Here is a 57671-nt window from a genome sequence, read left to right on the forward strand (position 1 = left end):
CCCCACCAGCGACAACATGGAGCCACAACCCGCCCCCAGCCCCGCCACGCCACCCCCAACCGAGCCCCAGGACGTCGAAAACCCGGACCGGCAACACCCCCGACAACACCAAGCACCAAGCGCCAGGCACCAAGCGCCAGACCCAGACAGCCGGCCAGCTACCCACACCGACCCGGCCCGGCAAGGGTGCCGGGGCTCCAGCGGACCCCTGCGCCATGGGTGCGCACGCGGCGGGAACGGATACAGCGCAGCTGCTCACAGACAGAGCGCTACATGCACACGAGACGGACGCGGCACCGGCCCCGGGACGGGTTACCTGCGATGGGCGGCATGCGCGTGGACGCGTACGCGGCACCTGCGGCGGGAGGCGGACTCGTCACAGCTCGCCGCGTTCGACGGCCAGGGTCAGCTCCACGCGCGACCGCAGGCCGGTCTTCGCGTAGACGCGAGTGAGATAGACCTCCACGGTCTTTCGGCTGTAGTGCAGCTCCTCGGCGATCTGCGGGTTGCTCAGCCCGTCGGCGACCAGTTCGATGACGCGGCGCTCCCCGGGGGTGAGGCGGCCCGCCGACTCGGGAACCAGCCCGGCCTCGCGCAGGCGGCGTTCCGACAGCGCCGCCCAGGGCGCGGCGCCGAGCCGCGTGAAGATCGCGTGCGCGCGGGGGAGTTGTGTCGTGTCACCGAGCGCGCCGAGCACCAGCCGGGCCCGAGCCTCCTCGAACGGCAGACCGTCCGCTCGGGCCCGCTCCAGGCCGGCGCCGGCTCGCGCCCGGTCCCGGAACGCCCAGCCCACCGCCAGGTCGGCGGAGAGCCGGGCCCGGGGGGTCCCGTTCGTGGACCGCTCGTCCAGCCGGGAGGCCGCCGCGCGGCAGCCCGCGTCGTCGCCCGCCGCCCCCGTCACCAGCACCTCGACCGCCAGGGCCCGGTGCACCACCTCGGGCACCTCGTACGCGAGAGCGTCGGCGAGTTCGCGCCGTGCGGCGGCGAGGCCGCCCCGGCCGAGCGCCAGGCGCGCGCGGAACACGCATCGCATGCCCTGCTGCAGCGCGCAGCCGGGCGGCGGTTCGGCGAGGACCCGCGCAGCCTCGTCCAGCCTGCCCTGGTCGAGCAATATGTCCAGTTCCATGTTGCGCAGCAGGGCGAGGTTCTCCAGCAGGCCCGCCTCGGCCAGCGCCCGGCCTGCGACCGCGATCTCCTCCAGCGCCCGCGCCCATTCGCCGCTCATCCGCCGGATCACGGCCATGGTCCGTACGTGCTGCCCGGCGATGTCGTGCCAGCCGAGGCCCCGGTGGATCTGCTCGGCCTGGTCGAGCACTTCGACGGCGCGGGAGCGCAGGCCGGCTGTCGCCAGCACGTGCGCCGCCGACTCCAGCGACGCGAGCCGGGCGCCCGGCGGCAGCGCCGCGGCGAAGGTGAGCAGGTCGTCGACCGCCCGCCGCGTTTCGGCCCAGTCGCCCTGCACGAGCGCGTGGAGGGCCAGATAGCCGACCGTGATCGCGCGGTCCTGCGGCGGGCAGTCGGCCACGCCCTCCCAGGCCCGCCGTGCCGCCTCCCCGCTGGGGTGACCCATCTCCGCGCTGACCAGCGCCTGCTGGGCGAGCAGCGCCGAGGCGTCGTCGGCCTTCGGGATCTGGCGGCGGGCCACGTCGAGGGCCACCTCGTACCACCCCATCGCGTGGGCCGCGCCGACCGCGGTGTACGCGGCGCGGGTGCCGCGGCGGCCGGCGGGCAACGCGGCGAGCGCGCGCTGGGCCGAATTCAGGGCAAGAGCGGGCCGTGAGCCCTTCCAGTACGCGAGAGCCTGCCTGGCCAGCAGTTCGCCCGGCTCGGCGGACAGTTCGGCGGCCTTGCCGTACCAGTGCGCGGCCGACAGCGGCGCGGTCCAGCGGGTGAGCTCGGCCGCGCGCAGCACCGCGGGCAGGGCCTCGGCGGGCGGCCCCGCCTCGGCCATGTGGGTGGCCCACTCCAGGACGCGCCTGGTCCCGGTCAGTCCCTCGCGTTCGAGCATGTCGGCGATGCGGCGATGCACCCCGCGCCGGCCGGCGGCGCCGAGGTCGTCGTAGAGCGCCTCGGCCACGAGCGGGTGCGCCAGCGCGTAGCCGTCACCGTTCCTGGTGACCACGCCATCCCTGACCAGCGCCTCGATGGCGCGTTCGGCCCGGGGTGGGTGGAGTCCGGCAAGTTCGGCGAGCGCGGGGAGGCCGGCGGTCTCCCTCGTCCGCGACAGCGCGGCCAGCACGCGGGCGAGGTCGCGTCCGCCCCGGTCGCGCTGGAAGAGGCGGCTCAGGATCGCCCCCCGCCGTGCCCCCGGATCCGCCGAGCGTACGGCGCCGCCGTGCACCAGGGCCAGCACGGCCTCCTGCACGAACCACGGGTTGCCCCGGCTCGCGACGTGGATCCGCCGCAGGACGGTGTCGCTCGGCGTACGGCCGAGCAGCCCGGTGACCAGGTCCGCGACCTCGGTCATGGTCAGCGGCTGGAGCCGTACGGACATGTCGACGTCGATGGCGGGAGGGTGGCGGGCGGTGCCGAGGATCGCGACGGCGTCGTGGCGGCGGGGGAGGGCCCGCAGCACGCCCAGCGTGTCGGCGTCGGCCAGGTGCAGGTCGTCGATGGCGAGAAGGGTGGGACCGGGCAGCGACTCCAGCAGCCGGGCGGCCATCGCGCCGGGTGCCGCGGCCGGGTGCCCGAGCGCGGCCTGGTCTATCGCGTCGAGCAGGTCAGACAGGGCGTCGGCCGCCCCGCCGCGCAGGGCCCCGAGCGCCTCGACGAGTGGGGCGTAGGCGCGCCCGCCGTCCAGTTCGCGGGCCTGGCCGCGCAGCACCCGGAAGCCGTTCAGCCGCGCGGCGGCCTCACCGAGCAGGTGGGTCTTCCCGATGCCGGGCTCGCCGAGGATGAGGACGGTCCGCGGCGTCTTCGACAGGGCCGACACCACCTGGTCGAGGGTGCCCGCGCGGCCCTCGCCGACGGCCGGTACGTCCACGGCTCGCCGTCACTCCCTTCACATCGTCCCGCTGGTGTCTCCTAGGACGCGGCGGAAAGGTTGAACGTTCACACGAAATGTGACGCGCTCACAGAGTGATCGCAAGGGGGTCCGTCTATCGAGATTCGAACACGGCGACGGCGGCAGCGCACAGCGTCTCCTCGATCACCTCGGCGGGCATGTCCATGGTCTTCACCACACCGGTTCGCACCGCGCCGAGGGCGGCCCAGGCGCGTACGCGCGTGCCCGGTGAGGGGTCGGGCCCGGCCAGGCGGGTGAACAGCTCACGGCCGACCTCCCTGATCGCCTCGCCCGGAGATCCTGGAGGGACGCTGTCGGCGCCGCCGACGTCCTCGGTGAGCAGCCGGATCACCGTCCGGTGCCGTACGGCGAACGCGGTGAGCGCGCGCAGGAACTCCCGATGGCCGGAGAACCGGGCGCCGAGCAGCGCGAGCAGGTCGTCGGCCGCCGGGGCGACGAGCTCGGCCGCCAGCCGGTCCTTGGGGTGAAAGTGATAGGCGACCGCGGTCTTGGTCAGACCGATCGCCGCCGCGATGTCGGCGAGCGACACGGCGGCGTACCCCCGCTCCGCGAACAGGTCGCGGGCCGCGGCCAGGATCCGGGACCGGGTCGCGTTGCCCTGGTCGGATGTGGTCATCGTCTCATTTTCCGGCGCGCCGTCCGCCCGCCGATAAGTCCCGTTTACCCTCGTTCTGTATGGCCGTACAGGACGGCCGTCAGGACATGATACCCGGGGCGGACGGCGATGAGCGGGATTCTGGGGCGGCTCGGCGGATGGTGCGCACGCCACGGCTGGATCGTGCTGACGCTGTGGGTGCTGGCGGCGGGCCTGCTCACCGCGGGCACCCTGGTGTGGGGCCGGCCGGTGAGCAACGACGTGTCGATCCCCGGTACGGACGCGCAGCGGGCGCACGAGCTGATGAGCGAGGGCTTCGGCCCGGGATTCGACCCGGGCGGGACCGTACAGCTCGTCCTCCACACCGCGAACGGCACGCTGACCGACACGTCCCGCGAACAGGCCGTCGAACAGTCGATGGACGCCCTGCGGCGCGTTCCCCACGTCGTCGAGGTGGATACGCCGTACCGGGCGGGCGGCATGTCGTCCAACCGGCGGATCGGCATGATCACCGTACGGCTGGAGGGGCAGGACACCACCAAGATCGTGCAGACCTCCGAGCGGCTCGTCGCCGCCGCCGCGCCGGCGGTGCGGGCGGGCATCGAGGTCGTCCCGTCCGACGGCTCCACGCCGGCGGACAAGCAGATCGAGACCGGGGCCAGCGAGATCGCCGGCGTCGTCGTCGCGCTTCTGGTGCTGCTGTTCGCCTTCGGGACGCTGGTCGCCGCGCTCGTGCCGATCTTCACCGCGCTGATCAGCATCGGCGTGGGGCTCGGCCTCATCGCGCTGCTCGGGCACGTCGTGGACGTGCCCTCGACCGCGTCGATCCTGGCCACGATGATCGGCCTCGGCGTCGGCATCGACTACGCGTTGTTCCTGCTGTCGCGGCACCGGACGCTGCTGGCCGGCGGTGTGCCGGTGCGGGAGGCGGTCCGGCGCACGGCGGCCTCCTCGGGTGGGGCCGTGCTGTTCGCCGGCGGCACGGTCGTGATCGCGCTGAGCGCGCTGATGTTCGCCGGCGTCCCGCTGCTGCGCACGCTCGGCTGGATCACCGGCGTCTCGGTCGTGTGCGCCGTGCTCACCTCGATCACGCTGGTTCCCGCCCTGCTCGGCATCCTCGGCCACCGGGTGAACGCGCTGCGGCTGCCGCTGGCCGGGCGCACGGTCTTCTCCGGGCGCACGGTCTCCTCCGAAAGCACGGGCCGCCGCGACGGCCCGGCCACGGGCTGGGCCAGGCTGGGCGCCTGGGTGGCGCGCCGCCCCTGGCGGGTGCTCGCCGTCACCGCGGTCGTGCTGGCGGCGCTGGCCGCTCCCGCGGTCACGATCAAGCTCGGCCCCCTCGACAACGGGTACGGCGACAAGGGCACCCCCGCCCGCCGGGCGTACGAGCTGATCGAGACGGGCTTCGGCCCGGGGGCCAACGGCGGGCTGGTCGTCGTGGCCGAACTGGACCGGAAGATCGCCGGTTCGACGCCGCCCGACCCGGTCGTGCGGACGCTGGCGCAGCGGGTGGAGCACACCGAGGGCGTCGCGGCCGTCTCCCCGCCGAAGGTCAACGAGGACGGGCGCTCCGTGCTCATCCAGGCCGTCCCCGACTACGCGCCGAGCGACTCGCGGGCCTTCGACGTGGTGAAGCGCATCCGCGCCATCGAGGTGCCCGGGGCGCGCGTCCACGTCGGCGGAGAGGTGGCCGGAGTGGCGGACATGGGCGACCGCATCATGGCCAGGACCCCGCTGGTCGTCGGCGTCGTCGTGCTGCTCAGCGCCCTGCTCCTGCTGCTGGCCTTCCGCGCGCCCCTGGTCGCGATCAAGGCGGCGCTGATGAACCTCGTCTCGCTCGGCGCCGCCTTCGGCGCCCTGGCCGTGGTGTTCTCTCACGGCCTGGGCAGCCGTCTGGTCGGCATGGATCCCCCGCCCTCGTCCGGGGGGTCCTCCCTCGACCCGCTGTTCTTCTCGGTGCCGATCGACACGTACGTGCCGCTCATGCTGTTCGCCGTCCTGTTCGGTCTGTCGATGGACTACGAGGTCTTCCTGCTGACCTCCGTACGGCAGGCCTACGCGCGCAGCCGGGACAACCGGAGCGCGGTGGCCGAGGGGCTGGGGTCGACCGGCCGTGTCATCACCTCCGCCGCTCTGATCATGGTGGCGGTGTTCACCGCCTTCATCGCCTATCCCGACCCCCTGGTGAAGGTGTTCGGGGTCGGGCTGGCCGTGGCCGTCACCGTCGACGCGACCCTGATCCGGGGCTTCCTCGTGCCCGCCACGATGGTGCTGCTCGACCGGCTCAACTGGTGGATTCCCCGCTGGCTCGACCGGATCCTGCCGAACCTGTCGATCGAGGGCCACGAGGAGGACGGTGAGCCCGCGAAGACGGAGCCCGAACCGGCCGGTGCCGGCCGGCACGCCCGCCCCTGACGCGGTCACACGTCCGGGGCGGGCCTCCACCGGGTCAGAAGTTCTTGGTGCGGACCGTCCAGGGAGCCTTGGCCGCCAGGCCCGAGGAGCCGAGGATGTACGCGCGAGCCGTGGCGTTGCCGTTGAGCGTCATGTCCAGGAACTGGACCACGGTGGTCATGCCGTCGGTCATCTGGCTGCCGGTGATGAACCCGACGTGACCGGCCTGGGGATGCTCGGCCAGCACCGCCGCCACCTGCGTGAGGTCGTAGTTGGCCCGGGTGTTGTCGTAGGCGATGTCGGAGGGCCCGCCGTCCAGGAACATCACCGGGGTGTGCAGCTTGGCCAGTTCCGCGCGCGAGTATCCGAACGAACCGTCGGCGAACAGCCCGCTGTCCAGCGAGACGACGCTCTTGACCCGCCGGTCCTGGCCGGCGATCAGCGCTTCCAGCCCCCCGCAGGAGTGCCCGGCCGTGGCGACCTTGGACAGGTCGAGGCGCTGGTAGAGCGGCGAGCCGGCGCGGCTGTTCTCCCGCTCGGCCCAGCTGATCCCGTCGGTCAGCAGCGACGGAATCGGGGAACCGCTCTGCACGCCGTTCGACGCGCCGTCGACCGAGGCGGTGTCCACCACGACGAACCCGCGGGCCGCGATGAACGTCAGCGCCTGGATCACCTCGCTGCCGTTGGTGTGCGCGCAGGCCCCGTTGCCGAAGACCAGCACGGGCATGGGACGCCCGACGGACGAGGGGTTCGACGGCCGGAACACGGTGTAGCGGTTGGTGCCGTACGCCCCCTCCCGGGTGACCGGGAAGTTGTTCTCGATGGCCGGCCTGGTCGGCGGTGTGGGACTGGCACTCGGCGAGGCACTGGGGCTGGGGGTGGGGCTGGGGGTGGGACTGGGACTGGGACTGGGACTGGGGGAGGTGACGCCTCCGGTGCAGGCCACGCCGTTCAGGGCGAAGCCGGACGGCACCGGGTTGGAGCCGTTCCAGCTGCCGTTGAACCCGAAGCCGGCGCTGCCGCCGCTGGGCAGGTCGCCGTTGTAGGAGGCGTTGGTCACCGTGACCTGGGAGCCGGACTGGGTGTGGGTGCCGTTCCACAGTTGCGTGATGGTCTGCCCGGCCGGGAACGACCAGGTCAGCTTCCATCCGTTGATCGGGTCGCCGAGGTTGCGGACGCTGACGCTCGCGCCGAACCCGCCGGGCCACTCGCTGGTCACGGTGTAGACGACCTGGCATCCGGCCGTGGCCGCCGACGCGACGTGAGCCCCGGCCACCCCGGCACCGGCCGTCAGCAGCGCGGCGACGGCGGCGGACAGTCTCAACCGCCGGCGAAAAGTGCTGTCATGTCGCACAGGCTTTTCCCATTCTTCGAGGTGTGACGTTCGCGCCGACGAATGCACGCTGGTGGAAACACGGCTTTCGGCCCCCGCGCCGGCGCGACATGGGTGTGAGCGCTAACAACGCCAGGACGCCGATGTTGTCCGTGAAGGCGCTCCGCCGCTGCCGGGAGTCAATCCCGGCACGGAGGGACGAGTCAACGAAGCGGCGTTTCCGCTGTTCTCACGACGCGGCGCCGGATCCCTGTCGAATCCCTGTCGAACAGGCGCGACGGGAAGCGGGTGAAAGCCCGGCCGTGCGGACACCGGTGAATATTTCATTCCTCCTGTCCGCCGTCGCCCGTGTCAAGTGATCACCGGAGGGGGCGGGCTGTCCTGCGGATCGGGACTCTGCCGGCCCGGGTTGCGCGGCCCGGGATCGTCCGGCCGGGGATCGTCCGGCCGGGGACCGCCCGACCCGGGGTTGTCCGGCGCCGGGCTTCTGGGCGGGCCGGAGGACGGACTCTCGCGCGGGTCGGGCGTGGTGGGCGGACTCGGGCTCTCCTTTCCGGGGCCTGAGCCTGAGGCGCCCGAAGGGGACCCTTGCGGCTCCGGGCACCGGGGGCCCGTGACGGTCCTGGTGGCCGACCTGGTGGTGCCGCCCGGCGACGCCGTGACCGACACGCTCCGGACCTCCACGTAGCCGCATCGGGGCGCGCCGCGCGGAGCGCCGAACGTCGCGGTGAACCGCTCGGCGTACCGGCGCGACCCGGACAGCGTGCGGTCCTCCGCGTCCCGTGCGGTGCTGGTCCGGCCGGCGTATGTGACCCTGCGGACGAAGGCGACGTGCAGGTCCACCGGGTCCTTCGTGGCCGACCTGACCCCGACGACGGCCGTCGTGCCGTCCCAGGCGTCGATCTCCACGCCCTCGACGGCGGGCGCGGGGCAGGGCGCCCCGGTGAGCTTCTCCGTGCGCGTACGGGTCCCTCCGCGTGCGGCGGGCACCGTGGACACCCGGACCTGCCGGTAGACGGTGGTCCCGCAGGCAGGAGAGGGGAAGGGCTGCTGCAGGCCGATGTGGTAGGAGGTGGCGCCCCGCAGCGCGACCGTCTGCGGCGCAGTGGCGGCGAGCGCGTCCGGCGACGGCCCGGAGGCGAAGCGCGCGGTGAGCAGGACCCGGGCCGTCGTGCCGGCCCCTACGTCGACCGTGACCGCCTGGCCGTCGAACGCCGCGATGCCGAGGCCCGTGACCCGCACCGGTCCCGGTGACGCGGTCGCGCCCATGTGGGACGGGGTGACGGCCGGCTCGGAAGAACCCGGTGGCTCGGAAGGATCCGAAGGATCCGGCGGCGTGGCCTCCCCGGTGGACACCGGTGTGCCGGACGGCTCGGGCGGCGTCGTCCCCACGTTCTCGTCCGGCGGGACGTCCGCGGCCGGGACGTCCCCTGCAGGGACATCCGCCGGGACGTCCGCCTCCGGGACAACGGCGGCCGGAGGGCCGGCGGCCGGGGGAGGCACCGCCAGGGCGCTGTGCGGCGGCGGGGTGAGCAGGGTGTCCCGCGCGACCGGGGTCTGCCGGTTGGCCGCGACCACCGCCGCGATCACGATGGCGGACAACACGGCGGCGCCGATGACGAGCCGGGGAGCGAAACGCGCGAGCCGTTCGGCCAGCACGGTCTGGGCGAGGGACGTGGACGCCTCGACCGGCTCGGCCGGAGCGGCGAGGGGGAACGTCAGTGCCAGCAGGGTCGCCAGTTCGGCCAGGTGGCGGCGGCCTCGCTGCTCCCAGTCGGGCCCGTACGCGGCGGTCGCGGCGGTCTCCAGATCGGAGATGAACGCCCGCGCCGTCGGCGGCCGGTCCGCCGGGTTCTTGGCCATGCCGCGCGTGATCAGGTTCCGCACCGAGCCCGGCACGTCCGCCGCCGGAATGGGAGCGCCGCGGTGCAGCATGCGCAGCGCCGTCAGGTCGTCGGCCCGGTACGGCCGGCGCCCGGTGAGGCACTCGTAGAACACGCAGGTGGCCGCGTATACATCGGCGGCCGGGCCGGCGAGCCCGCCGTACCACTGCTCGGGAGCCATGTAGGGCGGCGTGCCCGCGGGGGCCTCCGCCGAGCCGCTCGGCGTCGCGATGCCGAAGTCGGACAGCTTGCTCGTCCCGTCGGCCTGGATCAGCACGTTCTCCGGTTTGTAGTCCCGGTGGACGATTCCCGCGGAGTGCGCGGCCGACAGGCCCGACAGCGAGCCCTTCAGCACCACCAGCGCCGCTTCCGGGCTGGTCGAACCGTGTTCGGCGAGGATCCTGCGCAGCGAGACCCCGTCGACGAGTTCCATGACGATCGCCGCGCCGTCGCGCGCCTCGACGTACTCGTACAGGCGCACAATGCCGGGATCGCTCAGCTCGACCATGACCCGGGCCTCGTGCCGGAACCCGGCGAGGAAGCGCCGATCCCGCCGCAGTTCCTCGCGCAGGTACTTGATCGCCACGTAGGCGCCGGTGGTGACATAGGTCGCCAGCACGACCCGCCCGGCACCGCCCGCGCCGAGTTCGCGCACCTCCCGGTAGCCCGGCACCGACCAGGCGTTCATGACGCCGCCCCCTCGGATAGCTTCGACTCAAGGTCTCACCCGAAAGGGCGGTTGTCACCGGAGCAAAAACGTCACCTCGCGGATGTAGTCCGAGCCTGCGCGGTCACGTGCCGGGCAGCCCGTACGGCGAGGTCGCGTGCCCGGTCCACGTTCAGGTTTGTCAGCCGGCCCCCGCGCTTGACGGCCCGCCCGCCGACCAGCACCGTGTCCACGGCGGCGGTGTCGGCCGCGGTGACGACCGCGGCGACCGGGTCGTGCACGGGCGCGAGACCGGGGGCCCCGGCGTCCAGGACGACGATGTCGGCCTGCTTGCCGGGGCGCAGCGAGCCGATCCTGCCGTCCATGCCCAGCGCGGCCGCGCCCTCGATCGTGGCCATGCGCAGCACGTCCGCCGCGGTGAGAGCGGGCCCGTCCCGGCGGGCGCGTCCGGCCGCGAACGCCGCGCGCATCACGGAGAACATGTCGCAGGGAACGTCGGTGACCGTGTCCACGCCGAGTCCCGTGGTGATCCCGGACGACCGCAGCCTGCCGGTCTCGGGATGGCCGTGTCCCATCTGCGACTCCACCGCCGGGGCCACCGAGGCCGTGCCGCCGCTGCCGGCGATCAGCTTCAGCGACTCGTCCGGCATGCCGTTGCAGTGCACGAACAGCACGTCCGGGCCGAGCAGGCCGGCGGCGTCCAGCCGCTCGACCGGGCCCTCGCCGGTGGCGTGCAGGCTGACCCGCAGGCCGAGATCGCGGGCGAGCGCCCAGTCGGCCCGCGCCGCCTCGACCGAGCCGTAGACCGGGCCCCACGCGGCGAAGGCCGCGGTGACCAGGCCGTCGTCGGACGGCAGGAGCGCCGAGCGGACCCGCCGCACCTCGTCCTCGGCGCGGTCGGCGTCGCCCGTGCCCCGATGGGCGTACCCGAAGACCGCCCTCACCCCGGACTCGCGTAACGCCTCGACGGCCGCGTCCGTGTGGTCCGGGGTGAGCTGGATGTGCGACCAGTCGTAGACGGTGGTGACGCCGGCGTTGAGCGCCTCGATCGCGCCCCAGAGGTTGCCGGCGTACACGTCCTCCGCGCGGAACGCCGGGGTCAGAGTGCCGAGGACCAGGTCGAGGTACTCGCCGAGCGTCGCGTCGGCCGCGATGCCGCGCAGCACGCTCTGCCACACGTGGCGGTGGGTGTCCACGAAGCCGGGAAGCACGATGCCGCCGGCGGCGTCGATGATCTCGGCGTCTTCCGCCCACACGTCCGGCTTCGGGCCGGTCGAGACGATGACGCCGTCCTCGATGACGACGGCCGCGTCCGGTACGACGTGCGGATGCGGCTCGGTGTCGACGACGGTGCCGTTGACGATGACCGTTCTCATGGCAGGCCTCTTTCTCGAATGCTTTCATAAAAGCTTTCTGTAAAGCTATCAGCATGAGGGACTAGGCTCAACCCATGCGACAGCGGGACCGGGTCGACGAGATGATCGAGGGATGGCGGGCCGAGCTGCCGGAGGCGGCGACCGTCCAGCTGGAGATCGTCAAGCGCGTCAGCCGGCTCAAGGCCCGCATCGAGGAGGTCACGCAGGCGGTGCTCGGCCGCCACGGCCTGACCTACGCCGAGTTCGACGTGCTCGCCACCCTCCGCCGGGCCGGCCGGCCGTACCGGCTCAAGCCGAGCAGGCTCGCCTCCCACCTGATGCTCACCACCGGGGGAACGAGCAACATCCTGCAGCGGCTGGCAGGCGCCGGGCTGGTGGAGCGGGAGCCGGATCCGGCGGACGGGCGCAGCTCGTGGGTCAGGCTCACCCCGCTCGGCGTCGAAAGAGCCGAGGAACTGTCACTGGCGACCACGCAGGCGCACCGGGAACTGCTGGCGGACGTGCCGGAACACGCCGCGCGCGCCCTGGCCGACCTGCTCAGGGACGTCCTGCTCGCGCTGGGCGACCGCAGCGGGCCCTGAACCGCCGCCCCGGCACGCGTACGGTCCCGGGCGTTCGCGGACAGGGCCTATCGTGCTTGCATGCCGCGCAACCTCATCCTGTCCGGGGGAGTGGCCCACGACTTCCCGGCCACTTCGGCCGCCCTCGCGGGCGTGCTCGCCGAAATCGGCATCGACTCGGAGATCACCGAGGACATCGCCGGAGCCCTGGCCGGGCCTCCGCCGACCGGCCTGATCACGGTCAACGCGTTCCGCTGGAGGATCGACGGCGACGACTTCGCGGAGGAGCGGGACCGCTGGCGTTTCGAGACGCCCGGCTCCGTCAGGCGGACGCTACTCGATCACCTCGCGAGGGGCGGCGGGCTGCTCGCCGTGCACACCGCCTCGCTGTGCTTCGACGACTGGCCGGAGTGGGCCGAGATCCTGGGCGGCGCGTGGAGATGGGGCAAGTCGTACCACCCGCCGATCGGGCCGGCCCGGGTCCGGCTCGGCGGCGGTCATCCGATCGTCGACGGCCTGACCGGCTTCGAGGTGACCGACGAGGTCTACACCGACCTCGACGTCCTCCCGGACGTGGAGCCGCTGGCGTACTCGGCGGACCAGCCCCTGCTGTGGGCGAGGACCGTGGCGGGCGGCAGGGTCGTGTACGACGCGCTCGGCCACGACACCCGGTCGTACGAGAGTCCGGTGCACCGCACCCTGCTGCGCCGGGCGGCGCGGTGGCTCCTCGGGAGCTGACCTCCGGGACCTACCGCCCCCAGAGCGTCGCGGCGACGAGTTCGGGCACCAGCGTCTCGGTGAGCAGGGCGACGTCCGGGTCGTCGTCGTGGAGAAAGCGCACCGCCGCCGCCTGCCCCTCGACCTCCCCGCCGACCGCCAGCACGCGCGACCCGCGCATGCGGATCCATTCCATCGCCTGCTCGTCGTAGCGCGACCCGGGGAACAGCACGGCCCGGTAGTCGCGGGTCTTGGTGAGATAGACGTCCACGTGCGCCCAGTCGCCCGTCTCGCACGCGTCCGCCTGGATGCGCGGTCCCTCGCGGAACATCAGCGCCGACTGCTCCGCCGACGACAACCGCTCGGCCGGCGCGATCGTGTAGACGCCGTGCGGCCCGTCGAGCAGCCTCACGGCGTCCACCAGCCACTCACGCCGGTGCTCCAGCAGGTCGGTGGTGGCCGCCGCGGCCCGCCGTACGAGGCCCGCCACGGCACCGGGGCCCTCGGCGAGCGTGAGCAGCAGGGCGAGCGTGTGCTGGAAGGTCCGGCAGGCGACGCCGCCCCGCTCCTCGCCCGCGAGCATCGGCACGACCAGGTCGGCGCCCTCGGTGACGGGGGAGCCGGGCCGGTTGGTCAGCGCCACGACGAACGAGCTGCCCCGGTGGCGGGCCAGGGCGTCGAGCGTCTCCCGGCTGCCGCCCGTCGCCGACACGACGACGGCGGCGGTGCGCGGGCCGGGCGGGGTGCCGAGCGCGGCGGAGGCGTACTCCGCGACGGCGTCCACCCCGGCCGCCCGCAGTCGTTGCGCCGCCACCCCCGCGGCGTAGCGCGAACTGCCCATGCCGAGGAACACGACGCGGTCGAACCGCCGCGTCAGCCCCTCGAACGGATCGCCGCCGTCCAGGAGGCCGGCCAGCGCCTCCAGTGCCTCCGGCTTCGCCTCCAGGTCGGCGAGAAAAAGCCCCGCGTCCACGCGTCCATCCCCTCGTTGTTAAGGCGTTTCGTAGTCGGGCGTTTCGTGGTCAGGCGTACCAGGCCCGCAGCACGCCCATCGGCGCGTACCGCCAGCGCGGCAGGTGGCGGGCGGCGTAGATCAGTTCGCGGCACTCCTGCTCGACCTCGAACGGCCGCAGCAGCGACCGGTCGAGCAGGTCGGCGCGGCCGGCCCGCGCGAGCGTCCGGGCGTAGGCCGCCGTCAGGTCGCGGCGCGACGCGGCGGCCCAGGCGGCCGTCGCGTCCGGGTCGGCGGACCTGCGTCTGACCGCCACCTGCCCCGCGTGGTCCACGCTCGTCGTGAGCTGCGCGAGGTCGCGAGCCGCGGGCTGGTAGGGGTCGGCGTCCGCCACGGTCGGGTTGCCGTCGAAGTCGACCACCGCGTAGCCGTCCCGCCAGCGCAGGATCTGTCCGACGTGCAGGTCGCCGTGGACGCGGATCAGCGGTGTGGCGGGGGTGCGGGCGAGGGGCTCCAGCTCGCGGCGCAGGGCCTCGGCCCGTCCCGCCAGCCACGCGCCGTCCGCGCCGTCCGTCAGCGCCAGGGCCTCACGCAGCGCATCCTCGGCGCGGCCCCGCCACGCGCCCTCGCCGGGCGGCGACAGCCGTACGGGGTCGGGGATGACCGCGGACGGGGTGGCCATCGCGAGGTGCAGTTCGGCGGCGAGGGTGCCGACCTCGGCGGCGAAGCCGGTGCGGCCGGCCTCCGCCTCGTCGACGCACCACTCCCAGCCGTCCCGCGCCTCGGGCAGGTACGCCGTCACCAGGGCGACCAGCGCGTCCTCCCAGTAGACCGCCGCGTACGGCGTGGCCGTACGGGCGAAGCCCGCCAGGTGCGCGAGCAGGCGGGGCGCAGGATGGGGGGCCCGCGACGGCCGGGGGAACCACTTGACCACTACGGTGTCACCCGCGATCACCGACTGGTTGGTCTGGTCCACGGTGATCGGCCGCTCTCCCGGAGGCACCGGCGGCAGCGGCCGCAGCGCCCGCACCGAGAAGGGCGGCGGAGCGAACCCGCGCGCCAGATCGCGCAGGACGCAGCCGGTGACTCCGTCGCCGATCTCCAGCAGGAGGAGGCCGTCCGGCTCCTCGGTCACCCGCGGCCAACGGGAGCCGTCCACTCAATCTCCTGAACGTAAATTCAACAACACAACCAAATTACAGGTTTAACGTGGCATCCGAAGTTTTGTCCATGTTGAGCTATCGTGCAACACTGGCCGCCATTCCTCACGCAAGGGAGCCCCCCATGACACGTCGCGTGCCCGTCGTCGTGGCCTCTGTTTGTCTGGCCTCCGCGTTGACCGCCTGTGGTGGCGGCGGCGCGGCCACCGACTCCGCGCCCACGAAGCTCAGTGCCAGCGCGGACCTATCCAAGCAGAGCCTGACGATCTCCATCTGGGACGGGTACAGCCCGAAGGATCTGCCGGAGCGAGTGAAGGCCAAGCTCGGTTTCGACACCAAGGTCGCCATCCACGACACGAACGAGACGATCATGGCCAAGCTGACCGCCGGCGGCGACAGCGGCATCGACGTGGCGTTCGTGTCCGGTCAGTACGCGCAGGCGCTCAACGCGCAGGGCCTGCTCGAGCCTCTCCACCGCGACCTGATTCCGAACCTGAGCAACCTCTACCCCGAGGCGTCCCAGCTCGCCTACGACAAGGGCAACGTCTTCTCCGTCCCGTACACCTGGGGGACCACCGGGCTGTGCTACCGCAGTGATCTGATGAAGACGCCGCCGACGAGCTGGAAGGACCTGCTCGAACCGGCCAAGGACGTGAAGAAGAAGATCACGATGATGACCACCGAGCGGTGGCTGGCGCTTCCGGCGCTCAAGCTGCTCGGAGCCTCGGTCAACACCACGGACCAGGCCACGATCGACAAGGCCAAGGAACTGCTGCTGAAGGTCAAGCCCGACCTGCTCGCCTACGACGACACCACGTTCGGCGACCGGCTGAAGTCCGGCGAGGCCGTGATGGTCGAGGCCTGGGACGGCTGGTGCCCGACGTCGGAGAAGAACATCAAGTTCGTGGTGCCGAAGGAGGGCAGCGACCTCTGGGCGGACACGATGGTGATCCTCAAGAGCTCCAAGAACAAGGAGGCGGCGCACGCCTTCATCAACTACATCCTCGACCCCGAGGTGCACGGCTGGGTGCCCGCGAACATTCTGTACAGGATCCCCAACAAGGCGGCCATGGAAAAGGTCGACCCGAAGCTGCTCGAGAGCTACCCGACGCTGGCGGAGGCGCCGTCCGAGCTGCTCAAGGGTGAGAGCCTGGTCGACCTGGGCGAGGTTTCCACCGCCTACACGCGACTGTCCACCGAGGTCTCGGCAGCGCAATGACGGCCCGACAGCCCGCCCGCTTTCTCGGGAAGGCGGCCGGCCGTCTCGCGACGATGGGGCCCGGGTTCGGCTTCCTGACCGTCTTCATGCTGGTCCCGCTGGCGCTGGTGCTGAGCTACACCGTGTTCCGGCGGGGCCGGTTCGGGGGAGTGGTCTACGAGCCGACGGGGGAGAACTTCACCCGCCTCGCCGACCCGCTCTACCTCGACGTGGTGATCGGGTCGGTGAAGCTCGCGGCGATCACGACGCTGCTCGCCCTGCTGCTCGGCTATCCCACGGCGTACCTGATCGCGAAGCTGCCCGCCCGGTGGAAGGTGATCGCCCTGGTGGCGGTCGTGCTGCCGTTCTGGACGAACTTCCTCATCCGCACCTACGCCTGGATCGTGCTTCTCAACTCCGAGGGGCCGGTGAACTCCGGGCTGAAGGCACTCGGGCTGGAGCCGGTGAAACTGCTCTACACGGACGGCGCCATCGTCGCCGGGCTGCTCTACGCCTACCTCCCGCTGATGATCCTCCCGCTGTACTCGGCCGTGGAGAAGCTGGACCCGGAACTGCGGGAGGCCTCGGCGAACCTGGGCGCGCGGCCGGCCAGGACGTTCTGGTCGGTCACGCTTCCGCTGTCGCTGCCCGGCGTGCTGACCGGCTGCGTGTTCGTGTTCGTGCCGAGCCTGGGCAACTTCGTGATCCCGGAGCTTCTCGGCGGCGGGCGCCGGATCATGGTCGGCAACCTCATCCGCGACCAGTTCCTCAAGGCGCGCGACTGGCCGTTCGGTTCGGTGCTGGCGCTGGCCGTGATCGCCGTGCTCGTGTTGCTGCTGTTCGCCCAGGCGTGGGCCTCGCGGAGGGCGGGACGCGGTGCGTAGACACGGCTGGCTCCGGCTGCCCTTCTGGCTGACCTACCTGTTCCTGTACGCGCCGATCGTCGTGCTCGTCGTGATGTCGTTCAACCGGAACAAGTCGCCCTACACGTGGGGCGGCTTCTCCCTGGACTGGTACGGCAGGCTGGCGGAGAACGACTCGATCCGCACCGGGCTGGTGAACACGCTGATCGTCGCCTTCGGTTCGACGGTGCTGTCCACGGTGCTCGGCACGCTGCTCGCGGTCGGCCTGGCGCGCCACACCCGCTCCCGGCTGCTCGACGCCCTCTCGACCCTTCCCGCGATCCTGCCCGATCTCGTCATCGCGATCGGACTCCTGGTGTTCTACACCGCGATCAAGCTGACGCTCGGGCTGCACTCCGTGCTGATCGCGCACACCGTCTTCGGCATGGCCTTCGTCACGGCCGTCGTACGGGCCAGGCTCGGCGGGATGGACACGTCCCTGGAGGAGGCGTCCCGGGACCTCGGCGCGGCCCCGCTGACGACGTTCGTGAAGATCACGCTGCCCACGCTCGCCCCGGGCATCGTCGCGGGGGCGCTGCTCGCCTTCACGCTCTCGCTGGACGAGTTCGTGATCGCGTTCTTCACCGCGGCTCCGTCCGAGCCGACGCTGCCGATCGTCATCTACTCCATGGTGCGGTTCGGCGTGACCCCAGAGATCAACGCGCTGGCGACGCTTCTGCTCGCGGTGAGCTTCACCGTCGTGATCGTCGCGCAGCGCCTGACCAGACTGACCGAGGCACTGCGATGACTCTCATATCCATCGACGGCGTGAGCCGCCGGTTCGGCGAGGTGACCGCCCTCGATTCGGTCAGCCTCGACATCCGGCAGGGCGAGTTCTTCGCCCTGCTGGGGCCGTCCGGCTGCGGCAAGACCACCCTGCTGCGGATCCTCGCCGGGTTCGAGCAGCCGGACACCGGCTCGGTGCGGCTCGACGGGTCCGACCTGCTCGCGATCCCCGCGCACCGCCGCCCGGTCAACCTCATGTTCCAGTCGTACGCCCTGTTCCCGCACATGAGCGTGGAGAAGAACGTGGCGTACGGCCTGGAGCGGGAGCGGCTGCCCCGCGCGGAGATCCGGGAGCGGGTCGCCGCGGTGCTGGAGACCGTCGGCCTGACCGCACAGGCCCGCCGCAGGCCGCACGAGCTGTCCGGCGGGCAGCGCCAGCGGGTCGCCCTGGCCAGGGCCGTCGTCAAGCGCCCCCGGCTGCTGCTGCTCGACGAGCCGCTGAGCGCCCTGGACAAGAAGGTCCGCTCGGAGATGCAGCTCGAACTCAAGCGGCTGCAGCACGAGGTCGGCATCACGTTCGTCGTGGTCACCCACGACCAGGAGGAGGCCATGTCGCTCGCCGACCGGATCGCGGTCATGAACGGCGGCAGGGTCGAGCAGGTGGACGCTCCCGCGGACCTCTACGAACGGCCGCGCACGCCGTTCGTGGCCGGCTTCATCGGGGCCAACAACCTCTTCACCGGCAAGGTGACGGAAAAGGGGCTGGAGGTGGACGGGCTGGGCGTGCTCCCCGCGCCCGCGGGGCCCGTGGAGGGCGAGACGGCGATGCTCGCGGTACGGCCGGAACGGATCCGCCTCGACCCTGTCACGGAGGATCAGGGGGTGCTGCGCGGCCGGGTCGTCGACGTCAGCTTCTACGGTGGCGTCTCCCACGTGGCGCTGAGCCTGGCGGGCCACGACCGCAACCTGCTCGCGGCCACGCAGGGGCGGGCCAGGGTCGAGACCGGCGCCGAGGTCGTCATCGCCTGGGACGCCGACGACGCCGCCCTCGTCCCGACGGAGGTCAGCGGCGGTCAGCCGTCCTGAGCGGGTTGCCCGTGGCCAGGCGGGCGTAGTCGAGGATCAGCTCGACGGCCCTGTCGGAGTCGATGGAGTGGTGCCGGGCGACGATGCGGTAGCCGTACGCGTCCTCGAGGGCGACGAGGTTGCGGGCGATGGTCTCGGAGTCCTGCGCCAGCGTGAAGACACCGTGGGCGGCGCCCGTCTCCAGGATCGTCTGGTACATCGACACCTGCCGGTCGAACAGTGTGGTCAGCAGCGCCGCGTAGACGCGGTTGCGGCCGGCCGCGCCGCCGAGCTCGCACAGCAGTCGCACCCCCGCGTCGTCCGGGCCGTCGGGCAGGCCCGAGCGGATCGTGACGATGAGCTTGTCCGCCGGGTCGGAGATGCCGCTTATCTTCTTCACGCGCCGCTCGTAGAAGCGCTCCATGCCGGCGTGCTGAGCCTCGATCAGCAGGTCGCGCAGGTCGGGGTAGTGGTAGAGCACCGCGCCGGAGGTCAGCCCCGCCTCCTCGGCGATCTGGTTGAGGTGTACCCCTTCGGCGCCGTGCAGGAGCATCGCCCTGTGGGCCGCCTCGATGAGGTCGAGCCGCCGGTCCGCCTTGCTCTTGCGCTGAGTCATCCCACCCCTGTCATTGCACCTCGCTTCATATCGCCCGACACGATACCCCTCCAGGTCTTGACGGGTGTATCAGGTAGGTATTTGAATCACGCTTCAACTAGAATAAGAGGAGCCCCGAATGACGGCCACGCCCTTGACGATCCTGTTCATGCCGGAGAGCGCCTACGGGCCGACGAACAACTGCGTCGGCATCGGCGACGTTCTGCGCCGCCGCGGTCACCGCGTGGTGTTCGCCGCGGAGGCGTCGTGGAAGGGCAAGCTGGAAGCGCTCGGCTTCGAGGAGGACCTGGTCGACCTGGCGCCGCCGGCGCCGGAAGAGGACGGGGCGGAGCAGGACGCGGGGCAGTTCTGGAAGGACTTCATCCGCGACACGGCGCCGGAGTATCGCAAGAGCACCCTGGACCAGCTGGAGACGGTGATCAAGCCGATCTGGGAGGCGTTGATCGACGGGGCCAAGTACTGCGAGCCGCAGCTCAAGGCCATCATCGAACGGGTGCGGCCGGACGTGATCGTCGAGGACAACGTGCTGGTCTTCCCCGCCCTGGTGACGGCGGGCGTCCCGTTCGTACGGATCGTCTCGTGCAACCCGCTGGAGGTGCAGGGCCCGGGCGTGGCCCCGCCGTTCTCCGGACTGCCGGCCGACGGCACCGGCTGGGCGGAGTTCCGGGCGGAGTACGACCGGACCCACCGTGAGATGTGGGAGGCGTTCAACGCCTGGGTGGTCGAGCAGGGCGCTCCGGCGTTGCCGGAGTTGGAGTTCATCCACGAGGGTGACGCGAACCTGTACGTGTATCCCGAGATCGCCGACTACACGGCGGAGCGGCCCCTGGGGGACTCCTGGACCCGCGTCGACTCGTCCGTACGGGAGACCGACGAGGAGTTCGCGCTGCCGGACATCTCCGGCGAGGGCGCGCTGATCTACTTCTCGCTGGGCTCGCTCGGTTCTGCGGACGTCGAGCTGATGCGCCGCGTGATCTCCGTGCTGGGCCGCACGCCGCATCGCTACATCGTCTCCAAGGGCCCGCTGCACGAGGAGATCGAGCTGGCCCCCAACATGTGGGGCGCGGAGTTCGTCCCGCAGACGAAGATCATCCCGTTGGTCGACCTGGTGATCACGCACGGCGGCAACAACACGACGACCGAGGCGTTCCACTTCGGCAAGCCGATGATCGTCATGCCGCTGTTCTGGGACCAGTACGACAACGCCCAGCGCGTGCACGAGACCGGCTACGGCGTCCGCCTGGACACCTACGGATTCGCCGACGAGGAGCTCACCGGGGCCATCGAGAGACTGCTCGGCGACCATGGACTGCGCGACCGGCTCGCGGCGGCCGGCGAGGAGATCCGCCGCCGCGACGGCCTGCGCGTGGCCGCGGACGTCATCGAGAACATCGCGGCCAAATGACCAAGGGAAGCCGTCTGATCGGGGACGCCGCTCCGCGGGTCTTCTGGACCGACCGGCCCGGGGCACCCGGCCCGTACGAGCCCCTGCGCGGCCGCACCACGGCGGACCTGCTGGTGGTCGGCGGCGGCTTCACCGGCCTGTGGGCCGCCGTGCTGGCCAAGCAGGAGAACCCCGCCTGCGACGTCGTCCTCCTGGAGGCGCACTCGATCGCGTACGGCGCGAGCGGCCGCAACGGCGGGTTCGTCTCCGACTCCCTGACCCACGGGCTGGGCCAGGGAGCGAGGCTGTGGCCGTCGGACAACGCGGCCCTGCTCGCGCTCGGGCGGGCGAACCTCGCGGCCATCGCCCGCTTCGTCGACGACCACGGCATCGACGCCGACCTCCGCCTGGTCGGCAAGACCACCGTCGCGGTGGCGCCCCACCAGGTGGAGGAGCTGAAGCGGGCCGAGAAGCTGCACCGCGAGCACGGCGAGGACGCGGTGTTCCTCGGCCGCGACGAGATGCGCGCGGACGTCGAATCGCCCACCTATCTCGCGGGGCTGCGCCTGCGCGGCACCGGCGGCGTCCTCGACCCCGCCGCGCTCGCGTGGGGCCTGGCCCGCGTCGCGGCGCGGCTCGGGGTGCGCATCCACGAGGGCACCGAGGTCACCGCGCTGACCCGGACGCGGACCGGCGTGGAGGCCGGGACGAGAGGCCGCGGCGTGGCGAACGGCGGGTCGGACGGCGCGGTGAGCGCCGGGCAGGTGCTGCTGGCCACCAACGCCTTCCCCTCGCCCCTGCGCAGGCTGGGCCTGTTCGTGCTGCCGGTCTGGGACTACGTGCTCGTCACCGAGCCACTGTCTCCCGAGCAGCGGGCGTCGCTCCGGTGGCCGGAGGGCCAGGGCCTGACCGACGCGGGCAACCGGTTCCACTACTACCGGCTCACCCGCGACGATCGCATCCTCTGGGGCGGGTACGACGCGATCTACAACTTCGGCGGCGGCGGCTCGCAGCAGCGCGACGCCACGCACGAGCGGCTCGCGCGGCACTTCTTCGCGACGTTCCCGCAGCTGCGTGGCCTGCGCTTCACGCACAGGTGGGGCGGGATGATCGACTCGACCAGCCGGTTCACCCCGTTCTTCGGCACGGCGATGGGCGGGCGGCTGGCCTACGCCCTCGGATACACCGGCCTCGGCGTCGGCGCGTCCAGGTTCGGCGCGCTGACCGGTCTCGACCTGCTGGCCCGGCGGTCCACCGAACGGACACGGCTGCGGATGGTCCGCCGCCACCCGGTGCCGTTCCCGCCCGAGCCGCTGCGCTGGCCGGTGGTGCAGCTCACCCGCCGCGAACTCGCCCGCGCCGACGAGAACGAGGGCCGCAGAGGGCCCTGGCTGCGGTCACTCGACCGTTTCGGCATCGGCTTCGAAAGTTGAGGACGACCTCATGACGACATTGATCAATCCCGCCGACGGCCGGGTCATCGAGGACGTGCCCGACACCCCGCTCGACGGGGTGGCGCGGGCCGTACACCTGGCCCGGGAGGCCTTCGAGCAGTGGCGCGAGACGACGCCGGGGGAGCGGGCGCGGGTGCTGCTGCGCCTGGCGGACCTCGTCGAGCGGGACGCCGCGGAGCTGACCCGGCTTGAGGTCGAGGAGACCGGCAAGCCCGCCGCCGTGTTCCGGGACGGCGAGCTGCCGTTCGCCGCCGACAACCTCCGGTTCTTCGCCGGCGCGGCCAGGTCCCTGGACGGCACGGGCGCCGGCGTGTTCAGCGCCGGATACACGTCCGTGCTGATCAGGCGGCCGATCGGGGTCGTGGGGGCGATCGCGCCGTGGAACTTCCCCCTCATCATGGCGGTGTGGAAGATCGGCCCGGCCGTCGCCGCGGGGAACGCCGTCGTGATCAAGCCGGCTCCCCGTACGCCCCGCACCACGCTGCGGCTCGCCGAGCTGTTCGCCGAGGCCGGGGCACCGGAGGGCCTCGTGCGGGTGGTGACCGGCGGCGCGGACGTGGGGCGGGCCCTGGTGACCGACCCCGGCGTGGACATGGTCAGCGTCACCGGGTCCACCGCCACCGGCCGCGAGGTCATGCGCGGTGCGGTGGACGGCCTCAAGCGGGTCCATCTGGAGCTGGGCGGCAAGGCCCCCGCGCTCGTGTTCGCCGACGCCTCGCTGGAGGACATGGCGGCCGGGGTGGTCATGGGCGCCACCTACAACACCGGTCAGGACTGCACGGCCGCGACCAGGGTGTACGTCGAAAGGTCGCGGTACGCCGAGGCGGTCGAGGCGCTGCGGGAGGCCGTCGCCCGCGTCCGGCCCGGCGACCCCTGGGCGCCGGACGCCGACATCGGCCCGCTGATCAGCACCGAGCACCGTGAGCGGGTCCACGGCTTCGTGACCAGGGCGTCCGGCCGCGTCGTCCACGGGGGCGCGCCGATCGACGGCCCCGGCTTCCACTACGCGCCCACGCTGATCGCCGACGCCGACCCGGCGAGCGAGATCGTGCGGAGCGAGGTCTTCGGCCCGGTGCTGGTGGCGATGCCGTTCGACGGCGAGGACGAGGCGGTGCGGCTCGCCAACGCCACGCCGTACGGGCTGGCCTCGTCGGTGTGGTCCACGGACGTGGCCCGCGCCCTGCGCGTCTCCCACCGGCTGGACGTGGGCGTGACGTGGGTGAACGACCACCTGCCGATCGCCTCGGAGGCGCCGCACGGAGGCGTGAAGGGCAGCGGGTTCGGCAAGGACCTGAGCCAGGAGGCCGTGCAGGAGTATTCGGTCACCCGGCACCTCATGATCAAGCACGCGGCCCCGCAGTCGCGCGACTCGTTCCGCCCCGCCTGACTCAGGCGTCAGGGACGTTGCGCAGCGCCTCGCGGCGGCTCAGCCCGCTGATGCCCTGGTGCTTCACGTAGCGGAGCACCTCCTGCGGGTTGGTCTTGGCGTACTCCCGCAGCGCCCAGCCGATCGCCTTACGGGCGAAGAAGTCGGTGTCCGACAGGCTCGGCTCGATGCAGGCGTAGAGCAGGTGGGCGTCGGTCCGCTCCTTGAAGGAGTTCTGGCACAGGATGGCGGTGCGCCGCTTCCACAGGTCGGTGTCGTGCGCCCATTCCAGCACCAGACGGCGCATGCTCTCGGGGTACAGCCGCAGCAGCGTGCCGATCCGGTGCACGGCGATGTCGTCCACCAGGTCCCACCAGGCGCCGGTCACGACCATCTCCTCGTACATGGGGATGGTGTAGAGCGTCTGCCAGGACCGGTAGAAGCGGTGGGCGGACAGCTCGATGGCGGCGTAGCGCTCCTCGCGGTACTCCGCCTCGCGCCACAGCGCGAGCACCGCCCTGCGCCACTCGGGGGCGCTGTCCAGCCGGTGCTCGGCGAAGACCTTGCGCAGCGCGGCCCGCCGGGGCACGGCCGTCACTCCCAGGAACGGCATCTCCGACTTCATGTACGACCGCATGGAGGCGGCGCGGGCGGGGTCGGCGGCCTCGGTCAGTGCGAGCCGTACGGCCTTGAGTAGCGTCATGACGGCTGACTCGTCCGTTCGCCGGTCGCCAGGCCGTCGAAGAGCAGCTTGACGAAGTGGTCCGCGAGCGCGTCCGTGTCGAGCCTGCCGTCGGGCCGGAACCAGCGCACGGTCACCCAGATCGTGTCGCGGATCATCCGGTAGGTCAGCTTTGGATCGACGTCGGGACGGAACTGCCCGGCGGCCTGGCCGCTCCTGATCTGCTCCACCCACATGCGCTCGACCTCGTCCTCGGCCCGCACCAGGTAGTCGAAACGGTCGCCGGGCAGCGAGCGCAGGTAGTTCCAGTCGTTCTGCATGACCGTGATGGCCGCGCGGTGGTCCTCCAGCGTGCCGAAGCCGATGCGGACCATCTCCGCCAGGACCGAGCGCGGGTCGGCGTGTGTGCCGAGGGCCGCGCGGTAGCGGGTGATCAGATCCTCGAGGAAGGTGCGCAGCACCTCGTCGACGATCGTCTCCTTGGAGTCGAAGTGGTGGTAGAGGCTGCCGGACAGGATGCCGGCCTCCAGCGCGATCTCCCGCACCGTGGTGGCCTGGAAGCCCTTGCGCGCGAACAACTCGGCGGCGAGTTTGACGAGGTGGTCGCGCCGTTCGGACGCCGAGCCGGCCGCCCCTCGCTTCGCCTTGACCGGCGCGGCCGTGCCGCCGGAGTCCTTACGCTGGTTCACGGCTCCCATTATGACGGTCAAGCAAGAGCTTGTTCACATTCTCGCCTCGCCCGACCTCCCCGCATGGGAGGGATCTGTAGGGCAGGATCGAACCCATGGCGAAAATGGGGTATCCGTTCACCTTGGGGGTGGCGTCAGGAGAGCCGTTATCCGACGGCGTGATCCTGTGGACCCGTCTGGCCCCCGAGCCGCTGCATCCGACACAGCCGGGCGGCATGCCCAACCGGGCGATGACCGTGCGATGGGAGCTCGCCGAGGACGAGGCGTTCAAAAAGGTCGTCCAGTCGGGCACCGCGCCCGCGCAGCCGGACTGGGCGCACAGCGTGCACGTACGGGTGACCGGGCTGCGGCCCGCGGCCGACTATTTCTACCGCTTCTCCGTCGAGGGTCACGTCAGCCCGGTGGGCCGCACCAGGACGGCGCCCGGCCCGGATTCGACCGCCCCCGTGCGGTTCTGCTTCGTCTCCTGCCAGCGCTACGAGCACGGCTACTTCACCGCGCTGCGCCACCTCGCGGGAGAGCGGCCCGACCTCGTCCTCCACCTCGGCGACTACATCTACGAGTACGGCAAGCCGAAGAACCCCAAGCCGGGCCGCTGGGTGCGCCCGCTCGAGTCGACGGCCGAGTGCACCACGCTCGGCGCCTACCGCGACCGATACGCCCGCTACAAGATGGACCCCGACCTGCAGGCCGCACACGCCGCCGCGCCGTGGGTCGCGATCCCCGACGACCACGAGGTCCGCGACAACTGGGCGGGCGCGCTGCCCGGTGACGGCGGCAGCCCCGCCGCCTTCCTCAAGCGCAGGGCCGCCGCGTTCAAGGCCTACTACGAGCACCAGCCGCTGCGCGTGCACCCGTCCGGGGCGGTCCTGCAGAACTACCGCCGGCGGCCGTACGGCCGGGTGGCCGACTTCCTGCTCGCCGACACGCGGCAGTACCGCGAGGGGCGCGACATGCTCGGCGCCGAGCAGGAGAAGTGGCTGACGGACCGGCTGCGCGGATCGACCGCCCGGTGGAAGGTGCTCGCGCAGGCGGTGTTCTTCTCCCAGCGGAAGTTCCCGCTCGAACCCGTCAGCGCCGATGCCTGGGACGGCTATCCCGCGTCGCGCTCCCGGGTCCTCGCCGCCGCCCCCGACGGGCTGGTCGTGCTGAGCGGTGACGTGCACAGCGCGTACGCGAGCGACGTGCGCGCCGACTGGGCGGATCCGGCCTCCCGCGCCCTCGGGGTCGAGTTCGTCGGGCCGTCGGTGACGAGCATGCCGGGCATCACCGACGCGAGCGCGATCCTGGAGCTGAACCCGCACATCGCGTTCTTCGACAGCCGTCACGGCTACGTGTCCTGTGTGGCCGACATGGAGAACTTCCGCGCGGAGTATCGCGCCGTCGCCTTCGTGGACCGTCCCGGCGCGCCGATCACCACGATCGCCGGCTTCGAGGTGAAGGAGAACCGGCTGCGCCCCGTCGATCTGTGACCGGACGCGCCCGACATCCCAGGCCTGCCCTCTAGCAAATAGGAAACTTTCCTATTAAATTGCGGGGCATGCCTGAGCGATGCCTTGCGGGCGCAGCATGAAGCGAAGCCCCGACCTGCTCCGTCTGGCCGACACGGTCCTGCTGCCCGGCTTCACCGGGACCGCCGCCCCCGACTGGGTGCGGCGGCGGCTCGCCGGCGGGCTCGCCGGTGTGGTGCTGTTCTCCCGGAACGTCGACACCCCGGCCCAGCTCGCCGCGCTCACCTCGGCCCTGCGCGCGGAGAATCCCGAGATCCTGATCGGCGTCGACGAGGAGGCGGGGGAGGTGACGAGGCTCGAGGCCCGCACGGGCAGCTCCCGGCCGGGCAACTACGCTCTGGGCGTCGTGGACGACGTGGAGCTGACCGAGCGGGTGGCCGGCGACATCGGGCGGGACCTGCGGGCGGCCGGGGTGAACATCGACTTCGCCCCGGCCGCCGACGTCAACTCCAACCCGGACAACCCGGTCATCGGCCTGCGGTCGTTCGGCGCCGACCCGCTGCTCGTCGCGCGGCACACGGCCGCCTGGATCCGCGGGCTGCAGTCCGCCGGAGTGGCGGCCTGTGCCAAGCACTTCCCCGGGCACGGCGACACGTCGGTCGACTCCCACCACGGTGTCCCGCGCGTCACGGCCTCCCGCGAGGAGCTGGCCGAGATCGAGCTGTGGCCGTTCCGGGTCGCGATCGACGAGGGCGTGCGCTCGATCATGACCGGCCACCTGCTGGTCACGGCGTACGACGAGGAGCTGCCGGCGACGCTCAGCCCGCGCATCCTCACCGGCCTGCTGCGGGAGGAGCTGGGCTTCGAGGGCCTGATCGTGACCGACGGCATCGAGATGGCCGCCGTCTCCGGCCGGTACGGCCTGGGCGGCGCGAGCGCGATGGCCGTGGCGGCGGGGGCCGACGCGGTCTGCGTGGGCGGGGAGAACGCCGACGAGGCGACCCACGAGCACATCCGCGACGCCGTCGCGGACGCGGTGACCGAGGGCAGGCTGTCGGAGGAGCGGCTCGCCGACGCCGCGGCGCGGGTGCGCGCCCTGGCCGCCTGGCAGGCGCGGGTCCCGCCCCCCGACGACCGCCGGGACGAGATCGGGCTCGTCGCCGCCCGCCGGGCCGTACGGGTGACCCGGCGCGGGGCGCGTGACGTGCTGCCGCTGACCGCCGCCCCGCACGTGGTGGAGCTGGCGCCGGAGACCAACCTCGCGATCGACAAGGGCATGCCGTGGGGCGCGGGCGAGCCGCTGAGCAAGCTGCTGCCGGGCACCACCGTCGCCCGGTTGCGGCAGGGCGACGTCCACAACGGCGTCGCCGGCGCGATGCTGAGCCAGGCCGCCGACCGGCCCCTCGTCGTCGTGGTGCGGGACGCTCACCGCCACCCCTGGCAGACGGACCTGCTGGAGCGCCTGCTGGCCGCCCGGCCGGACGGCGTGGTGGTCGAGATGGGACTGCCGGGCCGTACGGACCTGGGGGCGGTCCACATCGCCACGCACGGCGCCGCCAGGGTCTGCGGACAGGCGGCGGCCGAGGTGCTGGCCGGTCTCGCCTGACGCTGCCCATAGCATTGGTCACTGCTGACATGCGGATGGGAGCGTCATGAAGGTCGCCTACGTCACCACGGACCATTCGGCCGCCGAGCACGATGACGAGCGGGAGATCGCTCTCGCCGCCTGGCTCGGGGCCGGCATCGAGGGCTCGCCGGTGAACTGGCGCGACCCTCGCGTCGACTGGTCGGAGTTCGACGCGGCGGTCGTCCGCTCTCCTTGGGACTACATCGACCACCGCGACGAGTTCGTCGCGTGGGCCCACCGGGTGGAGTCGGCGACACGGCTGTTCAACCCGGCGTCGGTGATCGAGTGGAACACCGACAAGACCTATCTGCGCACGCTCGGCGTGCCCACCGTCCCGACGCACTGGCTCGTCCAGGGCGCCGAACCCGGTAGGGACCTGCCCGAATGGGACGAGTACGTGGTCAAGCCCGCCGTCTCCGCGGGGGCCCGCGACACGATCCGCACCGCGGACCGGGACGCCGCCGCGGCCCACGCGGCGGCGCTGCTCGCCGAGGGCCGCACGGTCATGGTCCAGCCGTACATCCCGTCCGTCGAGCAGGAGGGTGAGCTGTCGCTGCTGTACTTCGGCGGGCGGTTCAGCCACGCCGTACGGCGGCACCCGATGCTCAGCGGCGTGGCGGAGACCCGGGAGAACCGCGCCACGCTGCGCGACCCGGACGACGACCAGTTCGCCCTCGCCGAGCGGATCCTGGCCGCCGCGCCGCCGGACCTGCTGTACGCCCGGGTGGACCTGGTGCGGATGCCGGACGGCGAGCCGGTCCTGATCGAGCTGGAGCTCACCGAGCCCTACCTGTTCCTGCGGGACGAGCTGGCCGCGCCGGACCTGTTCGCCGAGACCCTCGCCGAGATGCTCAAGGGCTGAGCGCCTATCCGTGGGTGGAGATCCCGCCGTCGACGGGGATGACCGCGCCGGTCAGGTACGACCCGGCGCGTGAGGCGAGGAAGATTGCCGCGCCCGCCATGTCGTCGGGCCTGCCGATCCGGCCCAGCGGGACGTTGCTCTCGATCGCGCCGCGCATCTGGGGGTCGTCGAGCGCGAAGGCCATCATCTTCGACTCGAACGGCCCGGGCGCGATCGCGTTGACCGTGATCGATTCCCGGGCGAGCTGGTGGGCCAGGTGCCGGGTCAGCATGTGGACGCCCGCCTTGGCCGCGGAGTAGGCGTAGTTCTCCATGAACGGCACCCGGAGCCCGTCGATCGAGCCGATGTTGATCACTCGTGCCGGATCGTCGGGCGACGCCGCGGCGCGCAGCAGCGGCAGGAGGCGGCGGGTGAGGAAGAAGACACCCTTGACGTTGATGTCCCAGAGCTTGTCGAAGGCGTGCTCCGGATACTCCGCCAGCGGCGCCCCCCAGCTCGCCCCCGCGTTGTTGACGAGCACGTCGAGCCGGCTCTCCCGCTCCGACACCGCCCGCGCCAGCGTCTCGACGCCGTCGGGGGTGGACAGGTCCGCCTGTACGGCGTGGCAGCCCAGCTCGGCGGCGGTGGCCTGCAGCTCGTCCTTCTTCCGCGAGGAGATGTAGACGACGGCGCCCGCGTCGAGGAATCCCCGCGCGATCATCTTCCCGATGCCCCGGGACCCGCCCGTGACCACGACCGTCTTGCCTTCCACCGAGAACAGAGTCATGCGGGCAGCATACCGACCGGTCGGTTCCGCGTCAGGCCTAACGGTGGCGCGTCCTGGCGGGCGTGGGGGACCCGCCAGGACGCGCTCCGCCCCGGCGCGAGACCTCGACCCCGGCGAGGGTTGGGGTCGAGACCTCGTTTATTCGCACGGAGTCCATGGGGAGCGGTCGTTCTCGACCGGCCGCTCCGGCGTGCGGTGGTACCGCGTGCTCGGGCATGTCACGCCGTTCCCGCACAAGGCGGTCATGTCGGTGGATACCGACAGCTCTGACATGTCGTTCCCGTCGCTCTGATAGGTCTGGCTGGGAGATGGGGCCTCAGGCCCACCTCCATTGGATGGATTTGTACCAACGTTTGGATAATGCGCGGCTGGGTGGGCTCAGGTCAAGGGGTTGTTTCCCGCTAGACCGAGATCCTCTAGATTTGTTGGAACAAAAGGGTGGATTGAGGAAAGATGGCACGATCGTCGCTCTACCAGCAGGTGGCCGCAGAGGTACGCAGGGCCATCTATGCGGGCGAACTCGCGCCGGGCGACCAGATTCCGACCGAGGCCGACCTCATGGAGGCGCACGGCGTCAGCCGCAACACCGTACGGCTGGCGCTGGGCGAGCTGGAGAACGAGGGCCTCATCCTGCGGATGCGCCGGCGTGGAACGTTCGTACGCGAGCGCCGCCCCCTCCTCATGCGCCCTCAGGACGAGTTCCTCCCGTACGACCAGGAGGAGCCGCGGTTCGACACGTTCGTCCACGCGGTCCGCTCCGAGGGCCGTACGGCGGACCAGCGGATCGAGGTCTCGATCGTCGAGCCGCCCGAGGACGTGGCCACCCGCCTCGCCCTGTCCGACGGCGCCCTGGCCGTCGTGCGCCGCCGCCTGCGCTTCGTGGACGGCCAGCCGTACAACACGCTGGACTCGTACTTCCCCCTGGAGATCGTGGGGGACTCCGAGATCGCCCGGCCCGGCGACATCATCCGCGGGGCCAACCGGGTGCTGGAGGAGCTGGGGCATCTCCAGGTCCGCGTGATCGACGACCTCTCGGCCCGCATGCCGACCTCCGACGAGTCGTCACGACTCCAGCTGGAGCCCGGCACTCCCGTCGTCGTCCACACCCGGGTCGGTTACGACGCCGACGACACGCCCGTCCGCGTCGCCGTCTCCGTGCTGCCCGCGGACAAGCATCTGATCCGATACGAGCTGGAACGCCATTGACGAGGCCAGGACGCCCCCTGGCCTGAGCGGGCGTCCCCGGCCGCCGGGCCCTCCTCCGGAGGGCCGTTTCCGCGATTCCCATCCCGGCCCCGGCAGAGGGCCCCGCCGGACCCGCGCGCCCTAGTGGGGCCCGCCGTCTCCGGACGGGCGCTGTACGGCATCGCGCCGTCACTCACAGTAATCGAATCGCCGCCGTCGGCACGAAAGGAATCAGGCATGCCCGCGAACACCCTGGATCTTGTTACGGAACTCACGCTGCGTCGCGCGACCCCGGCCGACCTGCGGGGCGTCCTCACCCTGCTGGCGCGTACCGCCGGGTGGCTGAACGGCCTCGGCGTACGGCAGTGGCCCGCCGGGGGTTTCCCGGCCGAGCGCATCGAACCGCTCATCGACGAGGGGGTCATGTACGTCCTGGACGCCGGCGACCAGGTGCCGGCCGCCACGATCGCCGTCGACGGCCAGGCCGACCCGGAGTTCTGGACTCCCGCCGACCGGCCCGGCGACGCGCTCTACGTCCACAAGCTCGCCGTGAGCAGAACCTACTCCGGGCAGGGCCTGGGGGAGACGCTGCTCGACTGGGCCGCGCTGCGGGCCGCCGTCCACGGCCGGCCGTACCTGCGGCTGGACTGCGCCAAGGACAACGCCCGGCTGCAGTCGTACTACCGGAAGGCGGGCTTCCGGCACGTGCGCACCGTCGACCTGCCGCACCGCGCCTCCGGCGCGTTGTTCGAGCGGGACGCCAGTGCCGCGATCCCGGCCGCGGCGGCCGGACCCCGCATGCCGGCGGTGCCGGCCCCACGCTCCGAACATGCCGCCCACGCGTGGAGGGTTCTTGACAACACCGCGCACAACTAGTTGAACGAGGGCTGAACAGGGCGGATGCCGTCAGGTGCCGCAAAGGGACCGGATACTGTTCACATCATGACGGGATCCCTCCTTGAAGTGATCGCGCTCGACCTGCGTGACGCCGCTGCCGCCGAGGAGGGCGGGGCCGACCGCCTGGAGATCGTGTCCGATATGGACTCGGGCGGGCTCACCCCCTCGGCGGACCTCGTCGCGGCGATCGCGCGTGAGTGCGGGCTGCCCCAGATGGTCATGCTCCGCTGCAACTCCGGGTTCACGGTGACGCCGGAGGAGCTCGATCGGCTGCGCGCTCACGTCAAGGAGCTCGCCGAGGCCGGCGCGGCGGGCTTCGTCTTCGGCTTCCTGACCGGGGACGGGTCGGTCGACAGGGAGTCGACGGACGCGCTGATCCACGCCGTCTCGCCGCTGCCCTGGACCTTCCACCGTGCCGTGGACCACGCCGCCGACGTACGGGCCGCCTGGCGTGCCGTACGGCTGCTGCCGAACCTGGCGACCGTCCTCACGTCCGGCGTGCCCGAGGGCGTCGGCAGCGGCCTCGGCGTGTTACGCGCACGGGCGGAGGCGGGGGACGCCTCGCTCGTGCTCGCCGGCGGCGGCCTGCGCGAGGAGCACGTCCCGGTGCTGCTCGACTACGGCGTCCGCGCCTTCCACGTCGGCAGCGCCGTGCGGGGCTCGTGGCGGGAGCCGGTCGACCCGGACCGGGTCAGGCGCTGGCGCCGCACCGTGGACCGGTTCTGACGCTCTTCACGCGCGGCGGCGGGCGACGAGGACGGCGTCGCGGATCGTGACGTCGTGCCCATCCGGGTCCACCCCGGTGCGCGACCGGGTCTCGGCGGTCACGACCTCCCACTCGACAGGATCCAGCGAGGCCGCGATCTCCTCGGCGGTGAACATCATCTGCGGGAAGTGCGCCCGGCGAGCCGTGGTCAGCAGGTCGGACGGGTGGTGCCCGACGATCAGCAGGGTCCCGCCCGGGGCCACCGCGGCGGCCAGCCGGGCGTACAGCGCCCGCCTGGCCTCGGCCGGCAGGTGCATGTACTGCGCCGAGACCAGGTCGTAGGCGCCCTCGGGAAGAGCGTGATCGCGCAGGTCGGCCTTGAGCCACTCGACGCGGTCCGCGACGTCCGCGCCGGCGTCGGCGGCGTGCGCGGCGGCCCGCTCCAGCGCCGTGGCGGAGATGTCCGTCGCGGTCACCCGCCAGCCCCGCGCCGCGAGCCAGACGGCGTCGGCCCCCTCGCCGCTGCCGACGTCGAGCGCCCGGCCCGGGGGCAGCTCCGCGGCCTCGGCGACGAGCTGCGGGTTGGGCCTGCCGCTCCAGATCGCCGGCCGGGAGCGGTAGCGCTCCTCCCAGGCGGCCTCCTCGAACATCGTGCGCACCTGGTGGCGGTAGGCGTCGACGGCCTGTTCGGTGTCCTCGGCGACGAGATCCCTGTTGATCGCCGCACCCGCGGCGAGACCGGCCGCCGCGGCCGTGATCAGCTGGGCGAACACGTCCGTCACGTTACCCGCCACCCACACGCCGGGCACGGCCGTCGCTCCGGCGGGTTCCGCGGCGATCCGGGTGCCCACCACCTGGCCGCGGGCCTCCGCCTCGACCGGCTTGAGCCCGAGCGGCTCCAGCACGCCGGCCCGGGCGGCGAGCCGCGGCGCGACGACGACCGCGTCGAGCGCGACGACATCGCCCGAGGCCAGCCGCACGCCGGTGAGCGCGTCGCCCGTCACCTCGATCCCCGTGACCGGGCCGTGGGCGACGGCGATCCGGCGCGCGGCGAGCCGCTCGGCCTCCTCCTCCGACGGCGCGGGGCGGTGGTGGGTCAGGAGCACCACGTTCTCGCTCCACTGCCGCCACAGGAGGGCGTGTTCGACGGCGAGCGGCTCGGTGGCCAGCACGCCGATCCGCCGGTCGCGGACCTCCCAGCCGTGGCAGTACGGGCAGTGCAGCACGTCGCGGCCCCACCGCTCGGCCAGTCCCGGCACGTCCGGCTTCTCGTCCGCGGTGCCGGTGGCCACCAGCAGCCGGCGGGCCCGGACGGCGCGCCCGTCGTCCAGCGTCACGAGGAAGCCGTCGTCCTCCCGCGCGGCGGCCTCGGCCCGTCCGCTGACGACCTCGCCGCCGTACCGGGCGAGCTCCTCGCGCCCGGCCGCCAGCAGTTCGGCGGGCGGCGTGCCCTCCCGGGCGAGGTAGTTGTGCACGTGCCCCGCCCGCGCGTTGCGCGGCTCTCCCGCGTCCACCACCAGCACCGACCGCCGGGCCCGCGCCAGTGCCAGGGCGCCGCTGAGCCCGGCGGCGCCGCCGCCCACGACGACCGCGTCGTACTTGTCGTTCACCTGTGCCTCCTGTGTCGACTTGTGCGTAACAGTGCGGCACGTCCCGCGAACGTGGCAAGAAATGTTGCGGATATGGCAAATCTCAGCAGAGAGCCCGGTCGGCCCGGGCCAGCGCGGCGGCCAGCGTCCTGATCGTCGCGGGCTCGTCCAGCTCGCCCCCCGAGGCCGCGCGCCGTTCCTGCCAGGCACGCACCCGGTCGGCGTACTTCTCGTAGCAGGCGAGATGGAACGCGTATACCGTCGTGAAGCGGCTGACGAGATGCGAGGGGTGCATGTCCCAGCCCTGGTAGAAGCCGTGCGCCAGCGAGTGCGACACCAGCGCCGAGTGCCTGCGCAGCAGGGCGTGCACGTCGGCCGCCGAGTCCGAGGCCGGGGCCGCGGCCAGGGAGCCGTCCGACAGCTCCACCCCCGTCCCCGACAGCGCCGTCTGCATGACGTGCCGCGCGTGGTCGCAGGCCGGATGGTCGAGCCGCTGCTCTTCCGGCGGCAGCCCGAGCGCGGCCGTGTAGTCGAACACCCCGAAGTGGGCGGCCGACAGCCGCCCGCCCAGCGAGGGCACCAGGTCGGCCGAGCGCTGGAGCATGAGCACGGTCTGCGGGGCCTCCACCTGCATCTCGAAGCGCAGCGTTCCCGCGGGCAGCCGCAGCGCCCGCTCCAGCGCCTCCAGGCAACCGGCGAACTGGCGCAGGTAGTCCTCCATCAGGACCTTGGGGAACGTCACCGTGAACCCGTCGGGAAGCCCGCCGGCCCGCCGTACGACCTCGGTCAGGAACCCGTCGAGCGTGCGCACCGAACGGTGCGGGTCGCCGTCGGCGAAGGACTTCACCCGCAGCCCCCACCTTCGGGGCAGCGTGCCCGCCTCGTGCATCGCGGCCACGGCCGCCGCCGCCGACTCGGCGTGCCGGTCCTCCTCCTCCGAGGAGCGCACGCCGTAGCCGTCCTCGAAGTCGATCCGCAGATCCTCGATGGGCTCGGCGTGCAGCTTCCTGCGTACGCGGTCGTGCACGGGCGAGGCCAGGTCGGGCTCGAGCCCGAACAGCGCGGCCAGTTCGGCGGGGGTGAACAGGAGCCGGTGGAGGAGATCGGTGGCGGCGTGCCGCCACCGCTGGACGATCTCCGCCGTCACCCGGTCCGCGGGCACGTACACCGTGTGCACCGGCTGCCACGCGGGTTCCCGTACGGGGAACCGGGCGAGCTGCTCGCGATGGGTGCCGGCGAAGCCGTCGAGCAGCCCGTCCGGGCCGGCCAGCGTCGTCTCCATGGGGTGATCCTCGCAGACGCCCCGCCACGAACACGTCATCACTCAGCGTCGCAGGACGGCGCGCGCTACCATCGGCCGGCGCACTGGTCCTGACCGGGACGCCCGTCAGGAAGCGCCCCCCGGCCGGGCGACCCGGCCGCACGCGCCCAGCATCGCGTCCCTGCCCACCAGCTTCACCCGCTCGCCCCTGCTGAGGCTGCCCGCCAGCGCGGTCTCCGCGGCCTCGATCGCGAGCCAGTCCTCGTACGTCACCGGGCTCAGCCCGCGCGCGGCGAGTAGATCGTCCAGCCGGGCGGTCGCCGTCCCCGGCACCGCCTCGGCGAGCAGCGTGCGCGCGGTCTCCGCGGCGTCGGACTTGTTGGTCCCGATCACGCCCGTCGGCCCCCGCTTGAGCCAGCCCGCGACGTACTGCCGGTCCGCCGCCCTGCCGGCGACGTTCGGCACCGTCATCGACCTCGGATCGAACGGCACCCCGGGCAGCGCCACGCTCTGGTAGCCCACCGAGCGCATCACCATGTCCGCCGGGATCGTCTCGAAATCGCCCGTCCCGACGACCCGCCCGTCCTCCAGCCGGGTCCGCTCAAGACGTACGCCCTCCACCCGGGACACGCCGAGGATCTCCGCCGGGCGCAGCCAGAAGCGCACCTCCAGGCGGCGGGGCCGGTCGGCCGGCTTGCGCTCCGACCACGAGCGCAGCACGTCCACGTTGCCCCGCACCTGCCGCGACAGGGTGGTCAGGTCGGAGACCGCGACCTCGTCGGGGAAGGTGAGGACGTCGGCGTTAAGCAGCTCGCCGAGCTCGCGCAGCTCCTTCAGGGTGAACTTCGCGTGCTCGGGGCCGCGCCGGCCGACCATGTGGATCCGCTTCACCTTCGAGGCGGCGAGCCGGTCGAGCACCTCCTCGGGCACGTCGGTGCCGCGCAGCTCGTCGGCCGTCTTGGCCATGATCCGGACCACGTCCACGGCGACGTTGCCGACGCCGATGACGACGACCTCCTCGGCGTCGAGGGAGAAGGCGTCCGGCGGGACGTCGGGATGGCCGCAGTACCAGTTGACGAAGTCGGTCGCCGCCACGCTGCCCGGCAGGTCCTCGCCCGGGACGCCGAGATGCCTGTCGACCATCGCGCCGGTGCAGTAGACGACGGCGTCGTAACACGACAGCAGATCGTCCACCGAGAGGTCCGCGCCCAGCTCGACGCCGCCCAGGAAGCGGACTCCGGGGGTCTCCAGCACCCGTCGAAGGTAACCGGCGATCGACTTGATCGATGTGTGGTCGGGCGCCACGCCGTACCGGACGAGCCCGTACGGCGTCGGCAGGCGTTCGAGGACGTCCACCTCGACGGGGTCGTGCGACTGCTTGACCAGCGCCTCGGCCGTGTAGATACCGGCCGGGCCCGAACCGACGATCGCGACGCGCAGTGTCACCATGGCCTCCAGGCAGCGGAGCGTCCGCATCGTGTCCGCGGACACTCCCTACCAGTGATTCTTTATCACCGCCGGTGGCCCTGCCAGGGGAACGCCGTGCCGTGGACCGGATTGTCATCCGGGTTGTGATGTTTCGCGGGGTTGCGGCGACCCGGCGGCCACGATCAGAGTGATGCCCGTGGGCTCTGGGGCTAAAAGACGGGGAAACCCGCGGACGAGAAGGCCGGGCGGTGGCACCCTCCCTGACATGAGGGGACTCCGCGGGGGGCGGGACGAGTCCGGGGCCTCACCGGCCACGGCGTACGGCCCGCAGAACGGTCAAGACGGCGGCGGCGCGCCGCCGCCGCACGGCTCCGGGCCGGACGGGCTCAGGTACGAGGCGCTGGGGCGGGTCATGGCCGCCCTGTCGAGCGAGGCCGAGACGCTGGAGGCGTGCCGCGACCTCACGTGGTGGCGGGGCACCGACCGCTCCTGGCACATCGAGTGGCGCGACGGCCCGTACGCCGCCGAGGTGGCGGCGCTGCTCCTGGAGCGGATCGGCGAGCCGGGGCCGGACGCCGCGCCGGCGGCGCCCGCGGGCCCGGCGACCGCGTCGACGGCGATGCTGAACGTGATGGGCGTCACCTTCGTGCTGCGGGCCATCGACCCGGTCGGCATGGACCGGCTGCGGACGAGGGCCGGCCTGTGGCGGATGGCCGCGGCGCTCGACGGCCCGGCCGGCCCCGTCGGCACGGGCGGGCGGTCCCGCCGGCACTGGGAGGAACTGCTCGGCGGCTGACCTCCGGCCGTCCCGCGCGGCGCGTACGTGACGGCGTCGCTTACGGGGAGGCGACGGGTGTCCCGAGTCGATAGCCTTGGAAGCACATCGTCTTCGTCTCGTCTCTCAGATCGTCTCCCAGGGGCCGCGAGGAGATCCTCATCGCGGGACCCCGGGGAGACGCTGCGGACGAGGCCTCTCACGAGCAAGGAGTAGCCGTGCTGCTGCGTATGTCGACCCTGTTCCTGCGCACCCTGCGTGAGGATCCGGCGGACGCGGAAGTGCCGAGCCACAAGCTGCTCGTCCGCGCCGGCTACATCCGCCGGGTCGCCCCCGGCATCTACTCCTGGCTGCCGCTCGGCAAGATCGTGCTGGAGAACGTCGCGCGGGTCGTGCGCGAGGAGATGGACCGGATGGGCGCGCAGGAGGTGCTGTTCCCCGCGCTGCTGCCCCGGGACTTCTACGAGCCCACCGGCCGCTGGACCGAGTACGGCGACACGCTGTTCCGGCTCAAGGACCGCAAGGGCGCCGACTATCTTCTCGGGCCGACCCACGAGGAGATGTTCACCGACATGGTGAAGGGGGAGTACTCCTCCTACAAGGACTATCCCGTCACGCTGTACCAGATCCAGACGAAGTACCGCGACGAGGCCCGGCCCCGGGCCGGCATCCTGCGGGGCCGCGAGTTCGTCATGAAGGACTCCTACTCCTTCGACCTCGACGACGACGGCCTGAAGCGGTCCTACGAGATGCACCGCGAGGCGTACATCCGCATCTTCGGGCGCCTCGGCATCGACTACAAGATCTGCTTCGCGATGTCGGGCGCGATGGGCGGGTCGGCCTCCGAGGAGTTCCTCGCCCCCTGCCCGACCGGTGAGGACACGTTCGTGGCCTGCCACAACTGCGGCTACGCGGCGAACGCCGAGGCCGTCGTCACGCCCGCGCCGCCCGCCGTCACCGCCGAGCAGCCGCCCATGAGGGTGCTCGACACGCCCGACACCCCGACGATCGAGTCGCTGGTGACGTACGTCAACGAGCGGCACGGCCTCGGCATCACCGCCGCCGACACGCTGAAGAACCTCGTCGTCAAGGTGCGCACGCCCGGGTCCGACGAGGTCAAGACCGTGATCGTCGGCGTGCCCGGCGACCGCGAGGTCGACTTCAAGCGGCTGGAGGCGGCGCTCGCGCCCGGCGTGCCGGAGATCTTCGAGGCCGAGGACTTCGCCCGCCATCCCGGCCTGGTGCGCGGCTACATCGGCCCGCAGGTGCTCAGGGACCTGGGCATCACCTACCTGGTCGACCCGCGTGTGGTGGACGGCTCGGCCTGGGTGACGGGCGCCAACGAGCCGGGCAAGCACGCCGCGCACGTGGTCGCGGGCCGCGACTTCCAGCCCGACGGCACGATCGAGGCCGCCGAGGTGCGGGCGGGCGACTCCTGCCCCCGCTGCGCGCACCCGCTGTCCATCGACCGGGGCATCGAGATCGGCCACATCTTCCAGCTCGGCCGCAAGTACGCCGACGCCGCCCAGCTCGACGCGCTCGGGCCCGACGGCAAGCCCATCCGCATCACCATGGGCTCGTACGGCGTCGGGGTGTCCCGGGCGGTGGCCGTGCTCGCCGAGCAGCGCCACGACGAGTTGGGCCTGGTGTGGCCCAGGGAGGTGGCGCCCGCCGACGTGCACGTCGTCGGCACCGGCAAGGAGAACCAGATCGAGGTCGCCGGCACGCTCGCCGAGGCCCTGGAGGGGCGAGGGCTTCGGGTGCTCGTGGACGACCGTCCGGGGGTGTCGCCCGGCGTCAAGTTCAAGGACTCCGAGCTGCTGGGCATGCCCACCGTCCTGATCGTCGGCCGGGGCCTGGCCAACGGCGTGGTCGAGCTGCGCGACCGGGTCGCCGGGACCAAGGAGGAGATCCCGCTGGACGAGGCTGTCGAGCGCGTCCTCGCCGCCTGCCGGGTCTGATCACCGGACACCCTGATCACCGACAGCCTGCGCCGCCGTCCCCCAGGGGGCGGCGGCGCCGCCTTTCGCACGAGCCGCTTCCTGTGCGGGAGCCGCTCATGGCCGTGGGCCCGTGGCCCGCGCCGTCTACTGGCCGTCCGGCGCGGACGGCTCCGGCTGGGCCTCCTGCCCGGGCGCCTCTGCGGACCCCGCAGGTCCTGAGGAGGCCGCCGACGGGGACCCGGCCCCCGGATCGGGGACGGCGACGTCGAAGTCGGCACCGCTCGCGTCCATGCCGGGGAACGCCGCGATCCGCGGCTGCCAGCCGTACGCCCGGGTCGCGCACTCCTGCGCGGCCAGCGCGGCGATCCGCCGCAGCGCCGGGTCACGGTCGGCCGCGAGCTCCAGGTAGGCGGTGGTGACCCGCTGCTCCACGAGCACGGCCAGGCGCACCGCGTCGGCGGTTTCGCGCACCTCGAAGGGCAGGCGATAGGTGGGGCCGGGCTCGGCGGGCCTGCCGCCCCGCTCGGCGATGAGCGCGCGAAGCTGGTCGCGCCGTGCCCGGTGCGCGTCGAACCCCGCCGTGGCGCGCCTCAGCAGCGCGCCGCTCGTCCTCCCGCCGATCACTCCGTACGCGTACACGGCGGCGTGCTCGGCGGACAGGGCCCGGCCGAGCGCGTCGACGACCGGAGCGCGGGCGGGCTCGGTCGCGTTCTCGGTCGCGCTTTCAGCCACGCACCCTCCCCAGGGCGACGACGTGAACGGCCTCGCAGGCGCCGATGCTCGCCAGAAGCTGGGAGAGCGCGGGGGAGGCGGCCGCCATCTGCCCCGGTCGCGCCGACGCCGCGCGCCGCTCGGCGTCCCTGAGCGCCCCGACCGAGACCGCGGTCGGCCCTTCCGACGGTGACGCGCCGGACGCCGGCGCCGGCGGCGAGACCGGAGGTGCGGGGCTGGAGGAGGCCGGCCCCTGGCCGCTTCCGGGAGGCAGGAGCGCGCGCAGAGCCTGGAGATGGGCCGTGTGGCGCTGCCGGAACGGCTCCAGGTCGGCGGCACGGTCCGGCAGGGCGGCGACGGCCCGCCCGTACAGCGACACCAGCTGCTCCTTGTTCGCGATCAGCGAGGTGAGCAGCACGGTCTGGGGATCCGGTGCGGCCGGTGCGGCCGGTTTCCGCGGGCTCGAGGAACAGCCCGCCGCCAGACCGGCCACGGCGGCGGAGCCCAGCAACGCACGTCTCGTCACTCGTGCCCCGCCGCTGTGTCTCACGACACAGCATCGTACGGCGCGGCGCCCACTGGTCATCGCCCGTGACCATGATGATCGTGTACGTGTCGGATCGCCGCTCGGGTGTGGCGCTGTTTCCACCTCCCGGTGTCGATAGGCTGTTGGCACATCGGGCTAGTTACACGTCATTGGGAGGTCTGCATGGGCAGCGACGCTCGACGCGGCCGCCTGGTTGAGCTGCTCGGCCCGGTGGTCGCCGCCGAGGGCTTCGACCTGGAGGACGTGACGGTCACACCGGCGGGCCGCCGGCGGCTGGTGCGCGTCGTGGTGGACCGGGACGGCGGCGTGAGCCTGGACGACGTGGCCGACGTGAGCCAGTCCGTCTCCAAGCGGCTGGACGAGGCTGACGTCCTCGGCGGCAGCCCGTACGTCCTCGAGGTCACCTCTCCCGGAGTCGACAGGCCGCTCACGGAGCCGCGCCACTGGCGCCGGGCGCGTGGCCGGCTGGTGAAGGCGGAGCTGGGCGACGGCACCTCCGTGGAGGGCCGGGTGACCGAGGCCGACGAGACCGGCGTGGAGCTGGACGGCGCGCGCCGCATCGCCTATGGCGAGCTGGTGCGCGGCCGGGTGCAGGTCGAGTTCAACCGGCGCGACGCCGGGCTCGACGACGAACTTGATGAGGACCTCGATGTCGACGAAGACATCGACGACGCCGACGACGAGGGCTAGGGGGAGCCTTGTGGACATTGACATGAGCGTCCTGCGCAGCCTGGAGCGGGAGAAGGACATCTCCTTCGACCTGGTCGTCAAGGCGATCGAGGACGCGTTGCTGATCGCGTACTTCCGCACGGAGGGCGCGGCGCAGAAGGCGCGTGCCGAGCTGGACCGCGACACGGGCCACGTGATCATCTGGGCCGCCGAGCTGGACGAGAACGGCGACGTCGTGCGTGAGTACGACGACACTCCGTCCAACTTCAGCCGGATCGCCGCCACCACGGCCAAGCAGGTGATCCTCCAGCAGCTTCGCGACGCCGAGGACGAGATCAACTTCGGCGAGTTCGCCAGCCGCGAGGGCGAGCTGGTCGCGGGCGTCATCCAGCAGGGCAAGGACCCGCGGGTGGTGCTGGTCGACCTCGGCAAGATCGAGGCGATCCTGCCGCACAACGAGCAGGTCCCGGGTGAGGAGTACGCGCACGGCGAGCGCATCCGCTGCTACGTCGTGCAGGTGAAGAAGGGCCCGAAGGGGCCGTCGGTGACCCTCTCGCGCACGCACCCCAACCTCGTGAAGAAGCTCTTCGCGCTGGAGGTGCCGGAGATCGCCGACGGCACGGTGGAGATCGCGGCCATCGCCCGTGAGGCCGGCCACCGCACCAAGATCGCGGTGAGGTCGCGCAAGCCCGGGGTCAACGCCAAGGGCGCCTGCATCGGCCCGATGGGCTCGCGCGTGCGCAACGTCATGACGGAGTTGCACGGCGAGAAGATCGACATCATCGACTGGTCGGAGGATCCGGCCGAGTTTGTCGGGAATGCCCTCTCGCCCGCGCGTGTTTCCCGTGTCGAGGTGGTCGACGCCGACAACCGCACCGCGCGTGTCATCGTGCCCGACTACCAGTTGTCCCTGGCGATCGGCAAGGAGGGGCAGAACGCCCGCCTCGCCAACCGTCTGACGGGCTGGCGGATCGACATCCGGCCCGACACCGAGCAGGCACCTGCTGATCCCGCTGATGCGTCGGCGAGGTAAGCTGGAATATGGTTACCAGGCAGCCCCGCTGAGAACGTGTGTGGGCTGCCGGGTTCGCACGGTAAAGTCCGAGTTGCTCCGCCTGGTCGTGGTCGAGGGAGTAATCGTCCCCGACCTGCGAGGACGGCTCCCGGGACGCGGTGCCTCACTGCATCCGTCCCCGCGCTGTCTGGAGCTCGCCGAGCGTCGCCGGGCGTTCCCACGCGCGTTCCGCGCGGAGGGATCGCTTGACACGTCGCTCTTGCAAGCTCACTTGGAGGGGTTGACTCCGGAGCGGTCCGGGTGAATGGTTACCGCTGGCCCCCGGTATCGGCTCCGGGAGCCAGGGCACGACGAAATTGTCATGTAGGACGCCGAGTTGATGGGCGGAGTCAGATTGCTATGAGCGCCTGATGAGCACGCGGCGATGAGTACGTTCAGGTAGCGACGGTCCGGCGGCACTGCAAGCCTCCCGGGCCGAGTTAGGGAGTGCAGTGGCGAAGGTCCGCGTATACGAGCTCGCCAAGGAGTTCGGGGTCGAGAGCAAGGTCGTCATGGCCAAGCTCACCGAAATGGGCGAGTTCGTGAGGTCGGCGTCCTCGACGATAGAGGCGCCGGTCGTCCGCAAACTGACCGAGGCGTTCAAGGGTGACGCCTCCAAGGGCGGGGGCAAGCCCGCCCGTCCGGCGCAGCCGAAGCCTGCGCCGAGGCCGGCAGAGAGCCAGGCCAACGGGGGCGCCCCGCAGGCGCCCGTTTCCCAGTCCACCGGCGCGGTGGCCAAGCCGGGCCCGAAGCCCGGTCCGCGGCCCGCTCCGCGTCCGGTCCCGATGCCTCACCCGCCGGTGTCACAGCCGGACGCGGCGCGCCCCGAGGCCGCCCGTCCGCAGACGCCTCGTCCGGAGACCCCGCGTCCGGAGACCTCGCGTCCCGCGGCCGCCGGTCCGAGGCCGAGTGTCCCCGGCGCCGGTGCGCCGAAGCCCGGCCCCAGGCCGGCTCCGGCCCCGCGCCCGGGTGGCGCACCCGCAGGTCCCGGTGCGCCCACCGGCGGCGCTCCGCGTCCCGGCGGGCCCAAGCCGGGCCCGCGCGGCCCGCGTCCGGGCAACAACCCGTTCTCCTCGAACGCTAGCGGCATGGGCCAGCGCCCCGCGCGGCCCGGCGGCCGCGACGGCGGTCGTCCCGACCGCGGGGATCGTCCCGAGCGTGGCGACGGCGCTCCTCGCGAGCCGCGTCGTGACGGCGCACGCGACGGGGGCATGCCGCGTCCGCCGGGTGCACGTTCCGGCGCTCCGGGCGCCGGTGGCCCGCGTCCCGGACCCGCGGGTCCGCGTCCCGGGCCGGGCATGGGCGGTCCGCGTCCGGGTCCCGGCGCGGGTGGTCCGCGTCCCGGTGGTCCGCGTCCGAACCCGATGATGATGCCGCAGGGCCGTCCGGCCGCGCCGGGCGGCGGTCCCGGCGGCGGTGGCCGTCCGGGTGGCGGCGGCGGTCGTCCCGGCGGTCCCGGCGGCGGTGGCCGTCCGGGTGGCGGCGGCGGTCGTCCCGGTGGGGGCTTCGGCGGTCCGCGTCCCGGCGCCACGGGTGCCGGTCGCCCCGGTGGTCCCGGTGGCGGTCCTGGCGGTGGCGGCGGCGGTTTCGCCGGCCGTCCGGGTGGCGGCGGTGGCCGTGGCCGCGGTGGCGGCACGGCGGGCGCGTTCGGGCGTCCGGGTGGCCGTCCGACCCGTGGCCGCAAGTCCAAGCGCCAGAGGCGCCAGGAGTTCGACAACATGCAGGCCCCGGCGATCGGCGGCGTGCAGGTTCCGCGTGGCGGCGGTCAGAGCATCCGCCTCCCGCGGGGCGCGTCCCTGTCGGACTTCGCCGACCGGATCGGCGCCAACCCCGCCTCGCTCGTGCAGATCATGCTGCACCTCGGCGAGATGGTGACGGCGACCCAGTCGGTCAACGAGGAGACGCTGCAGCTTCTCGGCGCCGAGCTGGACTACAACGTCCAGGTCGTCAGCCCGGAGGAGGAGGACCGCGAGCTTCTCGAGTCCTTCAAGATCGAGTTCGGCGAGGACGAGGGCGACGAGGGCGACCTTGCGCCGCGTCCGCCGGTGGTGACCGTCATGGGTCACGTCGACCACGGTAAGACGAAGCTGCTCGACGCGATCCGCCACACCAACGTGGTGGCCCGCGAGGCCGGCGGCATCACCCAGCACATCGGCGCCTACCAGGTGGCGACGACGCACGAGGGCGAGCACCGGAAGATCACCTTTATCGACACCCCCGGTCACGAGGCGTTCACCGCCATGCGTGCCCGTGGTGCGCAGGCCACCGACATCGCGGTGCTGGTGGTCGCGGCCGATGACGGTGTGAAGCCGCAGACCATCGAGGCGCTGAACCACGCCCAGGCGGCGAACGTCCCGGTCGTGGTGGCCGTCAACAAGATCGACAAGGAGGGCGCGGACCCCACCAAGGTGCGGGCCCAGCTCACCGAGTACGGCCTGGTGGCCGAGGAGTTCGGCGGCTCCACCCTGTTCGTGGACATCTCCGCAAAGCAGGGCGTCGGCATCGACAACCTGCTCGAGGCCATCCTGCTGACCGCGGACGCCGAGCTCGATCTGCGGGCCAACCCGGAGATGGACGCCCAGGGCCTCGCGATCGAGGCGCACCTCGACAAGGGCCGCGGCCCGGTGGCGACCGTGCTCGTGCAGCGCGGCACGCTGCGGGTGGGCGACTCGATCGTCTGTGGTGAGGCGTTCGGCCGCGTCCGCGCCATGCTGGACGACAACGGCGAGACGGTCGACGAGGCCGACCCGTCGCGTCCGGTCCTGGTCCTCGGTCTGACGGCCGTCCCGCGCGCCGGTGACAACTTCATCGTCGTCACCGACGACCGCATGGCCCGCCAGATCGCCCAGCAGCGGGCGGCCAGGCAGCGGATCGCCGACATGGCCAAGTCCGGCCGCCGTCGCACCCTCGAGGAGCTGTTCAAGGACCTCGAGAAGGGCCAGGTCGACGAGCTCAAGCTCATCATCAAGGGTGACGTCTCCGGTTCCGTCGAGGCCCTGGAGGACGCGCTGCTCAAGATCGACGTCGGCGAGGAGGTGCGCCTGCGGGTGCTCCACCGCGCGGTCGGCGCCATCACCGAGCACGACGTCAACCTGGCGATGGGCGACGACAACGCCGTCATCATCGGCTTCAACGTGCGTCCCGAGGTGCGGGCGCGCGACCTGGCCGAGCGCGAAGGCGTGGACATCCGGTACTACTCGGTCATCTACCAGGCGATCGAGGAGATCGAGGCGGCCCTCAAGGGCATGCTCAAGCCGGAGTTCGAGGAGGTCAGGACCGGCACCGCCGAGATCCGCGAGGTCTTCAAGGTCCCGAAGATCGGCAACGTCGCCGGCTCGATCGTCCGCTCGGGCGTGATCACCCGCAACAGCAAGGCCCGGCTCATCCGCGACGGCGTCGTGGTGGCCGACAACCTCACCGTCTCGTCGCTGCGCCGCTTCAAGGACGACGCGACCGAGGTCCGCGAGGGCTTCGAGTGCGGTATCGGTGTCGGCTACAGCGACATCAAGATCGAGGACGTCATCGAGACGTTCGAGATGCAGGAGAAGCCGCGCGTCTGACGCACCGGACCGCCGCCCCCGCCACACGCGGGGGCGGCGGCGGTCGTCCGTGACGTGGTGACAACCCCATGTTCATCGGTGCTCTTACTCTTGACATCCTGCTCGGCGACGTCCGTTCGCTGAAGCAGAAGCGCTCGGTGGTCCGGCCGCTCGTCGCCGAGATCCAGCGTAAGTATCCCGCCGTCGCCGTCGCCGAGGCGGGCCACCTCGACCTGCACCGGCGCGCCGAGATCGGCATCGCCGTCGTGTCGGCGTCCGCGGCCAACTGCGACGAGGTGCTGGACGCCTGCGAACGACTCGTCGCCTACCACCCCGAGATCGAGTTGCTGTCCGCGCGGCGGCGGCTCTTCAACGACCACGAGGAATAGACGCCGGGGGCCCGCGCGTCAGCCGTACAGATACGAGGGAGCGTGAGCATGGACGCAGCGCGTGCCAGAAAGCTGGCCGATCGCATCCAGCAGGTGGTCGCGGAGATGCTGGAGCGGCGGATCAAGGATCCGCGGCTCGGGTTCGTGACGGTGACCGACGCCAGGGTCACCGCGGACCTGAGCGACGCGACCGTCTACTACACGGTTTTCGGCTCCGAGGCGGAGCGCGCCGACACGGCCGCCGCGCTGGAGAGCGCGAAGGGCATCATCCGGTCCGAGGTCGGCCGGCAGACCGGCCTGCGGCACACCCCCGGCCTCACGTTCGTGCACGACCCGCTCCCGGACAGCGCCCGTCACATGAACGACCTGCTCGCACTGGCCAGGGCGAAGGACGCGGAGATCGCCCGACAGGCGGAGGGCGCGCAGTTCGCCGGGGACGCCGACCCCTACCGCTTGCCCGAGGACCTCGACGCCGAGGCGGCCGAGGAGGAGGGCGAGGACGAGCCCACCGGCCGGGCGGGACGCCCCACCCGGTGACCGCGAACGAAAGCGCCGTCGGCGAGGCGGACTGGCGGCGCGCGATCGATCTGATCCGCGCCGCCGACACGCTCGCGCTCGCCTGTCACGTGTCCCCCGACGGGGACGCCCTCGGCTCGATGCTGGGCCTCGGGCTGGCGCTGGCGCGCACCGGGAGGAAGGTCGTCGCGTCCTTCGGCGACCGCGTCTTCGCCGTGCCGCGGCTGCTGCGGTTCCTGCCGGGGCAGCACCTGCTGGTCGAGCCGTCGGCCTACCCCGCCGAGCCCGACCTGATGATCAGCTTCGACGCGTCCACGATGGAACGGCTGGGCCTGCTCGCGCCGCACGCGGGCAAGGCCGGCGAACTCGTCGTGATCGACCACCACGTGTCGAACACCCGCTTCGGGACGGTTCACCTGGTGGACCCCTCGGCCGCCTCGACCACGATGGTCGTCGAAGAGCTCATCCGCGGGCTCGGCCTCCCGATCGACCGGGATGTCGCCACCTGCCTGTACGCGGGGCTGGTGACCGACACCGGCTCCTTCCGGCACTCCATCACCACTCCGGCCGCCCACGCCATGGCCGGTCGGTTGCTGGCCACGGGACTGCGCCCCGAGGAGATCGCCAGGGAGCTGTGGGACCGCTCGCCCTTCGCGTACCTGCGGGTGCTCGGCACGGCGCTCGGCCGGGCCACTCTGGAGCCGGACGCCGCGGGCGGGCTGGGCCTGGTGTGGACCTACGTGAGCCGCGCCGACCGCGCCGCGGAGGGCCTGCCGTACGACGAGGTGGAAGGCGTGATCGACGTCGTGCGCCGGGTCGACGAGGCGGAGATAGCGGTCGTGCTCAAGGAGGACGACGAGGGCGGCTGGAACGTCTCGACCCGGTCGAAGGGCGCGGTGGACGTGGCACGTGCCTGCGCCGCGCTCGGGGGCGGCGGCCACACGCGCGCCGGCGGCTTCTCCTCGGCGCTGTCCGTGACGGACACCATGGCCGCCCTGCGCCCTCTCCTCACCCCGACCCCGCCCCCGTGATCTCGCATTGGAAATCGTCATGAGCACGGCTCAGCCGAGAAGAACGCAGGCCAGAAGAACGCCGCCGCCGAGCGGTCTGATCATCGTGGACAAGCCGGCCGACTGGACGTCGCACGACGTCGTCGGCAAGATGCGCGGCATCGCGGGCACCCGCAAGGTCGGCCACGCCGGCACACTCGATCCGATGGCGACCGGTGTGCTGGTTATAGGGGTGGAGAAGGCGACCCGCCTCCTCGGGCACCTCGCGCTGACCGAGAAGGTCTACGAGGCGACGATCCGCCTCGGCGTGACGACCAACACCGACGACGCCGAGGGCGAGACGGTCGCCACCACGCCCGCCGGGCACGTGACCGACGAGCAGGTGCGCGAGGGCGTCGCGGCCCTGACCGGCGAGATCATGCAGGTGCCGCCGCAGGTGAGCGCCATCAAGGTCGACGGGCAGCGGGCCTACAAACGGGCCCGTGCCGGCGAGGAGGTCGCGCTGGCCGCCCGGCCGGTCACGATCCACGCCTTCGAGGTCGGGGAGATCAGGCGAACCCCGGACACGGTGGACCTGGACGCCGTGATCACGTGCTCGAGCGGCACCTACATCCGGGCCCTCGCCCGCGACCTCGGCGCGTCGCTCGGCGTCGGCGGCCACCTCACCCGGCTGCGCCGCACCCGGGTCGGGCCGTACGGCATCGAGGCCGCCCGTACGATCGAGGACCTCGCGCGGGAGTGTGTGATCATGCCGATGGCCGACGCGGTGGCGGCGGCCTTCCCCCGCAGGGACGTGGGCGAGGACGAGGCGCGGCTGGTCGCGCACGGCGGCAGGCTGCGTGGGGCGGGCCTCGGGCCCGGCCCGATCGGCGTCTTCGGGCCGGACGGTGCGCTGCTCGCGCTCGCCGAGGAGCGCGGCGGGACCGCCCGGCCTCTGGTGGTCTTCGTCTCCTGACGCCGGGGCTGGTTCCCCGGCACCCTGGTTCCCCGGCACCCCCTGGGGCATGGCAGTCTTGTCTACTGCGCGCCGACGGACCGCAGGCGCCCGAGCCGCCGAGGCAAGGCGTGGCAATTGGACACAGAAGCGAGGTCGAGGTGCAGAGCTGGCACGGGCTGGACGAGGTCCCGCAGGACTGGGGCAGGTCCGTCGTCACGATCGGCGTGTTCGACGGGGTGCATCTCGGTCACCAGCGCATGGTGGCCCGCGCGGTGGACATGGCCCGCGATCTGGGGCTGCCCGCCGTGGCGGTCACCTTCGACCCGCACCCCGACGAGGTCGTACGGCCCGGCAGCCACCCGCCGCGGCTGACCACCACCGACCGCCGGGCCGAGTTGCTCTTCGCGCTGGGCGTGGACGCGGTGTGCGTGCTGCCGTTCACGCTGGAGTTCTCCCGGATGTCGCCGGACGAGTTCGTCCAGACGGCTCTGGTCGACCGGCTGCACGCCGCGGGGGTCGTGGTGGGGGAGAACTTCCGCTTCGGCCACAAGGCGTCGGGCGACGTGGAGACGCTGCGGACGCTGGGGGAGAAGTACGACTACACGGCCGAAGCCGTTCCCCTGGTCAGCGACGGCGACGCCATCTCCTCCACGCTGATCCGGGAGCGGCTGGCCGTGGGGGACGTCGCGGGCGCCGCGGCCCTGCTGGGCCGCCCCCACCGGGTGGAGGGCGTGGTGGTCCGCGGCCACCAGCGCGGCCGGGCGCTCGGCTTCCCCACCGCCAACGTGGAGTCGCCGCAGCACACCGCGATTCCCGCCGAGGGCGTCTACGCGGGTTGGCTGCAGTGCACCCAGAGCCCCTCGCCGTACGAGGGGGAGCGCTGGCCGGCCGCGATCTCGATCGGGACCAACCCCACGTTCGACGGGGTGGAGCGCACGGTCGAGGCGTACGCGCTGGACCGCGACGATCTGGACCTCTACGGCGCGCACGTGGCCGTGGACTTCGGCGAGCGGCTGCGCGACACGCTCAGGTTCGACTCGATCGAGGCGCTGATCGAGCAGATGCACGACGACGTGGCCCGGGCCCGCGAGCTCACTTCCTGAACCTTCTGTGTGGCGCGTCGTGACAGGGTGTGTCCGCCGAGCTGGTAGGGTTGTATGTCAGCCATGTTCAGGTGGCGTGAGCCGCCCGGCTGTCCTGTCACGGCGACTGTAGGCACGCACGGTCGTTCGCGGGCTTGGAATCGTTGCGCGTGCCACTTCATCAGAACGGAGAAGCAGTGTCGCTTGACGCCGCTACCACCAAGGCCATCATCGGCGAGTACGGCACCACCGAGGGTGACACCGGGTCGCCGGAGGTCCAGATCGCGCTTCTGAGCAAGCGGATCAGCGACCTCACCGAGCACCTGAAGACGCACAAGCACGACCACCACAGCCGTCGTGGTCTGCTCCTTCTGGTGGGCCGCCGCCGCCGGCTGCTGAAGTACCTGCAGGCCAAGGACATCACCCGCTACCGCTCCCTCATTGAGCGGCTTGGCCTTCGCCGATAAGGTGAGGAAGGAGCGGCGATTCTTCGCCGCTCCTTTTCCATAACCGGCCACAATGAGAACCGGGCCACAATCGGCCCGAGCACAACAACTGAACAGCCGAGACCAACTGCCCCGCGTCCGCAAGCAAGCCGCAGCGCGATCCCGCGGCGTGAGAGGGCCGGTCCTCGGTAGTGGCCCCCGGTCGCCACGGCGACAGCCGTACGGACGGACCGGGCGCTTCGATCGAAGACCGGCACTGCACCTGAACGGGGAGCCCGGCAACCCAGGACGTGGGAGACCGATCCGAAGAGGAGGTCCCCCGTGGAGGGTGTCCACAGCACAGAGGCCGTTATCGACAACGGTCCATTCGGCACGCGCACGATCAGGTTCGAGACCGGGCGGCTCGCCCAGCAGGCGGCGGGTAGCGCCGTCGCGTACCTGGACGACGAGACGATGATCCTGTCCGCGACCACCGCGTCCAAGCATCCCAAGGAGAACCTGGACTTCTTCCCGCTCACGGTCGACGTCGAGGAGCGGATGTACGCGGCCGGCCGCATCCCCGGCTCGTTCTTCCGCCGGGAGGGCAGGCCGTCCGAGGACGCGATCCTCACCTGCCGCCTCATCGACCGGCCGCTGCGCCCGTCGTTCGTGAAGGGCCTGCGCAACGAGATCCAGATCGTCGCGACGGTCATGGCCCTGCACCCCGAGCACCTGTACGACGTGATCGCGATCAACGCCGCGAGCATGTCCACGCAGCTCGCCGGGCTGCCGTTCTCGGGCCCGATCGGCGGCGTGCGCGTCGCGCTGATCGACGGCCAGTGGGTGGCGTTCCCGGCCCACACCGAGCTGGAGCGCGCCACCTTCGACATGGTCGTCGCCGGGCGCGTCCTGGCCGACGGCGACGTCGCGATCATGATGGTCGAGGCCGAGTCGACCCGCGACACGCTGAAGCTGGTCGCCGAGGGCGCGGTCGCCCCGACCGAGGAGGTCGTGGCCCAGGGCCTGGAGGCCGCCAAGCCGTTCATCAAGGTGCTCTGCGAGGCGCAGTCGAAGCTGGCCCAGGTCGCAGCCAAGCCGACGGCCGAGTATCCGATCTTCCTCGACTACCAGGACGACGCCCTGGAGGCCGTGACCGCCGCCGTCAAGAGCGAGCTCGCCTCGGCGCTGACGATCGCCGGCAAGCAGGAGCGCGAGCTGGAGATCGAGCGCGTCAAGCTGCTGGCGGCGGAGAAGCTGCTGCCCGACTTCGAGGGCCGCGAGAAGGAGATCGGCGCCGCGTTCCGGTCGCTGACCAAGAAGCTGATGCGTGAGCGCGTCATCAGCGAGGGCGTCCGCATCGACGGCCGCGGGCCCAAGGACATCCGGCAGCTCAACGCCGAGGTCCACGTGGTGCCGCGGGTGCACGGCTCGGCCCTTTTCGAGCGGGGCGAGACCCAGATCCTCGGCATCACCACGCTGAACATGCTGCGCATGGAGCAGATGATCGACACGCTCAATCCCGAGCGGACCAAGCGCTACATGCACAACTACAACTTCCCGCCGTACTCCACGGGTGAGACGGGCCGCGTCGGCTCGCCGAAGCGCCGCGAGATCGGCCACGGCGCGCTGGCCGAGCGGGCGCTGATCCCCGTGCTGCCGACGCGCGAGGAGTTCCCGTACGCCATCCGGCAGGTGTCGGAGGCGCTCGGGTCGAACGGTTCGACCTCCATGGGGTCGGTCTGCGCCTCCACGATGGCGCTGCTCGACGCGGGCGTGCCGCTGAAGGAGATGGTCGCCGGCATCGCGATGGGCCTCATCGGCGAGGGTGACACCTATGTCACGCTGACCGACATCCTCGGCGCCGAGGACGCCATGGGCGACATGGACTTCAAGGTCGCCGGCACCAAGGACCTGATCACCGCGCTCCAGCTCGACACCAAGCTGGACGGCATCCCGGCCCACGTGCTCGCCGCCGCGCTGAAGCAGGCGAGGGGCGCCCGGCTGGCGATCCTCGACGTGATGCAGGAGGCCATCGACGCCCCGGCGGAGATGAACCCGACCGCGCCGCGCATCATCACGATCAAGGTCCCGGTCGACAAGATCGGCGAGGTCATCGGCCCCAAGGGCAAGATGATCAACCAGATCCAGGACGACACGGGCGCCGAGATCACCATCGAGGACGACGGCACGATCTACATCGGCGCCACCGACGGCCCGTCCGCCGAGGCCGCCCGCACGCTGATCAACGGCATCGCGAACCCGCACATGCCGGAGGTCGGCGAGCGTTACCTGGGCACGGTCGTCAAGATCGCCGCATTCGGCGCGTTCGTCTCGCTGCTGCCGGGCAAGGACGGTCTGCTGCACGTCTCGCAGATCCGCAAGCTGCACGGCGGCCGCAGGATCGAGAACGTCGAGGACGTCATGAACGTCGGCGAGAAGATCCAGGTGGAGATCGCGGAGATCGACTCGCGCGGCAAGCTCTCGCTGGTCCCGGTCGAGGTGGTCGAGAAGGAGGCCGCCGAGAAGGCCGGTGAGAACGGCGCCGCGGACGACGGCGCCCCGGCCGCCGAGGCCCCCGAGGCCGCCGCCGCGCCGGCCGAGGAGGAGCAGCCGCGGGCTCCGCGCCGCAGCCGCAGCCGCACCCGTGGTGGCCGGGACGAGCGCAACTCGTGACGACCGAGACACTGTTTCCGGGCAAGGACGGCGCGGGGGTCATCCGCCGCACCGTCCTTCCCGGCGGCCTTCGGGTCGTGACCGAGACGATGCCGACCGTGCGCAGCGTGGCGGTCGGCCTGTGGGTGGGCATCGGGTCGCGTGACGAGGCCCCCGAGCACATGGGGGCCACCCACTTCCTCGAGCACCTGCTCTTCAAGGGCACGCCCACGCGTGACGCCATGGAGATCTCGGCGTCCATCGAGGGCATCGGCGGGGAGATCAACGCGTTCACCGCCAAGGAGTACACCTGCTACTACGCCCGGGTGCTCGACGAGGACCTGCCTGTGGCGATCGACGTGCTCGCCGACGTGGTGACCTCCTCGCTGATCACCGAGGAGGACGTGGAGTCGGAGCGCGGCGTGATCCTGGAGGAGATCGCCATGCACGACGACGATCCCTCCGACGTGGTGCACGAGCAGTTCTCCGCCGAGCTGTACGGCGACACGCCCATCGGCCGCCCGATCCTCGGCAACGAGGAGTCGATCAACGCGCTCACCCGTGACCGCATCCACGAGTACTACCAGCGGTTCTACGTCCCGCCCCGCACGGTCGTGTCGGTGGCGGGCAACGTCGACCACGAGCGGGTGGTCGCGCTGGTCGCGGCGGCGTACGAACGGGCGGGTGCGCTGGGCGGCTCCGCCGCGCCGGCGTCCCCGCGCATCGGCGGTCCCGGCGTGGACGTGCGGACGGGTGTCCGGGTGCTCGACCGGCCCACCGAGCAGGCCAACCTGGTGCTCGGCATGACCGCCGTCCACCGCAACGACGACCGGCGCTTCGCCCTCGGCGTCCTGAACGCGGCGCTCGGCGGCGGCATGTCGTCGCGCCTGTTCCAGGAGATCAGGGAGAAACGCGGTCTGGCCTACAGCGCCTACAGCTACACCTCGCAGTACGCCGACACCGGGCAGTTCGGCATCTACGTGGGCTGCCTGCCCTCGAAGGTGGACGACGTGCTGAAGATCTGCCGTGACGAGGTGGCCAGGGTCCTGGCGGAGGGCATCACCGACGAGGAGATCGCCCGCGGCAAGGGCCAGATGCGGGGCGGGCTCGTGCTCGGCCTGGAGGACACCGGCTCACGCATGTCGAGGATCGGCAAGAGCGAGCTCGTGTACGAACGGCTCATGACGGTCGACGAGGTGCTCGGGCGGATCGAGGCGGTCACCCCCGAGGAGATCGCGGCGGTCGCCGGGGACATCCTCAACCGGCCGCTGACGCTCGCCGTGATCGGGCCCTATTCCGACAAGGACTTCGGCTTCGCCATCGCCTGAGCGTGCCGTCGGAGGCCGCGCCGGAGCCCTTTCCGCACCGGCGCGGCCTCCGGCGTCGCCCGGCTCAAGACTTGCTCAGGGTGATGAACGGGCCGCCGCCCTCGGGCGGGTGATAGCGGTCCACCTCGGTGAAGCCGTGGGACTCGGCGAAGCGCAGCCCGTCGGTGTTGGACGCCAGCACCACGGTCTCGACCACGCTCGCGCCCAGTGCGCGGGCGTGAGCCGCCGACCGCGCGTACATCTCCTCGCCGTAGCCCCGCCGCCGATGGGCGGGGAGCACGCGCACGATCACGGTCGCGACCGGCGAGCCGTCCCTGGGCGGGCGCACGGTCGAGCATCCGATCAGCTCGCCGTCGGCGTAGGCCACCTCGAGATGGTTGCGCCCGGCGCGCTCACGTACCTCGTCGAGGGTCAGCGGGTCGTCGGGGATGATCACGTTGTGGGCGTGCCGCCAGTCCTGGAGAGTGGCGTCGGTCACCCGCTCGATCCGCAGAGGGGACATGGGAGGACAATTTATCAACGGCTGTCGCCGGGGGCGGGGTTTTCCCGCCGTACGGGGACTCGGCCGCGTCGGACCGCTCCTCGCCGTCCCGCCTCCCACCGTGACGTATAGCCTTGGCCCGTGATTAAGGTCGGTGTTCTCGGCGCCAGAGGGCGCGTGGGTGTGGAAGTGTGCAAGGCCGTCGCGGCGGCCGATGACCTGGAGCTCGTGGCGGAGGTCGACAAGGACGACCCGCTCGACGCGCTGACCGCTGCCGAAGTGGTGGTGGATTTCACCCACCCCGGCGTCGTCATGGGCAACCTCGAGTGGTGCATCTCCCGCGGCATCCACACGGTCGTGGGCACGACCGGCTTCGACGCCGAGCGGCTGGAGACCGTGCGGGGCTGGCTGGCCGCCAACCCCGGAACCAACGCGCTCATCGCCCCCAACTTCGGCATCGCGGCCGTGCTGATGATGCACTTCGCCGCGCAGGCGGCCAAGCACTTCGAGTCGGTCGAGATCGTCGAGCTGCACCACCCGCACAAGGCCGACGCTCCCTCGGGCACCGCCCGCCGTACGGCGGAACTGGTGGCGCAGGCGCGGCACGAGGCCGGGCTCGGCCCGTCGCCCGACGCGACCACCACCGCGCTCGACGGCGCCAGGGGCGCGACGGTCGGCGACGTCCACGTGCACGCCGTACGGCTGGCCGGGCTGATCGCCCACCAGGAGGTCATCCTCGGCGGCGCGGGGGAGACCCTCACGATCCGGCACGACACGATGAGCCGGGCGTCGTTCACGCCGGGCGTCCTGCTGGGCGTACGCCGGGTGCAGGGGCTCGACGGCCTCACCGTGGGCCTGGAGCGCCTTCTCGACCTGTAGCGGTACGTCCCTGTGATGATCTCCATGATCGGGCCCGCGGTGGATAATCGCGGGCATGCGGTTCGGAATCCTCGGTGAGACCCGGGCGTGGCACGACGACGGGACCGAGGTCCCGCTGGGCGGACCGGCGCGGCGCGCGCTGCTGGCGCTGTTGCTGATCCGCCCCGGTCAGGTCGTGCCGTCCGACCGGCTGGCCGGGGACATCGATCCGGACGGCCTGCTGTCGGCCCACGCGCTGCAATCCCAGGTGTCCCGGCTGCGCGCCGCGCTGGGGGCGGCGGCCGCGATCGAACGGACCGGCGCCGGATATCGGATCGTGGCCGCGGACGACGACGTCGACGCCCGCCGGTTCGAGCGGCTGGCCGGGCAGGGCCGGGAGGCGCTGCGCGACGGCGAGGCGGAACGGGCCGTGGCGCTGCTGCGCGAGGCGCTGGACCTGTGGCGAGGACCCGCGCTGGCCGAGCTCACCGAGAGCGGGACGGCCCGGGCCGCCGCGATGCGGCTGGAGGAGCTGCGGCTGGCGGCGTTGGAAGACCGGATCGAGGGCGAGCTGCGGCTCGGTGGGCATCGCGCCGCCGTCGCGGAGTTGCGTGAGCTCGTGGGCTGTCACCCGCTCAGGGAACGGCCGGCCGGGTTGCTGATGCGCGCGTTGTCCGCCGAGGGCGGGCAGGCCGAGGCGCTGGTCGTGTTCGAGGAGACCAGGCGGCGCCTGGCGGAGGAGCTGGGCGCCGATCCTTCGGCCGAGCTGGTCGCGCTGCACCACGAGTTGCTGAGTGCCGATCCCTCGCCGTCGCCGGCCGCGCCGCCCGCCCCGCTGACCTCTTTCGTCGGCCGCGACGAGGAGGTGGATGAGGTCGCCGGCCTGCTGCGGGTGGCCCGGCTGGTCACGCTGCTGGGCCCTGGCGGCGTCGGCAAGACGCGGTTGTCGGCCGAGGTCGCCGCAGCGGAGGCCGGCGAGGTGTGCTTCGTGGAGCTGGCGGCGCTGGGCGACGGCGCCGGGCTGCCACGGGCGGTGCTCGGCGCGCTCGGCCTGCGCGAGCGCGGACTGCAGGTGGGGGACGGCCCGCGGACGCCGGTCGACCGCCTGATCGCGGCGCTGTCGGACCGGGTGCTCCTGCTCGTGCTGGACAACTGCGAGCACGTGGTCGAGGACGCGGCCGCGCTGGCGGCGCGGCTGCTGGCGGCCTGTCCGCGGCTGCGGGTGCTGACCACGAGCCGTGAACCGCTGGGCGTCATCGGCGAACACCTGCACCAGGTGCGTCCGCTCGGCGGGGACGCGGCGGTGCGGCTGTTCACCGACCGGGCCCGCGCCGTGCGGCGCGGTTTCGCCGCGGATCCCCAGCGCGTACGGCGGATCTGCGCGGCCCTGGACGACCTGCCGCTGGCCATCGAACTCGCCGCGGCGCGGCTGCGCACGCTGGACCTCGGCGAACTCGAGGGACGGCTCAACGACCGGCTCGGGGTCGCGGCCCGCGGCAGCCGCCCGGCCGACAACCGGCACCGCACGCTGCGCTCGGTGGTCGCGTGGAGCTGGGACCTGCTCTCCGAACCCGAGCAGCGAGCCGCACGGCGGTTCACCGTCTTCGCCGCGAGTGCGACGGCGGAGTCGGCACGGCGGGTCTGCGGCACGGACGCCGAGACGTTGGATTCGCTCGTCGACAAGTCGCTCCTGGAGGTCTCCCGGGGCCGTTACCGGATGCTGGAGACGATCCGCGCCTATGGCGCGGAGCGGCTCGACGAAGCAGGCGAAAGCGACTCGGCGCGGCACGCCCACGCCCGGCACCTCCTGGAGCTGGTGCGCACGGCCGATCCGCATCTGCGGCGATCCGGGCAACTGGAATGGCTGCCGATCGTCGCGGCCGAGCACGAGAACCTGCTCTCGGCGGTGCGCTGGGCGGTCGACGCTCCGGACGTCGCGACGGCCCTGGAACTGCTCGCCTCGGCCGCGGCGTACCTGTGGATCCGCGGCGTGTCCGCCGCGGTCGCGCCGTACGCGATCAGGCTGCTCGGCGCGCTCGGTGACACGCCTCCGGACGGCCTCGGAGAGGAGTACGCGACGTGCGTGCTGCTCGCCGCGTCCGACCGCGAGACCTGGCGACGCCACCGGCCGGCTGCGGAGAAGGCACTGGCCGCCGCCTGGCCCGGCGATCGGGCGGGACGCTATCCGGCGGCCCTGTTGCTGTGGATGATGCGCAACGCCGGCGGCGGCAACGCCGCG

49 protein-coding genes (1 of these 49 running past the window's edge) are annotated in these 57671 nt (G+C 72.2%); 32 read left to right on the top strand and 17 right to left on the bottom strand.

Annotation, left to right across the window (positions count from 1 at the left end):
• Positions 1–376 precede the first annotated feature (376 nt).
• On the bottom strand, positions 377–2983 hold the full coding sequence (locus tag AB0O28_RS32050) for an AAA family ATPase (protein WP_363646305.1): 2607 nt from the start codon (positions 2981–2983) through the stop codon (positions 377–379).
• A 115-nt stretch (positions 2984–3098) separates the two neighbouring features.
• Positions 3099–3641 carry a TetR family transcriptional regulator gene (locus tag AB0O28_RS32055; RefSeq protein ID WP_363646306.1) on the bottom strand — a complete coding sequence of 181 codons (543 nt, stop codon included), beginning with the start codon at positions 3639–3641 and terminating at the stop codon, positions 3099–3101.
• Positions 3642–3749: 108 nt separating this feature from the next.
• Here AB0O28_RS32055 and AB0O28_RS32060 point away from each other — a divergent pair, with 108 nt between their 5' ends.
• Complete coding sequence (locus tag AB0O28_RS32060; protein WP_363646307.1) at positions 3750–6035, top strand: MMPL family transporter; 2286 nt, start codon at positions 3750–3752, stop codon at positions 6033–6035.
• 34 nt (positions 6036–6069) lie between these two features.
• On the opposite strand, the gene AB0O28_RS32065 is transcribed toward AB0O28_RS32060, so the two are convergent.
• From AB0O28_RS32065 to AB0O28_RS32075, 3 genes are all read right to left on the bottom strand, one after another.
• Positions 6070–7338, bottom strand: a complete 1269-nt coding sequence (locus AB0O28_RS32065; RefSeq protein WP_363646308.1) for a cellulose-binding domain-containing protein — start codon at positions 7336–7338, stop codon at positions 6070–6072.
• Positions 7339–7698: 360 nt separating this feature from the next.
• Positions 7699–9918 (bottom strand): serine/threonine-protein kinase, encoded by a 2220-nt coding sequence (locus tag AB0O28_RS32070; protein ID WP_363646309.1) that lies wholly within the window; start codon positions 9916–9918, stop codon positions 7699–7701.
• Between the two features lie 71 nt (positions 9919–9989).
• Positions 9990–11273: an amidohydrolase family protein gene (locus AB0O28_RS32075; protein WP_363646310.1), complete on the bottom strand. Its 1284-nt coding sequence runs from the start codon at positions 11271–11273 to the stop codon at positions 9990–9992.
• Positions 11274–11347: 74 nt separating this feature from the next.
• On the opposite strand from AB0O28_RS32075, the gene AB0O28_RS32080 reads away from it, so the two are divergent.
• Together AB0O28_RS32080 and AB0O28_RS32085 are read left to right on the top strand one after the other, a co-directional pair.
• Positions 11348–11854, top strand: coding sequence for a MarR family transcriptional regulator (locus tag AB0O28_RS32080; RefSeq protein ID WP_363646311.1), 507 nt, complete (start codon positions 11348–11350; stop codon positions 11852–11854).
• Between the two features lie 60 nt (positions 11855–11914).
• Positions 11915–12571: a ThuA domain-containing protein gene (locus AB0O28_RS32085; RefSeq protein ID WP_363646312.1), complete on the top strand. Its 657-nt coding sequence runs from the start codon at positions 11915–11917 to the stop codon at positions 12569–12571.
• A 10-nt stretch (positions 12572–12581) separates the two neighbouring features.
• Here the strand turns inward: AB0O28_RS32085 and AB0O28_RS32090 are convergent, their stop codons facing one another.
• Together AB0O28_RS32090 and AB0O28_RS32095 are read right to left on the bottom strand one after the other, a co-directional pair.
• Positions 12582–13523 (bottom strand): SIS domain-containing protein, encoded by a 942-nt coding sequence (locus AB0O28_RS32090; protein ID WP_363646313.1) that lies wholly within the window; start codon positions 13521–13523, stop codon positions 12582–12584.
• A gap of 49 nt (positions 13524–13572) precedes the next feature.
• A complete protein-coding gene (locus AB0O28_RS32095) occupies positions 13573–14661 on the bottom strand; it encodes a hypothetical protein (RefSeq protein ID WP_363646314.1) in 1089 nt (362 codons plus the stop codon).
• Between the two features lie 125 nt (positions 14662–14786).
• Between AB0O28_RS32095 and AB0O28_RS32100 the strand changes: the two genes are divergently transcribed.
• From AB0O28_RS32100 to AB0O28_RS32115, 4 genes are read left to right on the top strand one after another with little or no spacing between them, the layout of a single operon-like run.
• The gene (locus tag AB0O28_RS32100) at positions 14787–15881 is read left to right on the top strand and encodes a spermidine/putrescine ABC transporter substrate-binding protein (protein ID WP_363646315.1); all 1095 of its coding nucleotides are present in this window, start codon (positions 14787–14789) and stop codon (positions 15879–15881) included.
• On the top strand, positions 15878–16744 hold the full coding sequence (locus AB0O28_RS32105) for an ABC transporter permease (RefSeq protein ID WP_363646316.1): 867 nt from the start codon (positions 15878–15880) through the stop codon (positions 16742–16744). The genes AB0O28_RS32100 and AB0O28_RS32105 overlap by 4 nt, the downstream gene beginning before the upstream one ends.
• Positions 16737–17510, top strand: a complete 774-nt coding sequence (locus AB0O28_RS32110; RefSeq protein WP_363646317.1) for an ABC transporter permease — start codon at positions 16737–16739, stop codon at positions 17508–17510. The genes AB0O28_RS32105 and AB0O28_RS32110 overlap by 8 nt, the downstream gene beginning before the upstream one ends.
• Positions 17507–18574, top strand: coding sequence for an ABC transporter ATP-binding protein (locus AB0O28_RS32115; protein WP_363646318.1), 1068 nt, complete (start codon positions 17507–17509; stop codon positions 18572–18574). The genes AB0O28_RS32110 and AB0O28_RS32115 overlap by 4 nt, the downstream gene beginning before the upstream one ends.
• On the opposite strand, the gene AB0O28_RS32120 is transcribed toward AB0O28_RS32115, so the two are convergent.
• A complete protein-coding gene (locus AB0O28_RS32120) occupies positions 18552–19169 on the bottom strand; it encodes a TetR family transcriptional regulator (protein WP_363646319.1) in 618 nt (205 codons plus the stop codon). The two genes, AB0O28_RS32115 and AB0O28_RS32120, sit on opposite strands and share 23 nt — an antisense overlap.
• Before the next feature lie 118 nt (positions 19170–19287).
• On the opposite strand from AB0O28_RS32120, the gene AB0O28_RS32125 reads away from it, so the two are divergent.
• The 3 genes from AB0O28_RS32125 to AB0O28_RS32135 are packed head-to-tail and all read left to right on the top strand — an operon-like array spanning position 19288 to position 23394.
• On the top strand, positions 19288–20574 hold the full coding sequence (locus AB0O28_RS32125; protein ID WP_363646320.1) for a glycosyltransferase: 1287 nt from the start codon (positions 19288–19290) through the stop codon (positions 20572–20574).
• Positions 20571–21986: an FAD-dependent oxidoreductase gene (locus AB0O28_RS32130; RefSeq protein WP_363646321.1), complete on the top strand. Its 1416-nt coding sequence runs from the start codon at positions 20571–20573 to the stop codon at positions 21984–21986. Before AB0O28_RS32125 ends, AB0O28_RS32130 begins: the two co-directional genes overlap by 4 nt.
• Before the next feature lie 10 nt (positions 21987–21996).
• Positions 21997–23394, top strand: coding sequence for an aldehyde dehydrogenase family protein (locus tag AB0O28_RS32135; RefSeq protein ID WP_363646322.1), 1398 nt, complete (start codon positions 21997–21999; stop codon positions 23392–23394).
• Position 23395: 1 nt separating this feature from the next.
• On the opposite strand, the gene AB0O28_RS32140 is transcribed toward AB0O28_RS32135, so the two are convergent.
• Positions 23396–24076, bottom strand: coding sequence for a DNA alkylation repair protein (locus AB0O28_RS32140; RefSeq protein WP_363646323.1), 681 nt, complete (start codon positions 24074–24076; stop codon positions 23396–23398).
• Complete coding sequence (locus AB0O28_RS32145) at positions 24073–24744, bottom strand: TetR/AcrR family transcriptional regulator (RefSeq protein ID WP_363646324.1); 672 nt, start codon at positions 24742–24744, stop codon at positions 24073–24075. The genes AB0O28_RS32140 and AB0O28_RS32145 overlap by 4 nt, the downstream gene beginning before the upstream one ends.
• 95 nt (positions 24745–24839) lie before the next feature.
• Between AB0O28_RS32145 and AB0O28_RS32150 the strand changes: the two genes are divergently transcribed.
• From AB0O28_RS32150 to AB0O28_RS32160, 3 genes are all read left to right on the top strand, one after another.
• Positions 24840–26216 carry an alkaline phosphatase D family protein gene (locus AB0O28_RS32150; RefSeq protein WP_363646325.1) on the top strand — a complete coding sequence of 459 codons (1377 nt, stop codon included), beginning with the start codon at positions 24840–24842 and terminating at the stop codon, positions 26214–26216.
• Between the two features lie 97 nt (positions 26217–26313).
• Positions 26314–27801 carry a glycoside hydrolase family 3 N-terminal domain-containing protein gene (locus tag AB0O28_RS32155; RefSeq protein ID WP_363646326.1) on the top strand — a complete coding sequence of 496 codons (1488 nt, stop codon included), beginning with the start codon at positions 26314–26316 and terminating at the stop codon, positions 27799–27801.
• Positions 27802–27847: 46 nt separating this feature from the next.
• A complete protein-coding gene (locus tag AB0O28_RS32160; RefSeq protein ID WP_363646327.1) occupies positions 27848–28684 on the top strand; it encodes a hypothetical protein in 837 nt (278 codons plus the stop codon).
• A gap of 4 nt (positions 28685–28688) precedes the next feature.
• On the opposite strand, the gene AB0O28_RS32165 is transcribed toward AB0O28_RS32160, so the two are convergent.
• The gene (locus tag AB0O28_RS32165) at positions 28689–29450 is read right to left on the bottom strand and encodes an SDR family oxidoreductase (RefSeq protein ID WP_363646328.1); all 762 of its coding nucleotides are present in this window, start codon (positions 29448–29450) and stop codon (positions 28689–28691) included.
• A 453-nt stretch (positions 29451–29903) separates the two neighbouring features.
• Here AB0O28_RS32165 and AB0O28_RS32170 point away from each other — a divergent pair, with 453 nt between their 5' ends.
• From AB0O28_RS32170 to AB0O28_RS32180, 3 genes are all read left to right on the top strand, one after another.
• Positions 29904–30656 carry a GntR family transcriptional regulator gene (locus AB0O28_RS32170; protein WP_363646329.1) on the top strand — a complete coding sequence of 251 codons (753 nt, stop codon included), beginning with the start codon at positions 29904–29906 and terminating at the stop codon, positions 30654–30656.
• Between the two features lie 216 nt (positions 30657–30872).
• Positions 30873–31511, top strand: a complete 639-nt coding sequence (locus AB0O28_RS32175) for an N-acetyltransferase (protein ID WP_363646330.1) — start codon at positions 30873–30875, stop codon at positions 31509–31511.
• A gap of 66 nt (positions 31512–31577) precedes the next feature.
• Positions 31578–32258, top strand: a complete 681-nt coding sequence (locus AB0O28_RS32180) for a copper homeostasis protein CutC (RefSeq protein ID WP_363646331.1) — start codon at positions 31578–31580, stop codon at positions 32256–32258.
• A gap of 6 nt (positions 32259–32264) precedes the next feature.
• On the opposite strand, the gene AB0O28_RS32185 is transcribed toward AB0O28_RS32180, so the two are convergent.
• From AB0O28_RS32185 to AB0O28_RS32195, 3 genes are all read right to left on the bottom strand, one after another.
• Positions 32265–33848 (bottom strand): FAD-dependent oxidoreductase, encoded by a 1584-nt coding sequence (locus tag AB0O28_RS32185; RefSeq protein WP_363646332.1) that lies wholly within the window; start codon positions 33846–33848, stop codon positions 32265–32267.
• Between the two features lie 82 nt (positions 33849–33930).
• Positions 33931–35109 carry an aldolase gene (locus AB0O28_RS32190; protein WP_363646333.1) on the bottom strand — a complete coding sequence of 393 codons (1179 nt, stop codon included), beginning with the start codon at positions 35107–35109 and terminating at the stop codon, positions 33931–33933.
• A 105-nt stretch (positions 35110–35214) separates the two neighbouring features.
• Entirely contained in the window at positions 35215–36564 is a 1350-nt protein-coding gene (locus tag AB0O28_RS32195) for an FAD-dependent oxidoreductase (RefSeq protein WP_363646334.1), read from the bottom strand.
• 217 nt (positions 36565–36781) lie between these two features.
• Here AB0O28_RS32195 and AB0O28_RS32200 point away from each other — a divergent pair, with 217 nt between their 5' ends.
• Both AB0O28_RS32200 and AB0O28_RS32205 read left to right on the top strand, forming a co-directional pair.
• On the top strand, positions 36782–37312 hold the full coding sequence (locus AB0O28_RS32200) for a hypothetical protein (protein ID WP_363646335.1): 531 nt from the start codon (positions 36782–36784) through the stop codon (positions 37310–37312).
• 197 nt (positions 37313–37509) lie between these two features.
• A complete protein-coding gene (locus AB0O28_RS32205) occupies positions 37510–39252 on the top strand; it encodes a proline--tRNA ligase (protein ID WP_363646336.1) in 1743 nt (580 codons plus the stop codon).
• Between the two features lie 126 nt (positions 39253–39378).
• Here AB0O28_RS32205 and AB0O28_RS32210 read toward each other — a convergent pair whose 3' ends face one another.
• Together AB0O28_RS32210 and AB0O28_RS32215 are read right to left on the bottom strand one after the other, a co-directional pair.
• Positions 39379–39966, bottom strand: coding sequence for a ferritin-like domain-containing protein (locus AB0O28_RS32210; RefSeq protein ID WP_363646337.1), 588 nt, complete (start codon positions 39964–39966; stop codon positions 39379–39381).
• The gene (locus tag AB0O28_RS32215; protein WP_363646338.1) at positions 39959–40471 is read right to left on the bottom strand and encodes a hypothetical protein; all 513 of its coding nucleotides are present in this window, start codon (positions 40469–40471) and stop codon (positions 39959–39961) included. The genes AB0O28_RS32210 and AB0O28_RS32215 overlap by 8 nt, the downstream gene beginning before the upstream one ends.
• A 183-nt stretch (positions 40472–40654) precedes the next feature.
• Here AB0O28_RS32215 and rimP point away from each other — a divergent pair, with 183 nt between their 5' ends.
• The 12 genes from rimP to AB0O28_RS32275 all read left to right on the top strand — a co-directional run bounded on the left by rimP (position 40655) and on the right by AB0O28_RS32275 (position 54093).
• The gene (rimP, locus tag AB0O28_RS32220; protein WP_363646339.1) at positions 40655–41182 is read left to right on the top strand and encodes a ribosome maturation factor RimP; all 528 of its coding nucleotides are present in this window, start codon (positions 40655–40657) and stop codon (positions 41180–41182) included.
• A gap of 22 nt (positions 41183–41204) precedes the next feature.
• Entirely contained in the window at positions 41205–42194 is a 990-nt protein-coding gene (gene nusA, locus AB0O28_RS32225) for a transcription termination factor NusA (RefSeq protein WP_363646340.1), read from the top strand.
• On the top strand, positions 42178–42480 hold the full coding sequence (locus tag AB0O28_RS32230; RefSeq protein WP_363646341.1) for a YlxR family protein: 303 nt from the start codon (positions 42178–42180) through the stop codon (positions 42478–42480). Before nusA ends, AB0O28_RS32230 begins: the two co-directional genes overlap by 17 nt.
• Before the next feature lie 187 nt (positions 42481–42667).
• The gene (gene infB, locus AB0O28_RS32235) at positions 42668–45775 is read left to right on the top strand and encodes a translation initiation factor IF-2 (protein ID WP_363646342.1); all 3108 of its coding nucleotides are present in this window, start codon (positions 42668–42670) and stop codon (positions 45773–45775) included.
• A gap of 68 nt (positions 45776–45843) precedes the next feature.
• Positions 45844–46143: a DUF503 domain-containing protein gene (locus AB0O28_RS32240; protein WP_363646343.1), complete on the top strand. Its 300-nt coding sequence runs from the start codon at positions 45844–45846 to the stop codon at positions 46141–46143.
• Positions 46144–46191: 48 nt separating this feature from the next.
• On the top strand, positions 46192–46680 hold the full coding sequence (gene rbfA, locus AB0O28_RS32245; protein ID WP_363646344.1) for a 30S ribosome-binding factor RbfA: 489 nt from the start codon (positions 46192–46194) through the stop codon (positions 46678–46680).
• Positions 46677–47690 (top strand): bifunctional oligoribonuclease/PAP phosphatase NrnA, encoded by a 1014-nt coding sequence (locus tag AB0O28_RS32250; RefSeq protein WP_363646345.1) that lies wholly within the window; start codon positions 46677–46679, stop codon positions 47688–47690. Before rbfA ends, AB0O28_RS32250 begins: the two co-directional genes overlap by 4 nt.
• 19 nt (positions 47691–47709) lie before the next feature.
• Entirely contained in the window at positions 47710–48624 is a 915-nt protein-coding gene (truB, locus tag AB0O28_RS32255) for a tRNA pseudouridine(55) synthase TruB (RefSeq protein ID WP_363646346.1), read from the top strand.
• 140 nt (positions 48625–48764) lie between these two features.
• The gene (locus AB0O28_RS32260; protein WP_363646418.1) at positions 48765–49709 is read left to right on the top strand and encodes a bifunctional riboflavin kinase/FAD synthetase; all 945 of its coding nucleotides are present in this window, start codon (positions 48765–48767) and stop codon (positions 49707–49709) included.
• Between the two features lie 176 nt (positions 49710–49885).
• On the top strand, positions 49886–50155 hold the full coding sequence (gene rpsO / locus AB0O28_RS32265; protein ID WP_193203690.1) for a 30S ribosomal protein S15: 270 nt from the start codon (positions 49886–49888) through the stop codon (positions 50153–50155).
• A gap of 300 nt (positions 50156–50455) precedes the next feature.
• Positions 50456–52786 carry a polyribonucleotide nucleotidyltransferase gene (locus AB0O28_RS32270; RefSeq protein WP_363646347.1) on the top strand — a complete coding sequence of 777 codons (2331 nt, stop codon included), beginning with the start codon at positions 50456–50458 and terminating at the stop codon, positions 52784–52786.
• Entirely contained in the window at positions 52783–54093 is a 1311-nt protein-coding gene (locus AB0O28_RS32275) for a pitrilysin family protein (RefSeq protein ID WP_363646348.1), read from the top strand. Before AB0O28_RS32270 ends, AB0O28_RS32275 begins: the two co-directional genes overlap by 4 nt.
• Before the next feature lie 64 nt (positions 54094–54157).
• Here AB0O28_RS32275 and AB0O28_RS32280 read toward each other — a convergent pair whose 3' ends face one another.
• Entirely contained in the window at positions 54158–54595 is a 438-nt protein-coding gene (locus tag AB0O28_RS32280) for a GNAT family N-acetyltransferase (RefSeq protein ID WP_363646349.1), read from the bottom strand.
• 120 nt (positions 54596–54715) lie between these two features.
• Here AB0O28_RS32280 and dapB point away from each other — a divergent pair, with 120 nt between their 5' ends.
• Together dapB and AB0O28_RS32290 are read left to right on the top strand one after the other, a co-directional pair.
• On the top strand, positions 54716–55453 hold the full coding sequence (gene dapB / locus AB0O28_RS32285; RefSeq protein ID WP_363646350.1) for a 4-hydroxy-tetrahydrodipicolinate reductase: 738 nt from the start codon (positions 54716–54718) through the stop codon (positions 55451–55453).
• Positions 55454–55508: 55 nt separating this feature from the next.
• Positions 55509–57671: the 5' portion of a BTAD domain-containing putative transcriptional regulator gene (locus tag AB0O28_RS32290; protein ID WP_363646351.1), read on the top strand. 732 nt of this gene lie beyond the right edge of the window; 2163 of the gene's 2895 nt are visible here — the first part of the coding sequence; its start codon is at positions 55509–55511; its stop codon lies off the right edge, out of view.

The organism is Microbispora sp. NPDC088329, from assembly GCF_040685655.1.
Taxonomy (GTDB): domain Bacteria; phylum Actinomycetota; class Actinomycetes; order Streptosporangiales; family Streptosporangiaceae; genus Microbispora.

Excerpts from the sequence above, each read along its gene's own strand:
- AB0O28_RS32055 (WP_363646306.1), bottom strand. The coding sequence starts at position 3,641 with ATGACCACATCCGACCAGGGCAACGCGACCCGGTCCCGGATCCTGGCC.
- AB0O28_RS32060 (WP_363646307.1), top strand. The coding sequence starts at position 3,750 with ATGAGCGGGATTCTGGGGCGGCTCGGCGGATGGTGCGCACGCCACGGC.
- AB0O28_RS32070 (WP_363646309.1), bottom strand. The coding sequence starts at position 9,918 with ATGAACGCCTGGTCGGTGCCGGGCTACCGGGAGGTGCGCGAACTCGGC.
- AB0O28_RS32075 (WP_363646310.1), bottom strand. The coding sequence starts at position 11,273 with ATGAGAACGGTCATCGTCAACGGCACCGTCGTCGACACCGAGCCGCAT.
- AB0O28_RS32080 (WP_363646311.1), top strand. The coding sequence starts at position 11,348 with ATGCGACAGCGGGACCGGGTCGACGAGATGATCGAGGGATGGCGGGCC.
- AB0O28_RS32085 (WP_363646312.1), top strand. The coding sequence starts at position 11,915 with ATGCCGCGCAACCTCATCCTGTCCGGGGGAGTGGCCCACGACTTCCCG.
- AB0O28_RS32100 (WP_363646315.1), top strand. The coding sequence starts at position 14,787 with ATGACACGTCGCGTGCCCGTCGTCGTGGCCTCTGTTTGTCTGGCCTCC.
- AB0O28_RS32105 (WP_363646316.1), top strand. The coding sequence starts at position 15,878 with ATGACGGCCCGACAGCCCGCCCGCTTTCTCGGGAAGGCGGCCGGCCGT.
- AB0O28_RS32115 (WP_363646318.1), top strand. The coding sequence starts at position 17,507 with ATGACTCTCATATCCATCGACGGCGTGAGCCGCCGGTTCGGCGAGGTG.
- AB0O28_RS32120 (WP_363646319.1), bottom strand. The coding sequence starts at position 19,169 with ATGACTCAGCGCAAGAGCAAGGCGGACCGGCGGCTCGACCTCATCGAG.
- AB0O28_RS32125 (WP_363646320.1), top strand. The coding sequence starts at position 19,288 with ATGACGGCCACGCCCTTGACGATCCTGTTCATGCCGGAGAGCGCCTAC.
- AB0O28_RS32130 (WP_363646321.1), top strand. The coding sequence starts at position 20,571 with ATGACCAAGGGAAGCCGTCTGATCGGGGACGCCGCTCCGCGGGTCTTC.
- AB0O28_RS32135 (WP_363646322.1), top strand. The coding sequence starts at position 21,997 with ATGACGACATTGATCAATCCCGCCGACGGCCGGGTCATCGAGGACGTG.
- AB0O28_RS32140 (WP_363646323.1), bottom strand. The coding sequence starts at position 24,076 with ATGACGCTACTCAAGGCCGTACGGCTCGCACTGACCGAGGCCGCCGAC.
- AB0O28_RS32150 (WP_363646325.1), top strand. The coding sequence starts at position 24,840 with ATGGCGAAAATGGGGTATCCGTTCACCTTGGGGGTGGCGTCAGGAGAG.
- AB0O28_RS32155 (WP_363646326.1), top strand. The coding sequence starts at position 26,314 with ATGAAGCGAAGCCCCGACCTGCTCCGTCTGGCCGACACGGTCCTGCTG.
- AB0O28_RS32160 (WP_363646327.1), top strand. The coding sequence starts at position 27,848 with ATGAAGGTCGCCTACGTCACCACGGACCATTCGGCCGCCGAGCACGAT.
- AB0O28_RS32165 (WP_363646328.1), bottom strand. The coding sequence starts at position 29,450 with ATGACTCTGTTCTCGGTGGAAGGCAAGACGGTCGTGGTCACGGGCGGG.
- AB0O28_RS32170 (WP_363646329.1), top strand. The coding sequence starts at position 29,904 with ATGGCACGATCGTCGCTCTACCAGCAGGTGGCCGCAGAGGTACGCAGG.
- AB0O28_RS32175 (WP_363646330.1), top strand. The coding sequence starts at position 30,873 with ATGCCCGCGAACACCCTGGATCTTGTTACGGAACTCACGCTGCGTCGC.
- AB0O28_RS32180 (WP_363646331.1), top strand. The coding sequence starts at position 31,578 with ATGACGGGATCCCTCCTTGAAGTGATCGCGCTCGACCTGCGTGACGCC.
- AB0O28_RS32190 (WP_363646333.1), bottom strand. The coding sequence starts at position 35,109 with ATGGAGACGACGCTGGCCGGCCCGGACGGGCTGCTCGACGGCTTCGCC.
- AB0O28_RS32195 (WP_363646334.1), bottom strand. The coding sequence starts at position 36,564 with ATGCGGACGCTCCGCTGCCTGGAGGCCATGGTGACACTGCGCGTCGCG.
- AB0O28_RS32200 (WP_363646335.1), top strand. The coding sequence starts at position 36,782 with ATGAGGGGACTCCGCGGGGGGCGGGACGAGTCCGGGGCCTCACCGGCC.
- rimP (WP_363646339.1), top strand. The coding sequence starts at position 40,655 with ATGGGCAGCGACGCTCGACGCGGCCGCCTGGTTGAGCTGCTCGGCCCG.
- nusA (WP_363646340.1), top strand. The coding sequence starts at position 41,205 with ATGAGCGTCCTGCGCAGCCTGGAGCGGGAGAAGGACATCTCCTTCGAC.
- AB0O28_RS32230 (WP_363646341.1), top strand. The coding sequence starts at position 42,178 with ATGCGTCGGCGAGGTAAGCTGGAATATGGTTACCAGGCAGCCCCGCTG.
- AB0O28_RS32240 (WP_363646343.1), top strand. The coding sequence starts at position 45,844 with ATGTTCATCGGTGCTCTTACTCTTGACATCCTGCTCGGCGACGTCCGT.
- rbfA (WP_363646344.1), top strand. The coding sequence starts at position 46,192 with ATGGACGCAGCGCGTGCCAGAAAGCTGGCCGATCGCATCCAGCAGGTG.
- truB (WP_363646346.1), top strand. The coding sequence starts at position 47,710 with ATGAGCACGGCTCAGCCGAGAAGAACGCAGGCCAGAAGAACGCCGCCG.
- AB0O28_RS32280 (WP_363646349.1), bottom strand. The coding sequence starts at position 54,595 with ATGTCCCCTCTGCGGATCGAGCGGGTGACCGACGCCACTCTCCAGGAC.